Annotated in this window: 36 protein-coding genes and 1 pseudogene; 18 read left to right on the top strand and 19 right to left on the bottom strand. The window is 71.2% G+C overall.

Annotation, left to right across the window (positions count from 1 at the left end):
- Positions 1-166: 166 nt before the first annotated feature.
- Both ACGFYV_RS00185 and ACGFYV_RS00180 read right to left on the bottom strand, forming a co-directional pair.
- Positions 167-784, bottom strand: a complete 618-nt coding sequence (locus ACGFYV_RS00185; protein ID WP_393876373.1) for a TetR family transcriptional regulator — start codon at positions 782-784, stop codon at positions 167-169.
- A 64-nt stretch (positions 785-848) separates the two neighbouring features.
- A complete protein-coding gene (locus ACGFYV_RS00180) occupies positions 849-1,541 on the bottom strand; it encodes a hypothetical protein (RefSeq protein WP_393876052.1) in 693 nt (230 codons plus the stop codon).
- 151 nt (positions 1,542-1,692) lie between these two features.
- Between ACGFYV_RS00180 and hmgA the strand changes: the two genes are divergently transcribed.
- The 4 genes from hmgA to ACGFYV_RS00160 all read left to right on the top strand — a co-directional run bounded on the left by hmgA (position 1,693) and on the right by ACGFYV_RS00160 (position 6,399).
- On the top strand, positions 1,693-3,051 hold the full coding sequence (hmgA, locus tag ACGFYV_RS00175) for a homogentisate 1,2-dioxygenase (protein WP_393876051.1): 1,359 nt from the start codon (positions 1,693-1,695) through the stop codon (positions 3,049-3,051).
- Between the two features lie 101 nt (positions 3,052-3,152).
- Positions 3,153-3,902: a GntR family transcriptional regulator gene (locus ACGFYV_RS00170; protein ID WP_393876050.1), complete on the top strand. Its 750-nt coding sequence runs from the start codon at positions 3,153-3,155 to the stop codon at positions 3,900-3,902.
- 25 nt (positions 3,903-3,927) lie between these two features.
- The gene (locus tag ACGFYV_RS00165; protein WP_393876049.1) at positions 3,928-5,100 is read left to right on the top strand and encodes a type ISP restriction/modification enzyme; all 1,173 of its coding nucleotides are present in this window, start codon (positions 3,928-3,930) and stop codon (positions 5,098-5,100) included.
- Between the two features lie 102 nt (positions 5,101-5,202).
- Positions 5,203-6,399, top strand: coding sequence for a CaiB/BaiF CoA transferase family protein (locus ACGFYV_RS00160; RefSeq protein ID WP_393876048.1), 1,197 nt, complete (start codon positions 5,203-5,205; stop codon positions 6,397-6,399).
- A gap of 76 nt (positions 6,400-6,475) precedes the next feature.
- On the opposite strand, the gene ACGFYV_RS00155 is transcribed toward ACGFYV_RS00160, so the two are convergent.
- From ACGFYV_RS00155 to ACGFYV_RS00145, 3 genes are all read right to left on the bottom strand, one after another.
- Positions 6,476-6,745 (bottom strand): hypothetical protein, encoded by a 270-nt coding sequence (locus ACGFYV_RS00155; protein WP_393876047.1) that lies wholly within the window; start codon positions 6,743-6,745, stop codon positions 6,476-6,478.
- Positions 6,746-6,871: 126 nt separating this feature from the next.
- Entirely contained in the window at positions 6,872-7,714 is an 843-nt protein-coding gene (locus ACGFYV_RS00150; protein ID WP_393876046.1) for an anti-sigma factor domain-containing protein, read from the bottom strand.
- A complete protein-coding gene (locus tag ACGFYV_RS00145) occupies positions 7,711-8,319 on the bottom strand; it encodes a sigma-70 family RNA polymerase sigma factor (RefSeq protein ID WP_393876045.1) in 609 nt (202 codons plus the stop codon). Before ACGFYV_RS00145 ends, ACGFYV_RS00150 begins: the two co-directional genes overlap by 4 nt.
- Positions 8,320-8,473: 154 nt before the next feature.
- Between ACGFYV_RS00145 and ACGFYV_RS00140 the strand changes: the two genes are divergently transcribed.
- From ACGFYV_RS00140 to ACGFYV_RS00125, 4 genes are all read left to right on the top strand, one after another.
- Entirely contained in the window at positions 8,474-10,018 is a 1,545-nt protein-coding gene (locus tag ACGFYV_RS00140) for a DUF4331 domain-containing protein (RefSeq protein ID WP_393876044.1), read from the top strand.
- 64 nt (positions 10,019-10,082) lie between these two features.
- Positions 10,083-11,492 (top strand): tetratricopeptide repeat protein, encoded by a 1,410-nt coding sequence (locus ACGFYV_RS00135; protein WP_393876043.1) that lies wholly within the window; start codon positions 10,083-10,085, stop codon positions 11,490-11,492.
- Between the two features lie 65 nt (positions 11,493-11,557).
- Positions 11,558-13,033 (top strand): nickel transporter, encoded by a 1,476-nt coding sequence (locus ACGFYV_RS00130; RefSeq protein ID WP_393876372.1) that lies wholly within the window; start codon positions 11,558-11,560, stop codon positions 13,031-13,033.
- 73 nt (positions 13,034-13,106) lie between these two features.
- Complete coding sequence (locus ACGFYV_RS00125) at positions 13,107-14,750, top strand: serine/threonine-protein kinase (RefSeq protein WP_393876042.1); 1,644 nt, start codon at positions 13,107-13,109, stop codon at positions 14,748-14,750.
- A 101-nt stretch (positions 14,751-14,851) separates the two neighbouring features.
- On the opposite strand, the gene ACGFYV_RS00120 is transcribed toward ACGFYV_RS00125, so the two are convergent.
- The gene (locus ACGFYV_RS00120; protein WP_393876041.1) at positions 14,852-15,658 is read right to left on the bottom strand and encodes an SGNH/GDSL hydrolase family protein; all 807 of its coding nucleotides are present in this window, start codon (positions 15,656-15,658) and stop codon (positions 14,852-14,854) included.
- Between the two features lie 133 nt (positions 15,659-15,791).
- Positions 15,792-16,040, bottom strand: a complete 249-nt coding sequence (locus tag ACGFYV_RS00115) for a hypothetical protein (protein ID WP_393876040.1) — start codon at positions 16,038-16,040, stop codon at positions 15,792-15,794.
- A 20-nt stretch (positions 16,041-16,060) separates the two neighbouring features.
- Between ACGFYV_RS00115 and ACGFYV_RS00110 the strand changes: the two genes are divergently transcribed.
- Positions 16,061-17,155, top strand: coding sequence for a DUF5925 domain-containing protein (locus tag ACGFYV_RS00110; protein ID WP_393876039.1), 1,095 nt, complete (start codon positions 16,061-16,063; stop codon positions 17,153-17,155).
- Between the two features lie 76 nt (positions 17,156-17,231).
- On the top strand, positions 17,232-18,005 hold the full coding sequence (locus ACGFYV_RS00105) for a DUF72 domain-containing protein (RefSeq protein ID WP_393876038.1): 774 nt from the start codon (positions 17,232-17,234) through the stop codon (positions 18,003-18,005).
- A gap of 278 nt (positions 18,006-18,283) precedes the next feature.
- Here ACGFYV_RS00105 and ACGFYV_RS00100 read toward each other — a convergent pair whose 3' ends face one another.
- Positions 18,284-18,652 carry a GntR family transcriptional regulator gene (locus tag ACGFYV_RS00100; RefSeq protein ID WP_393876037.1) on the bottom strand — a complete coding sequence of 123 codons (369 nt, stop codon included), beginning with the start codon at positions 18,650-18,652 and terminating at the stop codon, positions 18,284-18,286.
- Positions 18,653-18,724: 72 nt separating this feature from the next.
- Between ACGFYV_RS00100 and ACGFYV_RS00095 the strand changes: the two genes are divergently transcribed.
- Positions 18,725-19,657, top strand: a complete 933-nt coding sequence (locus tag ACGFYV_RS00095; RefSeq protein ID WP_393876036.1) for a GNAT family N-acetyltransferase — start codon at positions 18,725-18,727, stop codon at positions 19,655-19,657.
- Positions 19,638-20,138 carry a DUF402 domain-containing protein gene (locus tag ACGFYV_RS00090; RefSeq protein ID WP_393876035.1) on the top strand — a complete coding sequence of 167 codons (501 nt, stop codon included), beginning with the start codon at positions 19,638-19,640 and terminating at the stop codon, positions 20,136-20,138. The genes ACGFYV_RS00095 and ACGFYV_RS00090 overlap by 20 nt, the downstream gene beginning before the upstream one ends.
- Before the next feature lie 16 nt (positions 20,139-20,154).
- Here ACGFYV_RS00090 and ACGFYV_RS00085 read toward each other — a convergent pair whose 3' ends face one another.
- Positions 20,155-20,775, bottom strand: coding sequence for a class I SAM-dependent methyltransferase (locus tag ACGFYV_RS00085; protein WP_393876034.1), 621 nt, complete (start codon positions 20,773-20,775; stop codon positions 20,155-20,157).
- 111 nt (positions 20,776-20,886) lie between these two features.
- Here ACGFYV_RS00085 and ACGFYV_RS00080 point away from each other — a divergent pair, with 111 nt between their 5' ends.
- Positions 20,887-21,021 carry a hypothetical protein gene (locus ACGFYV_RS00080; protein ID WP_393876033.1) on the top strand — a complete coding sequence of 45 codons (135 nt, stop codon included), beginning with the start codon at positions 20,887-20,889 and terminating at the stop codon, positions 21,019-21,021.
- A gap of 260 nt (positions 21,022-21,281) precedes the next feature.
- On the opposite strand, the gene ACGFYV_RS00075 is transcribed toward ACGFYV_RS00080, so the two are convergent.
- The 6 genes from ACGFYV_RS00075 to ACGFYV_RS00050 all read right to left on the bottom strand — a co-directional run bounded on the left by ACGFYV_RS00075 (position 21,282) and on the right by ACGFYV_RS00050 (position 30,346).
- Complete coding sequence (locus tag ACGFYV_RS00075; protein WP_393876032.1) at positions 21,282-22,181, bottom strand: esterase/lipase family protein; 900 nt, start codon at positions 22,179-22,181, stop codon at positions 21,282-21,284.
- 326 nt (positions 22,182-22,507) lie between these two features.
- Positions 22,508-23,515, bottom strand: coding sequence for an ImpB/MucB/SamB family protein (locus tag ACGFYV_RS00070; RefSeq protein WP_393876031.1), 1,008 nt, complete (start codon positions 23,513-23,515; stop codon positions 22,508-22,510).
- Positions 23,512-26,946 (bottom strand): DNA polymerase III subunit alpha, encoded by a 3,435-nt coding sequence (locus ACGFYV_RS00065; RefSeq protein ID WP_393876030.1) that lies wholly within the window; start codon positions 26,944-26,946, stop codon positions 23,512-23,514. The genes ACGFYV_RS00070 and ACGFYV_RS00065 overlap by 4 nt, the downstream gene beginning before the upstream one ends.
- A gap of 625 nt (positions 26,947-27,571) precedes the next feature.
- Entirely contained in the window at positions 27,572-28,681 is a 1,110-nt protein-coding gene (locus tag ACGFYV_RS00060) for a S1 family peptidase (protein ID WP_393876029.1), read from the bottom strand.
- A 423-nt stretch (positions 28,682-29,104) separates the two neighbouring features.
- Positions 29,105-30,007: a S1 family peptidase gene (locus ACGFYV_RS00055; protein ID WP_393876028.1), complete on the bottom strand. Its 903-nt coding sequence runs from the start codon at positions 30,005-30,007 to the stop codon at positions 29,105-29,107.
- 210 nt (positions 30,008-30,217) lie between these two features.
- Positions 30,218-30,346 carry a hypothetical protein gene (locus ACGFYV_RS00050; RefSeq protein ID WP_393876027.1) on the bottom strand — a complete coding sequence of 43 codons (129 nt, stop codon included), beginning with the start codon at positions 30,344-30,346 and terminating at the stop codon, positions 30,218-30,220.
- 54 nt (positions 30,347-30,400) lie between these two features.
- Between ACGFYV_RS00050 and ACGFYV_RS00045 the strand changes: the two genes are divergently transcribed.
- Complete coding sequence (locus tag ACGFYV_RS00045; protein ID WP_393876026.1) at positions 30,401-37,078, top strand: polymorphic toxin-type HINT domain-containing protein; 6,678 nt, start codon at positions 30,401-30,403, stop codon at positions 37,076-37,078.
- A gap of 460 nt (positions 37,079-37,538) precedes the next feature.
- Here the strand turns inward: ACGFYV_RS00045 and ACGFYV_RS00040 are convergent.
- Positions 37,539-37,763: pseudogene (locus ACGFYV_RS00040) on the bottom strand (tyrosine-type recombinase/integrase); the annotation flags it as partial.
- A gap of 660 nt (positions 37,764-38,423) precedes the next feature.
- On the opposite strand from ACGFYV_RS00040, the gene ltrA reads away from it, so the two are divergent.
- Complete coding sequence (gene ltrA, locus ACGFYV_RS00035; RefSeq protein ID WP_393876025.1) at positions 38,424-39,809, top strand: group II intron reverse transcriptase/maturase; 1,386 nt, start codon at positions 38,424-38,426, stop codon at positions 39,807-39,809.
- A gap of 232 nt (positions 39,810-40,041) precedes the next feature.
- Here the strand turns inward: ltrA and ACGFYV_RS00030 are convergent, their stop codons facing one another.
- Positions 40,042-41,244 carry a DUF5685 family protein gene (locus tag ACGFYV_RS00030; RefSeq protein WP_393876024.1) on the bottom strand — a complete coding sequence of 401 codons (1,203 nt, stop codon included), beginning with the start codon at positions 41,242-41,244 and terminating at the stop codon, positions 40,042-40,044.
- Between the two features lie 332 nt (positions 41,245-41,576).
- Between ACGFYV_RS00030 and ACGFYV_RS00025 the strand changes: the two genes are divergently transcribed.
- Entirely contained in the window at positions 41,577-42,014 is a 438-nt protein-coding gene (locus tag ACGFYV_RS00025; protein ID WP_393876023.1) for a cell division protein SepF, read from the top strand.
- Positions 42,015-42,050: 36 nt separating this feature from the next.
- On the opposite strand, the gene ACGFYV_RS00020 is transcribed toward ACGFYV_RS00025, so the two are convergent.
- The gene (locus tag ACGFYV_RS00020) at positions 42,051-43,241 is read right to left on the bottom strand and encodes an acyl-CoA dehydrogenase family protein (protein ID WP_393876022.1); all 1,191 of its coding nucleotides are present in this window, start codon (positions 43,239-43,241) and stop codon (positions 42,051-42,053) included.
- Positions 43,242-43,319: 78 nt separating this feature from the next.
- A complete protein-coding gene (locus tag ACGFYV_RS00015; RefSeq protein WP_393876021.1) occupies positions 43,320-45,023 on the bottom strand; it encodes an MFS transporter in 1,704 nt (567 codons plus the stop codon).
- 276 nt (positions 45,024-45,299) lie between these two features.
- Here ACGFYV_RS00015 and ACGFYV_RS00010 point away from each other — a divergent pair, with 276 nt between their 5' ends.
- Positions 45,300-46,577, top strand: coding sequence for a glycosyltransferase family 39 protein (locus tag ACGFYV_RS00010; protein ID WP_393876020.1), 1,278 nt, complete (start codon positions 45,300-45,302; stop codon positions 46,575-46,577).
- A gap of 238 nt (positions 46,578-46,815) precedes the next feature.
- A complete protein-coding gene (locus ACGFYV_RS00005) occupies positions 46,816-47,856 on the top strand; it encodes a phosphatase PAP2 family protein (RefSeq protein ID WP_393876019.1) in 1,041 nt (346 codons plus the stop codon).
- The last annotated feature ends 170 nt before the right edge of the window (positions 47,857-48,026 follow it).

Here is a 48,026-nt window from a genome sequence, read left to right as displayed (position 1 = left end):
GGTGTGGGCGGGGGCGGTGTGTGGGCGGGGGCGGTGTGTGGGCGGGGGCGGTGTGTGGGCGGGGGCGGTGTGTGGGCGGGGGCGGTGTGTGGGCGGGGGCGGTGTGTGGGCGGCGCATTGGGGGTGCCGTGGGGCGTGTATGGGGGGTGCCGCAGGGCTGAACAGCTCAGTCGAGCAGGCGCCCCAGATACGCCCGCAGCAGTTCCCGTGTCTCCTCGATGATCGCCGGGTCGCCCTCGGGGTCCATCCGGAAGGCCAGCTGGACCAGCGTGTCCGCGGTCTCGACGGCGACCAGGAAGGCGCGGCGCACGTCGTCGTCGACGGTGCGGCCGAAGTATCCGGAGATCAGGGCCGTGAGCCGGTCGGCGACCCGGGTGTTGGGGTCGGCGTGCCGCGCCCCGATCGGGATCTGGTTGCCGAAGTCCACGAGGGAGAAGCCGGGCGCGGTCCGCTTCATGGTCAGGTACTCGTCGAGCACGGCGTCCATGGCCGCCCGCCAGTCCCCCTTCCGCGCCCCCTCCAGCCGCTCGGAGACCCGCTCGGTGTAACGCTCCAGGTTGCGCTGGGCGAGGGCGTCGACCATCTGCCGTTTGTTGCCGAAGAAGCGGTAGACCGAGCCGATGGGCACACCCGCGCGCAGGGCGACGGCCCGGGTGCTCAGGGCGTCGTAGCCGACCTCGTCGAGCAGGTCGGCGCAGGCGTCGAGGATCCTGGTCAGCCGTTCGGCGCTGCGCCTCTGGACCGGCGCGCGGCGGAGCGTTGTCGCGTGGGGCACGCGTTTCATCATGCCTCTCCGCCGCGATCGGGTGAACCTCGCCCCCTGGTACGGAGGAAGCGGGCGGGTGCGCTCACGGACTGACCGTGAGGGTCACGGTGCCCGCCTCGGGGGTCACGGTGCCCGCCTTGGGGGTCGGGGTGCCCGTCCCTGGGGGCGCGGTGCCCGCCTCGGGGGTCGCCGTACCCACCGAGGGGGACGTCGTACCCACCGAGGGGGACGTCGTACCCGCCGAGGGGGAAGCGTAGGACGGTCCCTGCGCAGCGGAGGCGGTGATGTCGGCGGTGCTCTCGACCGGTTCGCCCTGCACCGCCCAGACCGTCCCGTCGTCGGCGTACAGGCGGGCGGTCACCTGGTGGGTGCCGTGCGGGAGGAGGCCGTCGGACAGGTGGTACCCCGGGGTGCGCATCCGGGTCACCGGCCTGCCGTCCACGAAGAGACGGACGAGGCCGTGTCCGGCGACCGCCTTCGCGCGCGTGCCCGCCGGGGAGAGGCGGAAGCCGCGCAGCGTCAGCAGGACGTCCCAGCCGCCGGCCGCGTCGGGGGTCACCTCGACGCCGACCTGCGGCGCGCGGTCCTTGTCGACCTCGCGCAGGTGCCGGCCGGTCCCGTCCGTCGCGTCGAGGACCTTGCCGACCGGCGAGGAGGAGAGGGTGCCGGCGCCCCCTCGCGCGTCCGCGGAGCCGCATCCCGCCAGGCCCAGGGGCAGCAGGACGCCGACCGCGAGCGCGGCGAGCGTGCTGCGTGACAACGACGTCAAGGGCATGTCCGCGACAGTAGAACAACGTCCGGCCACCCGAATCCCCCTGAAGTCTGGTTGTCGTCGTCCCCCGGACGGAGGACCCGTTGCCCTCTTGCGTCCACCCCGACTCATTCCTACGGTGATGCATAGGAATAAGGAGCGCAAGGGAGCGATCATGAGCGATGGGGGTACCTCCCGCGCGAGCGGGTTCGAGCGCGAGGGAGTGCGGAAGACCGCCGAGGCGCTGTCGTACCTCTCCGGGTTCGGGAACGAACACGCCTCGGAGGCGGTGCCCGGCGCCCTGCCCGAGGGCCGCAACTCGCCGCAGCGCGCACCGCTCGGCCTGTACGCGGAGCAGCTGAGCGGCACGGCGTTCACCGAGCCGCGGGCGCACAACCGGCGCTCCTGGCTGTACCGGATCCGCCCGTCGGCCGCCCACCCGGCCTTCACCCGCACCGGCAACGGCGCCCTGCGCACCGCCCCCTTCACCGAGACGGTGCCCGACCCCAACCGGCTGCGCTGGAACCCGCTGCCCGAGCCGCCGGCGGGCACGGACTTCCTGGCCGGCCTGTGGACCCTGGGCGGCAACGGCGACGCGACCCAGCGCACCGGCATGGCCGTGCACCTGTACCACGCCAACTCCTCGATGGAGCGCGTCTTCTCCGACGCCGACGGCGAGCTGCTGATCGTGCCCGAGCGCGGCGGGCTGCTGCTGCACACCGAGTTCGGCCGCCTCCATGTGGAGCCCGCACATGTGGCGCTGATCCCCCGTGGGGTGCGCTTCCGTGTGGAACTGCTGGACGAGTCAGCCCGTGGCTATGTGTGCGAGAACTACGGCGCGCCCTTCCAGCTCCCCGACCTGGGGCCGATCGGCGCCAACGGCCTGGCGAACGCCCGGGACTTCCGGGCACCGGTCGCCGCGTACGAGGACGACGACACCGCCGCGGGCCCGGTGGAGGTGGTGAACAAGTTCTGCGGCAACCTGTGGACGGCGACGTACGACCACTCGCCGCTCGACGTGGTCGCCTGGCACGGCAACCATGTGCCGTACGTCTATGACCTGCGCCGGTTCAATGTGATCGGCACCATCTCGTACGACCACCCGGACCCGTCCATCTTCACGGTCCTCACGTCCCCGTCGGACACCCCGGGCCTGGCCGGCGTCGACTTCGTGGTGTTCGCCCCGCGCTGGCTGGTGGGCGAGGACACGTTCCGGCCGCCGTACTTCCACCGCAACGTGATGAGCGAGTACATGGGGCTGGTCGAGGGGGCCTACGACGCCAAGGCGGAGGGGTTCGTGCCGGGCGGCGGCTCGTTGCACAACATGATGTCGGCGCACGGCCCGGACCGGGAGACCTTCGACCGGGCGAGCGCGGCCGACCTGCGGCCGCAGAAGATCGACGACGGCCTGGCGTTCATGTTCGAGACCCGCTGGCCGGTGACGCTCGCCCCGCAGGCGGCCGGCGCCGGCCATCTCCAGCAGCGCTACGACGACGTGTGGCAGGGCATGGAACGCCACTTCCGCGCCCCCTGACCGCGAGTCGACCGGGGGCCGACCACACGTCGACCCCGCAGGCCGACCGCACCCTGACCACTCCGTTGCGTCGAACGTGTTTCGCCAGATACGGATAGCTCGTGACCTCTTTCGCTCCGGATTCGATCGTCCTGAACCGCAAGCTGCCGCTCTGGTATCAGGTCTCGCAGTCGCTGCGTGCCTCGATCCTCGGCCGCTCGCCGCAGGACCCGCTGCGCCTGCCCACCGAGGAGCGGCTGGCGGAGCACTACGGGGTCAGCGTGCTCACCATGCGGCAGGCGCTGAAGGAGCTGGAGGACGAGGGGCTGATCAGCCGGCACCGGCGGCGCGGCACGTTCATCGAGCCCGGTGTCCAACGCGGGGCACCGGTACGGCTGCTGGGCTCGGTGGACGCGATCGTGGCCCAGCAGTCCGGGATGACGACCGAGCTGCTGGACCACGGCGCGGTGCCGGTACCGGCCGAACTCGCCGAGTACTTCCCGGATCTCGCACAGGTGGCGGCCTACCACCGGCTGCGCGGCGACGAGAAGACCGGCGAGCCGACCAACCACGCCGTCAACCACGTCCGTCCCGAACTGGCCGCGCGCATCGACCCGGCGGACCTGGTCCGCTGGCCGATGACCAAGGTGCTGCGGGACGTGGTGGGCGCGGACATCAGCCGCATCACGGACACGGTGGAGGCCCGTCTCGCCGACCCGGAGACCGCCCGTCTCCTCCAGGTGCCCCTGCTCAGCCCGATCCTGCACTACACGGGCGTCACGTACGACACCGCCGGCCGGGTGCTGGACGTGGCGGTCATCCACTACCGGGGCGACCGCTTCTCCTTCACCGTCACCCTGGACGCGACCTGATCCCGGGAGGGGGTCAGGCCGTACGATGCCCTGCGTGACGCACGACGACGCTCCGCTCCTCGCGGACCTCATGCCGTGGTCCGTCGCACCGCTGCGGCCGGGCCGCGCCTGGCCGACGGCACCGGATCCGGGGTCCCTGAAGGCCCGTTGGGAGGCCCTGCTGACGGCCGAGGGGCCGGACCGTGAGGCCCTGTTCAAGCCGTCCAGGTCCCGCACGCTCCTCTCTGCGGTGGGCCAGTTGCCCGGCCAGTCGACCGGCACCGGGCGGCTGGCGCGCGCCGAGGGGCCGGGCGCGGAGCCGGTGCGGGTGCTGGCGGAACCCTTCGACGAGCAGTGGCTGATCCCGGACCACCGGCTGATCGACACCGCGCGCCCGGAACTGTGGCGGGTGGCGGACGAGCACCAGGTGTTCACCGCGGAGACGGCGGACGCCGGCACTCCCCTGCTGGCGACCTCGCTGCTGCCCACCCTGCGCACCGGCCGCATCCGCCCCCTCTACCGCCGTCCGGGCGGCACGGAACCCAATCTGGCCCCGGGCCTGCTGGACCACCTCGCGGACCGCCTCGGCTCCCGTCCGTCCGCGCCGGACGTGCTGGCCTGGATCCTTACGGCGGTCCGCCCCGACCTCACCGTCCCGCTCACCGGGGACCCCGGCGTCTGGGAGCGGGGCGTGGAGGTGGGCCGCCGCACGCTGTGGCTGATGCGCCGCGACGGCGAGCGCCCCAAGCTGCCGGGCGGCCGGCGCCCCTACGTCCGCGCCCCACTGCCCACGCGCGTGGGCGCCGGGGCGCCCGTGCCGGCCCTCCACTACGACCGCGACGAGGAGACCCTCCACCTCGACGAGGGCCGCATCTCCCCCGTCCCGCCGCAGGCCTGGGACTACGAGATCGCCGGCGTCCGCGTCCTGGAGGCCTGGTTCGGGGCCCGTACGAGCCCCGCCGCCCCCGGCACCCTCGCCGCGATCCGCCCCACCGTCTGGCCCCAGCCCTGGACGTCGGAGCTGCTGGAGCTGATCACGGTCCTGGCCCTGCTGGCCGAACTCCGCCCGCTGCGCGACGACCTGAAGATCACGTCCCCGGTCACGGCGGCCGACCTCCACCGGGCCGGCGTCCTCCCGCCCCCGGCCCCCTCCCGCCGTCCCGCCTCGGTCCTCGACCACCAGGAGGAGGGCCCGGAAGGCCAGTTCGCCCTTCTGTAGGCACGCGCCCCCGCTGAGCCGCTTCGACCCCCGCAGAGCCGCTTCGAGCAGGGTGAAGCCACAGGGAGACAGGATCGCCGGTCAGGGGAGATCATCCACCGCATGGACCATCTCCCGCTGCCCCTGGAGGGCATCACCGTCGTCTCCGTCGAGCAGGCTGTGTCCGCGCCCTTCGCGACCCGGCAGCTCGCCGACCTGGGTGCCCGGGTCATCAAGGTGGAGCGGGTCGACGGCGGCGACTTCGCGCGCGGCTACGACACCGCCGCCCGCGGCCTCGCCTCGCACTTCGTGTGGTGCAACCGCGGCAAGGAGTCCCTCGCCGTGGACCTCAAGGACCCGCGCGGCCTGGACGTCGTACGGCGGCTGATCGCGGACGCGGACGTGTTCGTGCAGAACCTCGCCCACGGGGCCGCCGCCCGGCTCGGGCTCGACGCGGCCACGCTGTGCGCCGCGCATCCGCGGCTGGTCGCCGTGGACATCTCCGGGTACGGGGCCGGCGGACCGTACGCGGACAAGCGGGCGTACGACATGCTCGTGCAGTGCGAGTCCGGTCTGGTGTCGGTGACCGGGACGCCCGAGCAGCCGGTGAAGGCGGGGGTCCCGGCGGCGGACATCGCGGCGGCCATGTACGCGTTCTCGGGCGTGCTGGCCGCGCTGGTGCGGCGCGGGACGACCGGCAGGGGCGGGCCGGTGGAGGTGTCGATGCTGGAGGCGCTCGCGGAGTGGCTCGGGCATCCACTGCACCATGCGATGCACGGGGGTGAACCCCCGGCGCGCACCGGTCTCGCGCACGCGGTCATCGCGCCCTACGACGCGTATCCGACGGGTGACGGCGGGCGCGTGCTGTTGTCGGTGCAGAACGACCGGGAGTGGCGGCGGCTGGCCGAGCAGGTCATGGGCCGGCCGGAGCTGGGCACGGATCCGGTGTACGCGACGAACGCGGCGCGGGTGGCGAACCGGGCGGCGACCGACGAGCTGGTCGCACGGGCGCTGGGCGCGCTGGGCACCGACGAGGCGCTGGCCCGGCTGGAGAAGGCGGGCATCGCCTGTGCCCGGCTCAGGGATCTGCACGAGCTGGCGGAGCATCCGCAGCTGGCGGCCCGGGAGCGGTGGCGTGAGGTGGGTTCGCCGGTCGGGCCGCTGCGGGCTCTGCTGCCTCCCATCACGCTGCCGGGCGGGGACGAGGCACGGATGGGCGATGTGCCCGCGCTCGGACAGCACACCGAGGCGCTGCTGCGTGCCGTGGGGATGACGGACGACCAGATCGCAGCGATGCGCCGGGACGGTGCGGCGGCCTGAGCGCGGGCCCCGGAGGGATGCGGGGTGAGGGGCGCCGGTTCACTCGGGTTCGGGCCGGTGCCCGAACACGGTGGGCTCAGTGCCCGCCGAACAGCGAACGGCGCAGCCTGCGCAGGGGCGCGAAGAGGGAGACCCGGCGGACCCGAGTGCCTCGGTCGCTGCGCTGGCGCGTGGTGTCACGAGCGGTGAGCTCACGCATCAGCGAGGTCGCCTCGACCGTCTCACGCTGCGGTATGGCGGGACCCGCCAGCACCGACAGATGGCGGTCGAGGCGCGAACTGGTCGCGCTGCTCCCGCAGGTGATCGCAGGGACCCTCGCCCTGCTGCGCACTGTTATCTGCTCCATGTCACTCCCCACCCGTACGAGTCCACCCGGCCCGGGCAGGGTAACCCTATCGCCCCGGTGCGGCACGCGTGTATCGCGCCCGCAGGATTCACCTTCCCTGTAAGGGCGTTGATCACCCCCATATGACTACTCTCCGAATCCGACCGATTTCAAGGCGAGTTGGACAACCGGCTGGCCGGTGGGTTGCACTGAGCCACCATCAGGCTCGATGGTCACGGCGAGTGACGTCGCGGACTTCTCCAGACCCTTGGCGACCAAGGGCGTGTCGCCCGCGAGGAGCCCGAGGGAGCGCGGTCGCGCATGGGGGCGCATGAGCCAGAGCTGGTGCACACGGCCGCCGGGCGGGGTGCCGTACCCGCTGAGGGTGACGACGGCCTGCCGCTCCGATGCGGAGGCGATCACTCCGATACTGCGTCCCCGTGCGTCCCGGCCGGCGGCGGAGCGGGCGTCGGGCGCGGTCAGAACGTGGGCGATCTCACGTGCCCGGGTCTGCTCGGCGTCGAGCCGGTCCTGTGTCCGCTCGGCCTGGACGGCGAAGAGGGCGGCGACGACGAGGGCCGCGGCGGCGGTCGTCGTGGCCAGCGGCGCGAGCAGGGGGCGCGCCCGGGGCGTACGGGTGCGGACCGGCGGGGGCTGCGTGCCCCAGACGTGCGGGGGCAGTTGGGGGGTGCGCTCCCGGGCGGGCGCGGTGGCGGGTGAGGGGGTGGCGACGGGTGCCTGCTCCTGCGGGGTGGTGCGGACGGCGGCCATGACCCGCTCGCGCAGGGCGGCCGGGGCGGGCGCGGCGGTGGACCAGGCGAGCCGGACGGCGTCCTCGGACAGGTCCCGGACCTCCGCGGCGCAGCGCTCGCAGCCCCTGAGGTGTTTCTCGAAGCGGCGCCGCTCGCCGGGGTCGAGGGCGTCGAGCGCGTAGGGCGCGGCGAGAGAGTGCGGGTCCTCGCGGCGCAGCAGCCGGCCCAGGATGCTCATGCGGCACCTCCCAGGCACTCGCGCAGCCGGGTGAGCCCGTCGCGCATCCGGGTCTTGACCGTGCCCAGTGGCAGTCTCAGCCGCTCGGCCACCTCACGGTACGTGTAGCCGTCGTAGTAGGCGAGGGTGACGGACTGGCGCTGCAGTGCGGTGAGCCGCTCCAGGCAGCGGCGCACCCACTCCCGTTCGAGACCGGCCTCGACCTCCTCGGCGACCTGGTCGAAGGCGGGTTCACCGGCGCGCAGGGCCTCGCGCTGCTCGCGTTCGCCGGCCGCGCGGGCGCTGCGCACCCGGTCCACGGCGCGCCGGTGGGCGAGGGTGAGGACCCAGGACAGCGCGCTGCCCCGGCGCGGGTCGAACCGGCCTGCGGAGCGCCACAGTTCGAGCAGCACCTCCTGGGCCACCTCCTCGGACTGGGCGGGGTCGCGCACGATCCGCCGCACCAGCCCGTACACCGGTGCGGACACGAGTCCGTACAGGTCCTCGAACGCCTTCTGGTCGCCGCCCGCCACGAGCACCAGCAGTTCGTCCGCCTCCACCCGGGCTCTCTTCGCCTGCCTTCCGTGGCCGCAGCCGACCCTGCCTTCGCCGGTGACCCCACCCATCCGCACGCGCACACCTCCGGCGGGTGATACGGATCGGCGGGCCGAAAACGCGGGTCCCGGACGACGAAAAGAATGCCCCCGCCGGACCAATCCGGTCCCGTCCCGGCTCCGAACGCCCGTCCGTCAAGGCAAGTTGGCACGGAGGACGGACGGCATGACACCTCTCATCTCCAGGGGCCGCGGCGCGCGACGCAGGGCCCTGATCCCGCTCATCTGTGGTGCGCTGGCCGCCGGGGGACTCACCGCCGCCGGTGTCGCGACGCTGCAGCCCGGGGCGGCTTTCGCCTCCTCCCACCGGGAGGCCCCGCTGATCTCCGGGACCCCGCAGTACGACAACACGGACCTGTACGCGTTCGTCAGCCCGGACAAGCCCGACACCACGACGATCGTGGCCGACTGGATCCCGTTCGAGGAACCGGCGGGCGGACCGAACTTCTTCACCTTCGCGGACGACGCGCAGTACGACATCCACATCGACAACAACGGTGACTCACAAGGCGAGTTGCTCTTCCGCTACACCTTCAAGACCCGTACGAGGAACGGCGGCACGTTCCTCTACAACACCGGTCCGGTCACCGGCCTGGACGACCCCGACCTGAACGTCACGCAGACGTACGACATCGACCTGATCCGGCTGAGGAACCAGCACGTGCTGTCGAGGACGAAGCTCGCGGACGACGTACCGGTGGCTCCGTCGAACGTCGGCAAGGCGTCCATGCCCGACTACGGCAGGCTGCGCGCGCAGGCCGTGCACCGGACGGCGGGCGGCACCACGACCTTCGCCGGCCAGGCGGACGACCCGTTCTTCCTCGACCTGCGGGTCTTCGACCTGCTGTACGGCGGCAACCTCACCGAGGTCGGCCGGGACACGCTCAAGGGCTACAACGTCAACACGATCGCGCTCCAGGTCCCGAACGACCTGATCCGCGAGTCCGCCGGGCAGCCGGTCGTCGGCGTCTGGTCCACCACCCAGCGCCGTACCGCCCAGGGCTCCTACACGCAGGTCTCGCGCCTGGGCAACCCGCTGGTGAACGAGGTTGTCAACCCGCAGAAGGACAAGGACCGGTTCAACGCCTCCTCGCCCTGGTACGACGGGCAGTTCCTGAAGAACGTCACCAACCCCGAACTGCCGAGGCTCATCGAGGGGATCTACAAGATCAAGGCGCCGGCCGAGCCGCGCGACGACCTGGTCGACGTGTTCCTCAAGGGCGTCAAGGGCCTCAACCAGCCGCCCGGCGTCAAACCCGCGGAGGAACTGCGGCTGAACACCTCGATCAGGCCGAGCGCGCACCCCAAGCGGCTCGGGGTCCTGGACGGCGACAACGCGGGCTTCCCGAACGGCCGTCGGCTCACGGACGACGTGGTCGACGAGGCGCTCCAGGTCGTGGAGGGCGAACTGGTCGGCGCCAAGAACGACTTGGGTGACGCGGTCGACGCGAACGACAAGGCCTTCGGGAAGTCCTTCCCGTACGTCGCCGAACCCACGTCCGGCTCGCGCGGCCCGCTCGCCAAGGGCACCACCTCGGGTACGGACGTGCGCAGTCAGCTCGGTGACGCGATCCGCCCGGCCGGATCGTCGTCGGGCGGCCTCGGCGACACGACGCTGATCGCCGCCTCCGCGGCCTCGGGCGCGGCCGGGATCCTGCTGATCGGCACCGCCCTCGCGTGGTGGCGCCGCCGGATGCGGCGCCCGTACTGACACCCGTCCCACCGACCGGCGCGGCCCGTGCTCCTCTCCCCCACGGCGGGCCGCGCCACCCCCCTTGTCACGACCGGCACCAGGCCACCCAGGAGAAGGCATGACCACCCGTACGCATGACGAGGAGACCGGTGGGCGACGGCGGCGAGGGCTGCGGCTCGCCGGCTGCGCCGCACTGCTGGCCGTGGCGCTGACGGGCGGAGCCGTCGCCTTCGGGGCCGCACGGCAGGGGACGCCCGCCGCGGCGGCGGCCTCCTCGCCCGCCGCCTCCGGGGCCCTCGATCCCGGTGTGCTGGGCGGCGGGGACCCGGACGCGGGCATCGCCGCCCTCCAGGCCCATCTCCGCGCCCAGCCACGGGACTTCGGCAGCTGGGCCACGCTCGGGCTGGCCTATGTCGAGCAGGCGAGGACCAAGGGCGATCCGGCCCGGTACCCGCAGGCCGAGAAGGCCCTGCGGCGCTCCCTCGCGCTGGCCCCGGACAACGACCAGGCGCTGGCCGGACGGGCCGCCCTCGCCGCCGCCCGGCACGACTTCAAGGGCGCCCTGCACGACGCCGATCTGGCGCTGGAGCAGAACCCGTACAGCGAGCGCGCCCTGTCCTCGCGCGTCGACGCGCTGGTCGAACTCGGCCGGTACGGCGAGGCGTCGCGCGCCGCCGGGACCGCCGACGCGCGCAGGCCCGGCGTACCGGTGTTCACGCGGTACGCCTACGTCCACGAACTGCGCGGCGACGTGACGACGGCCCGGCGGGTCCTGCGGCAGGCCCTCACCGGGTCCACGACGCCCGGCGACATCGCGTACGTCGCCACCCAGCTCGGCCAACTCGCCTGGAACCAGGGCGACTACAGGTCCGCGCTCACCCAGTACGCCCGCGCCCTCGCCGCCGACGAGAACTACCTCCCCGCGCTGGAGGGCCGCGCCCGCGCACAGGCGGCGAGCGGCCGGCGCGCCGACGCGGTCAAGGGACTGGAGGCGGTGGTCTCCCGGTATCCGCTGCCCGGCCCGCTCGTCGAACTGGGCGAGCTGTACGAGGCCCGGGGCGCGGCCGGCGACCGGGCGCGGGCCCGTGAGCAGTACGCGCTCGTCGACGCCTGGACCGCCCTCGCCCGTGCCAACGGCGTAGACGCCGACCTGGACACCGCCCTGGCCGCCGCCGACCACGGCGACCAGGCGTCCGCCCTGCACGCGGCCCGCGCCGAGTGGGCCCGCCGCCGCACCGTGCACACCGCGGACGCCCTCGCCTGGGCCCTGCACGTCAACGGCCACGACCGGGAGGCCCTCGGCTACGCCCGCCGGGCCACGGCCACCGGCTACCGCAACGCCGCGTTCCTCTACCACCGCGGCATGATCGAGCGGGCCACGGGCCACGCGGAGGAGGGCCGGGCGTCGTTGGCGGCGGTCCTGAAGCTGAACCCCGGCTTCTCCCCGCTGGGCGCGGCCGAGGCCCGCAAGGCCCTGGGAGAGGCACGGTGAACCGGCGTCGCCCGTTCGCCCGCGCCGCGGCCTCCCGCACGGTCCGCACGGTCCTCACGGTCTCCATGGTCCTCACGGCCGCCTGCGCCCTCGCGCTCGGTGCGGCCACGACCGCGAGCGCGCACCCCCTCGGCAACTTCACCGTCAACCGCTACGACGGCCTCGTCGTCGCCCCCGGTCAGCTCCGGGTCGACCACGTGGAGGACCTCGCCGAGATCCCGGCGACCCAGGCAGGTCCGGACATCCGGCGGCTCGGGCTGCGAAAGTGGGCGGAGCGGCGGTGCGCCGACGCCGCCAGGGGCAGCGCGCTCACCGTCCAAGGCCGGCCCGTCCCTCTGGTCACCGGCACCGCGCACGCCCATCTGCGCCCCGGGCAGGCCGGGTTGGACACCCTGCGCGTGGAGTGCCGGTTCACCGCACCCGTGCCACGGGGCAGGCCGGTCGTTCTCGGCTTCCACGGCGCGGGGACAGGTGGCGGTCCCGGCTGGCGGGAGATCACCGCGCGTGGCGACCGCATGACCCTCACCGCGACGGATGTACCGACGACGTCCGTCTCGCACGAACTCACCACCTACCCGAAGGACTTGCTCTCCTCGCCCGCCGACACCACGGCGGCCACCCTGCGCGTACGCCCCGGCGGACCGGCCCTCGCACAGGAGCGGCGGGACGACGCCGCCCCGGGCGCCGGTGTGCTGCCCCGGGGCGCCGACCGCTGGACCCGCGCCCTGGACGACCTGGTCGCGCGCCACGACCTGACCCTCGGCTTCGCCGCGCTCGCCCTGCTCGTCACGCTCGTCCTGGGCGCGCTGCACGCACTCGCGCCCGGTCACGGCAAGACCCTGATGGCCGCGTCGGCGGCGGCGCGCGGGGGCCGCGCCCGGCTGCGGGACGTGCTCCCGCTGGCCGCCTCGGTCACCGTGACCCACACCCTGGGCGTGGTCGCCCTGGGCCCGCTCGTCACGGCCGGCTCCGCCGCCACGCCCTCGGTGATCGCCTGGCTGGGCATCGTCGGCGGCGCCCTGGTGCTCGCCACGGGCGCGAACCTCGTACGCCGGACCATGCGCAACCGGGCACACTCGCACGCTCATGCCCATGCCCACGCCCACGCCCACGAACACGGGCCCGAGCACGGACACGGACACGGACACGGGCATGAACACAGACACGGGCACGCTCACCCCCACCCCACCGCCCCCACCCTGGGCGGCACGATTCTCCTGGGGTTCGCCGGCGGTCTGGTGCCCAGCCCTTCCGCGGTCGTCGTGCTCGTCGGTGCCGCGGCGCTCGGCAAGGCCTGGTTCGGGCTGCTGCTCGTCGTGGCGTACGGGGCCGGTCTCGCGCTGACGCTGACGGCGGCCGGAGTCGCCGTGGTCGGGCTGGGCGCGGGCGTCACCCGGGCACTGGGGCGCCGGCGTCCGCGCCTGACGGCCCATCCGGTGGCCGCCCTCGCGCGCCGGACGCTGCCGCTTGCCTCGGCGCTGCTCGTCGTGGTCCTGGGCGCCGGATTGGTGTTCAGGGGGATCTCGTCCGCGTTCGGCTGAGCTACTTTTGTGGAGGAATCGCGCGAGATGCCGTGGGGGGGCGCCCGTGTCCGGAGAGCCGGGGCGAGAACGTGTGATCGGGGACCGCTACCGTCTGCTGTCCCCACTGGGCGAGGGCGGCATGGGAACGGTGTGGCGCGCCCGTGACGAAGTGCTGCACCGCGAAGTGGCCGTCAAGGAGGTACGGGCCCCGGCCGGTCTGCCCGCCGCGGAGGTCGAGCGGATGTACGCCCGGCTGGAGCGGGAGGCGTGGGCCGCGGCCCGGGTCGCCCACCGCAACGTGGTCACGGTGTACGACGTGACGCGGGAGGGCGGCCGGCCCTGGATCGTGATGGAGTTGGTGCGGGGCCTGTCCCTCGCCGACCAGTTGGACGCGGAGGGTCCGCTGTCGCCGCAGCGGGCCGCGCACATCGGCGCCGAGGTGCTGGCCGCGCTGCGCGCCGCGCACGCCGTCGGGGTGCTGCACCGGGACGTGAAGCCGGCGAACGTGCTGCTGGCGAACGACGGCCGGGTGGTGCTGAGCGACTTCGGGATCGCCTCGGTCGAGGGCAGCTCCGCGCTGACGATGACCGGCGAGGTGCTCGGTTCGCCCGAATTCCTCGCTCCGGAAAGGGCGTTGGGGCGTACTCCGGGGCCGGAGTCGGACCTGTGGTCGCTGGGCGTGCTGCTGTACGCGGCCGTCGAGGGCAACTCCCCGTTCCGGCAGGACACTCCGCTCAGCACGTTGCGTGCCGTGGTGGAGGACGAGTCGCCGCCGCCGCGCCGGGCCGGACCGCTCGGCCCCCTCCTCGCCGGGCTGTTGCGCAAGGAGCCCTCGCAACGGCCGCCGGCCGGGCGGGCCGAGCAGGATCTGCGGCTGGTCGCGGCGGGCGGCTCCCCCCGCACGGACACCGCGCCCGCCTCGCCGTACACCCCGACGGCCGTGGCCCCGCCGTACCGGACGCCCCCGGAGCCGTCCGCGACCCCACCGATGCCGATGCCGATGCCGATCCCGGTGTCGATGTCGATGGCGCCGCCCACCGGACCCTCGGAGCCCAGGGGCGCCTCGACGACGCAGGCCACGACCGGTGGTCCGGCGGGCGAGAGGCGGGCGCGCGCGGTCCTGGTCGCCGGGGTGCTCGCGGTCGTCCTGGCGCTGGCGGGGCTGACGTACGTGCTGCTGGACCGCGGCGGCGGAGGCAGCGGGAGCGGCGGAGGGAACTCCGGTGGGCAGGCCGGTCCGCCGAGCACGGGTACGCACTCCGCGAGCCCGAGCGCCACCACGGACACGGAGACCGGGGCGCCGCCGCCCGTGTCGAGCGGCGCCGCGGCGAGCACACAGCCCGCCCAGTCCGTGCACGTCATCCTGGCGGGCTCGCACACGGAGTACGACGGCACGTGTCCGCCGCCGGCCGAGCAGGCGCCCACGTTCACGGCGACGTTCACGGTCGGCCGGGTGGCCGCGCAGGTGGAGTACCGGTGGGTCCTCGCGCACGGGTCGGTGTCGGATCCGGGGTGGCGGACGCTGTCGTTCCCGGCGGGCGGCGCGCGGACCGGGCAGGTGACGGTGGCGGTGACCGCCTACCCGGACGGCGGATGGCCGCAGAACGAGATCAGTGTGGAGGTGCGCGGTCCGGTGCGGGCCACGTCGAACCCGGTGTCGTTCTCGGTGACCTGCACGACGGCGACGGAGACCCCGACGGACGGGGCCTCCGCTTCTCCTTCGGGTTCGCCCTGAACTTCACCGGGGCTTCACCCTGGACTTCGCCTGGAACTGCACCCTGGACTTCGCCAGGAATTTCACCCTGAAGGGATCGCCCTCCCGGGTCGTACGACGGGTCAGGCCGCGTTGGTGAGCACCGGCAGGTACCCGCCGGACTGGCCGGACGCGGTCGGGTGGTACGACTCGCCGATGTCGAGCCAGTTGACGCTGTGGAGCCAGGAGTCGCCGGAACAGATCTGGTGCCCGGAGAACGTGCTACGGACGTCGCCGAAGACGAATCCGTGGGCCTGAGCACGCTTTTGAATGGCGGCGTCCATGTAGTCGGAGGCGTCGTTTATGGCGGACCGCTTGGTCTCGGAGAGGCCGAGGCAGGTCTGTCCGAGCAGATAGAAGCGGGGGTAGCCGATCACGACCACCCGGGCGGACGGGGCTTTGGCTCTGATCTCGTTGTAGACGGCGTCGAGCTTGCCGGGGAGCGTCGAGTCGACGTACGCCTTGGCCGTGTTGATCCGGGACAGGCAGGAGCTGTCGGACTGGATGACACAGGTGGTCATGACGTCGGCGAAGCCTGCGTCGTTGCCGCCGATGGTGATGGACACCAAGCCGGTCGAGGAGTTGAGCGAACCGAGCTGGCCGGCGCGTACATCGTCCGTCGTGGCGCCCGAACAGGCGTTGAAGGCGAACGAGGACGGGGCGTGCGCGGCGTTCCACAGGTACGGGTACGCCTTGGTGCTGCGGTCACAACTGCCGCTGGAACTGATGTAACTGCCCGATCCGACTCCGGAGGAGTAGGAGTCGCCGAGGGCCACGTAGCCGCCGGTCACGGCTGTCGAGGACGCCTGCGCCGTGGCGGCCCCGGTGAGGCCGATGCCGGTGGCGAGGAGGAGCGAGGTCATGTATGCCGCAAATCGGGAACGTCTCATGGAGCCTCCCTTTAGCAGGATCTCTGCACAACGTTGATAGCAACTACGCGCGTTGACAGGAAGTGTCCATGCCAAAAAATTTTGCGATCGACCGCAGCCTGCATCCCCCGTCCATGAGACGTACACGGCAGTGTCATTGACAGATCGTCAACAACTCCACCGCACTCGGGCCGTCCCCGAGGACAACGATGACGACGGTGACGATGATGACGACGGCGACGACGGCGACGACGGCGACGACGGCGACGGCGACGGCGACGGCGACGACGCGGCCCTGTCCGGGAGCGGGCCCCGGGAACGCGCGGGGAGCGGCGGCGGCACCCGCGACAACACCCGCAACAGGCAGCGGAAATGCGGCGGAAATACCGTGCGCGGAGCGCATCCGTGGCAGATCATGGCGACATGCCTGCGAACCCACACGACGCGCTGCCGATCCGGCTCAACGTCGACGACTCCGACTCGCCCTCCGATGTCGTCGACGCGCTGTTCCTCGGTCGCTTCGCGACGGGCGAACAGCCGTACTCGCACGCCGCCAACATCGACCGGGTGCGCACCGGCGCGACCCTGCTGCCGGACGGCGCCCGCGTGCTGCGGGTCGCCCGCGACGAGGACCGCAGCGCGACCCTCGCCGAGGGCGAGGGCTGGACCCTGCTGATCTCGCGCTGGAACCGGGGCGCGGACGTCACCGTGACCGCCACCAGCGCCGAACTGGCCCAGCAGGTCCTCGACCGGGCCACGGACGGAGCGGCCGACGAACCGGAGCCGCAGCCCGAGAACGTGACCATGGGCTTCTGGTACGTCTCCCCGCGGCGCGGCCCGCACCGCACCACCCGCCAGATCTCGGCCGGCACCTGGGACGAGGTGCGGCCCAACTACACGGCCCCGGTGGCGGACGCGATGGACCGCCTGATGAAGACGACCCCGCAGGACATCGCCGGCCGTCTGCTCCTGCTGCACGGTCCACCCGGCACCGGCAAGACCTCCGCGCTGCGCACCCTGGCCCGCTCCTGGCGCGACTGGTGCCAGGTGGACTGCGTGCTGGACCCCGAGCGCCTCTTCTCCGACGTCGGCTATCTGATGGACATCGCGATCGGCGAGGAGGACAGCACGGGCAAGGGCCGCTGGCGGCTTCTCCTGCTGGAGGACTGCGACGAGCTGATCAGGGGCGAGGCCAAGCACACGGCGGGCCAGGCGCTGTCCCGCCTGCTGAACCTGACGGACGGCCTGCTCGGCCAGGGCAGGAACGTCCTGGTGGGCGTCACCACCAACGAGGACCTGGAGCGTCTGCACCCCGCCGTGGTCCGCCCCGGCCGCTGTCTGGCCCGTATCGAGGTGGGCCCGCTGACCCGCCGCGAGGCCGTGAACTGGCTCGGCGCCGAGGAGGGAGTCGGCCGGGACGGCGCCACCCTGGCCGAGCTGTACGCCCTGCGCCGGGGCACGGCACCGACCTCGGTACCGGGGGCACGGGACGGGGCGGACGCGGGGCTGTACCTGTAGCCGCCCCCGCATCCGCACCTGTGGAGGTCGCCGTCGCGCACCTGTAGAGGTCACCGTCCGGTGCTTTGATGGATGTATGACCCTGTTCGTCGGCACGTCGGGGTGGCAGTACAAGGACTGGCGGGACGTGGTGTACCCGGCGGGGGTTCCGGCACGGCTGTGGCTGGAGGAGTACACGCGGCTGTTCGCGACGGTGGAGCTCAACAACGCGTTCTACCGGCTGCCGACGAGGGAGAACTTCGAGACGTGGCGCGAGCGCGTCCCGGCGGACTTCGTGATCGCGGTCAAGGCCAGCCGCTACCTCACCCACATCAAGCGCCTGAAGGACCCGGCGGAGCCGGTCCACCGCCTGATGACCCACGCGGCGGGCCTCGGCGACCGCCTGGGCCCCGTCCTCCTCCAGCTCCCCCCGACCCTGCGCGCGGACCCGCCCCTCCTCGACGCCTGCCTGGCCCGCTTCCCCGCGGGCACGCGGATCGCCGTCGAACCACGCCACGACTCCTGGTGGACGCCCGAGGTCCGCAGGGTCCTCGAATCCCGGGGCGCCGCCCTGTGCTGGGCGGACGTCCGGGCCCACCCCACGACCCCGCTGTGGCGCACCACCGACTGGGGCTACGTCCGCTTCCACGAGGGCCGCGCCCACCCCTGGCCGCGCTACGGCCACCGCTGCCTGGAGACCTGGGTCGACCGCATCGCCACGACCTGGTCCGGCACGCTGGACGTCTACGCGTACTTCAACAACGACCCGGCCGGAGCGGCGGTGGCGGACGCGGTGACGTTCGGCAGAGCGGCGCACCGGGCGGGCCTGACGGTGACCCGGACCCCGGAGCCGACGGCACACGGGCGGTGAATGCCTGGCCCCGCGAATCCACGGCCATGACCTCCGCCGCAGGCCCGACACGCCGCCATCCACTGCGCCGCCGCCATGCCGCGCCGGCGACTTGTCTCCGCAACTTGTCTCCGCAACTTGTCTCCGCCGCGACGGCGCGCAGCCGCGACGGCGCATCCCGGCTGTGCCGAACCCTGCTCAGTCCGAACCCTGCTCAGTCCGAAGCCTGCTCATCCCGAAGCCCGCTCAGCCCGCACCCTGCTCAGCCCGAAGCCCGCTCGGCCCGCACCCGGCAACCGCTATTCCCCGTAAGCCGCCCGCAGGGCATCCCGCACGGCGGCCAGTGCCTCCTCCTCGGCCAGCCCCAGCCTGCGCACCCGCTCCACGTACGCCTGCGCGGCCAGCGACGCCTCACGGGCCGCCGCCGAGCCGGCCGCGGCCACGAACGTCCCGTTGCGCCCCCGCGTCTCGATCACCCCGTCCGTCTCCAGCGCCCGGTACGCCTTGGCCACCGTGTTCACCGCGAGCCCCAGCGACTCGGCGAGGCCCCGCACCGTGGGCAGCCGGTACCCGACCGGCAGCGCCCCCGACCGCGCCTGCTCGGAGATCTGCGCCCGCACCTGCTCGTACGGCGGCGCACTGTCATCGATGTGGATCTTCAGGCTCACAGGGCCGATTGTCCCGTACCCGAAGGAAAATGAGAGGCACCCCGGCCCGGACCCGGCATAGCGTGCGGCCCCATGACCGTGATCGTGCGTGACCTGCGCCCCGACGACCGGGCCGACGTCGAGGACTTCGCCCGGGTTCGGCACCTCGCCCTCCCGTACATCCTGTGGACGCCGGACGCCATCGTCCACCACCTCGCCCACACCCACCCGGACGCCCGTTTCAGATCTCTCGTCGCGGAGGAGGACGGCGAGGTCATCGGCACCGCCCAGGTGAGCCTGGCGCACGACAGCCCGGAACCGGGCCAGGGGATGCTCAACATCTATGTACGCCCGGACCGGACGCGGCGCGGCGCCGGCAACCTGCTGGTCCGCGTCTCCGAGGAGCACCTGGCCGGGCATGGCGCGACAAAGCTGTTCGCCTGGGTGCTGGGCGAGCCGGCCAACCGGGCCTTCGCGGAGCGACACGGCTACCGTGTCGGCCGCTCCGCCCACTTCCTCCGTCTGAACCTGGCCGACGGCACGCTCCCGCCCCTCCAGCCCCCGCCGCCGGGCGTCGAACTGCGCACGGCGGCCGACTTCGCGGACGACCCGCGCCCGCTGTTCGACCTGGACGCGGAGACGACCTTGGACGAACCGAGCGACGTGGACACCGAGTTCACCGACTACGAGAACTGGATCGAGGAGAACTGGAAGCACCCGCTGCTCAACCGGGAGCTGACCACGGTCGCGTTCGTCGACGGCTGCCCCGCCGCGTTCAGCGTGGCCTACACGGACGCCGCCACCGGCCGCTACACCACCGCCATGACCGGCACCGCCCGCGCCTTCCGCGGCCGCGGTCTGGCCAAACTCACCAAGAACGACTCCCTGCACCGCGCCCGCGCCGCCGGCTACACGCAGGCGTTCACCGGCAACGACACGGGCAACGATCCGATGCTCGCGATCAACAAGTGGTTCGGGTACGAGATCTGCGCGACGGAGGTGCGTTATGTCCGCGAACTCGGCTGAGTCCGGCGCCCTGGTGGACGTCGTCCTCGTCAAGGCGGGCCGCACGAAGATCCGTTATCCGGCGCGGCTGCTCGGCGACGACGGCACGCACGTGCGTGTCCGGGCCGCGTGGGCGGGCGAGGGCGTCCGCGACTTCGGCTTCGTACGCTTCGAGCCGGGCGACGTCTTCACCGAGCACTACTGGCGGGACCGCTGGTACGCGGTGAAGGAGGTCCGCGACCGCGACGGCACCGTCAAGGGCTGGTACTGCGACATCACCCGCCCCGCCGCACTCTCGGGCAGCGAGCTGGTGGTCGAGGACCTCGACCTCGACCTGTGGCGCTCCGCCGACGGGACGGACGTACGCCGCCTGGACGAGGACGAGTTCGCCGCGAGCGGCCTGACGGAGACGGACCCCGAGGCCGCGTCCGCCGCCATGGCCGCCCTGGACGAACTGGAGAGGCTGGCCCGCGAGGGAGGCTTCGCACGTCTGCTGGCCTGAGCCCCGCGCGGCCGTCTCACACCGTCGCCAGCACCGCGTACCGCTCGTCGTCCACGTCCTTCCCCCACAGCAGCGGGTCGTCGGACAGCCGCTCCACGCGCACGTCCCGGGCCAGCGGCCGGAGCAGGGCGGTGAGCCGGTCGGCGGGTATGCCGACCGGGGCGAGGCTCCCCCAGACGCCCTCGACCAGCAGGAACCGGCCCTCGGGGCGCAGCAGGGACCGCCAGTGCCGCAGCACGCGCGCCGGATCGGGCAGCGTCCACAGCACGTGCCGTACGAGGACGACGTCGTAGCCCCCCTCGCCCACGGGTGGTGCCGCGGCGTCCCCGCACAGCATGACGGCGTCCCGCCCGGCGAGCTTGGCACGGGCCCGCTCGACCATGGCCGGTGAGCTGTCGACACCCGTCACCCGGTGTCCCTGCTCGGCGGCGAGCAGCGACAGGCTGCCGGTGCCGCAGCCGAGGTCGAGGACGTCGGCGGGCTGTCCGGGCAGCCAGGAGCACAGTCTGCGCGCCCAGGCGGCACGCACCTCGGGGGCGCGCAGGCCGTGGTCCGGCTCGTCGTCGAAGCCCTCGGCCCGCGCGTCCCAGTCCACTGCGGCACCCACCGCAACCGTGTGCTCACTCTCGTAGGTCATACCCCAAGAGTGACACCCGCCACTGACAGACCGGCCCCGATGAGGAACGCTCGCGCAAAGGGTCCACTTCCGTGACATCACGGATTCCGGTGGACACCGAAGGAGGCAGCCATGCGCCGTACGACCGTGCAGAAGCCCCTGAAGAGGACCGAGACCCGCCGGATCCGCGACGAAGCGGACGAGCGCCCGTCCGGCCGCCCCGAGGTGCGCAAGGACATCGCCCGCACCTGGTGGCCCGACGGCTGACACCCGACGCCCCCCGGCCCCCGGCCCCCGGCCGAGCCGTGCCTCGCCGCCCCTTCCCGCCCCCTCTTCCTCAACCCTCGGTCAGCCACGCCTTAACGCCGCCATAAGGATCTCCGCCTCCCGCCCCCAGCAGGCGGTTCCGCGGTTTCCTGGTCATGCTTCCCGGGCCTGCGCCCTCCCGCTGCCGGAAGCCTGTCCGGCGGCTCAGGCCGGACAGGCACCGGTGCGGGTGCAGGTGCGGGTGCGGGTGCGGGTGCCGGTCAGCTGAAGGCCGACGCGCAGGTGGTGGCGGTGGCGTGGGCCGGGTCGAGGGCGTTGGCCACCTCGTGGAAGGCGATGCGGTCGAACAGGCCGATCGCCACATGCTCGGACAGGTCGAGCGGACACAGGTCCTGGAGCAGGACGTTGTGGACGTCCGAACCGCTCAGGTACTGGTCGCGCCACGGGGTGGCCACCTCGTCGTACTTGGTGGCGATGACCGTGTAGTGCACTCCGGGGACGGTGTCGCCGCCCGCGTTGAGCTTGGTGAGGAAGGCGGAACCGGCGATCTGGTCGGCGAGGCCGGGGGTACTGGTCGTGAGCAGGTCCGCGGCGCCGGGGAAGTACGGCAGCAGGTTGGTCAGGCCGTCCAGGTCGGTGCCGTGGTTGTCGGGGGCGATACCGACGAGGGCGTTCACCTTGGCGGCGCCGCCGAGGAACTTCAGGTAGTAGCGGGGCATCATGCCGCCCTGGGAGTGACCGACGAGGTCGGCCCTGGCGGCGCCGGTCGCGGCGAGCACCTGGTCGACGAAGGCCGACAGCTGTCCGGCGGACTTGTCGATGGGGCCGAGGCCGTAGAAGACCGGGACACCGGGCAACTGGCCGTAGTCGAGGGAGAAGACGCAGTACCCGCGGTCCTTCAGGTACGGCGCGAGGCCCAGCCAGTTGTCGACGGAGTTCCCGAAGGTGCCGTGGACCAGGACGACCGGGCGGGGATGGGCGGCGGACGGCCGGCAGGTGTAGTCGTTCCACCCTCCGCCGCTCGCGGACGTGGCCGCGGCGGCGGACTCGCCGCCGGACGCGGAGGTCGACGCCTGGGCGGCGGCGGTGGGAACGGCGCCTAGGGCGGCGGCCAGGAGCAAGGCGGCGAGGGGTCTGAGCGATCGTTTCCAGGGCAGCATCGTGTGATCTCCTTGCGGCTCAAGGGAGGTGCGACGGCCTAACCCTGTGATCCGGATCACGAGGATGCTGTTCACTCGTCAAGTTACGAGTGAGTAGCTGAAGTGTGAAGTTACGCGTCAGTAAAAACTTCCGGTAACAACAAGGGCGCGACGCCACTCTGACGGTCCGTCAGCATGATCACCCGGACCCGCGCGTCCAGGCACACTGCGGGCGCCCGGCGTGTCAGGGAACGCGGCCAGGACGGACGGCGACCGCACGGAGCGTCAGACCGTCGCCACGCCCGCCACGCCCGCCACGCCCACCGCGCCCGCCGCGCTCTCCGCGCTCAGGCCCACGGCTCGGCCGGCCGTGACACCGCCGGAGCCGCGGCGGGCCGCACGGCACCGGGCCCGAAGCGGCGACGGGCCCGGTCGGCCGCGGCCTCGGCGTCACGGGCGCGCTCGTCGCCGGGGTCCATGGAGAGCTGGCGGTGGGCGCCGTCGGCCGGCCGCAGATCGTCGGCACGAAGGGCGAAGGTACGCACGCGTGCCCGCTGCAACCCGAGAGCGGTCAGCAGGCCCAGGGCGGGTGCGGCAAGGGCCGGTGAATGGTCGGCGGGTTCCGGCAGCGCACGCGTGCGCGTGGTGGAACTGCGGTCGGCATACCGCACCGTGAGGGTGACGCGGCCGGCGACTTGACGCTCACCGCGCAGCCGCTGACCGATCCTGTCGGCGAGCCCCAGGACGGCTCGGTGGTGCCGCACCGGATCGAGGCAGTCCCGGTCGAACACGACATCGGCGGTCAGATACGCCGCCGGTTCCGCGGGGGTGACCGGACGGGGGTCGTGACCGCGGGCGCGTTCGGCCAGCAGCCGCGCCTGGCCGGCGCCGAGGAGCCGTTGCAGGGTCGCCGGGGGCAGATCGGCGATCTGGCCGATGGTGTGCAGGCCGTACCGACCGAGCGTCGACGCCATGGCGCGCCCGATCCCGGGCAGCGCGGTGACCGGCCGCGGGTACAGCCACTCGGCGGCCCGGTCGACGGGCACCCAGGTGGTACGGCCGGGCGCGGACGCGTCCGCCGCCATGGCCGCGAGCATGCGATTGCCCGCGAGCCCGGCGCTGCAGTCGATGCCGTGGAAAAGCTTCAGCTTGATCATCGCCGTCTGGACCAGGTCGTAGGGAGACAGGTCGAAGTACCGGAGCGCCGACGTCAGATCGAGCTGTACGGCGTCGGGCGGAACGGCCTGCACATGAGGCGTGATGTCGGACATCAGTTCGATTACGTTGCCGTACTGGGCCTCGTCCAGCACGCCGTGCAGATGAAGGTGGGCGATGTGCCGCTGACGTGTGCTCATCCCGCGCTCCCCGGACTGCGGTGGCCGAACTTCTTCAGGTCGGCCGAGCGGGTGCCGGCGGGCTGGAGGTCGGCGTACGGATGCAGCCGGGCGCCCGCCGTGCCGTCGGCCAGGGTCCGCCGCGGCTGCGCGGGAGTCGGATGCGGACGGCTCTCCCCCACGAGCGCGAGGGCGGCCTCGGGACCGCTGTCACGACGGGCCGCGGCGATCTCGTCCAGGTCCCAGGCCATCGCGCCGACGACGGTACGACGGGTGCCGCGCACCTGGACCGTGCCGCGCACCAGCAGCAGCCCGCTGTGGAACACGGTGTGCGCGCAGGCCGGATGGGAGTCCTCGAAGAAGGCCAGGTCGACCAGCCCGGACCCGTCCTCCAGCGTGACGAAGATGATCCGCTTGCCGCTCGCGATCGGCGGAGTCTGCGTCGAGGCCCGCACACCCGCGACAAGAACCCGCTGACCGGCACGCATCCCGGCCAGATGAGCGGCGTCGGTCGCGCCGATCTCCCGCAGCAGCCGGTGATGATGCTCCATCAGATGCCGGGAGACATCGACACCGAGGGTGTTCAGCTCGGCGCTCAGCGCCTCGCGCCCGGTCATCTCCGGCAGCCCGCTCGGCTCCGCCCCGCCGACCGCGCCCGCGTCGAGGGGCAGTTGCCCCTTGCCCGCGGACCGGGTACGGGACTGCCGGTGCAACTCGGCGATCTGCAGCAGCAGATCACGCCGGGTGAGCCGGCCGTCGTGCAGGCAGCCCAGGGCACCGATCTCCGCGAGGCGTTCGGCGACGGGCCTGCTGGGACGGGCCCGCTGCCAGAAGTCGGACAGTGATCCGTACGGCTGCCCCTCCTCGATCCGCGCGCATTCCTGCGCCCCGATCCCGTGCACCGCGGACAGCGCGATCCGCACCCCCCACCGCTCCCCCTCGGTCATCTCCACGGTGTGCGCGACCCGGGACCGGTTGACGTCCACGGGCAGCACCGGCACCCCACGCCGGCGGGCGTCGGAGACAAGGACCCGCTTGGGCCACATACCGGGATCGTGTTCGAGCAGCCCGGCCAGCAGGAACGCCGGATAGTGCGCCTTGAGCCAGGCACTCTGCAGGGCGGGCACGGCGAAAGCGACCGCGTGGGCCCGGCAGAAGCCGTACGCCCCGAAGGCCTCGACGGTCCTCCACACCTCCTCCCGCGCCTCCGCGCCATAACCACGCGCGCGTGCCAGCCGCTGGAACCAGTCCCTGATCCGGGGCAGTTGCTCCTTGTCGCCGAGGGCCCGCCGGGTGACCTCCGCGAAGGCCCGGTCGCAGCCGGTCATCACATGCAGGGTCTCGATGATCTGCTCGTGCCAGATGGTGACGCCGTAGGTGTCGCAGAGCACCGGCTCCAGATCAGGATGGGCGTACGACGGCCTGCTCCCGTGCCTGGCCGCGATGTACCGCTCGGGCATGCCACCGGCGACCGGCCCGGGACGGAAGAGGCTGATGTCCGCGATGACGTCCTGCACGTCGCGCGGCTGCAACCGGGACAGCAGATCCTGCTGACCGGGCGACTCCAGCTGGAACAGCCCCAGGGTCTGGCTCTCCTGGATGAGCTTGAACGCGAAGACGTCGTCGAGCGGCACCTGCTTCGGATCGTCCAGGTCGATACGACCGCCGCCGGTCCTTTCGATCTCCGCGACGGCATGAGCCATCGCGGACTGCATCCGCACACCCAGAACATCCAGCTTGATGTTGCCCAGCGCCTCGATCTCCTCCTTCGCCGCCATGGCCATGGGGTAGTCGCCCTGCGGGGTCGGCTGCACCGGCAGCCGGTCCAGAAGAGTCGCGTCACTGATGACCACGCCACAGGGATGCATGGCCATGCCGTGCACCAAGGAATCAAGGCCTTCGGCAAGCTCCCACAGGGGCCCGTACCGACGTGCCTCGCCGGCCAACTGCCGCAGCTCGGGCAGTTCGGCGAGCGCACCGGTGATGTCGCAGGCCCGCAGGTGCGGAAAACTCTTGGCGATCCGGTCCACCTCCGCGGGCGCGATCCCCAGCGCGAGCCCGGTGTCCCGCAGGGCCCGGCGCGCCCGATAGGTCTCGGGCATGGCGGCGACCGCCACCCGCTCCTTCCCGAACCGTTCGAAGATCACGTCGTAGCACTCCAGCCGCCGGGCCGACTCCACGTCGATGTCGATGTCGGGCAGCGATCCCCGGCGCACGCTCAGGAAGCGTTCGAACAGCAGACGATGGTCGAGCGGATTGGCGGTGGCGATGTCCAGCGCGTGGCAGACCACCGACCCGGCACCCGAGCCACGAGCCGCGACCCTGATCCCCTTCGCCCGGATATCTGCGACGACCTGGCCCACCGCCAGAAAGTACGAGTCGTACCCCAGCCGCGAGATCACCTCAAGCTCTTCCTCCAGCCGCTCCACCACAGCGCGGTCACGATCCAGACCACGCCGGACCAGGCCGTCCTCACACCGCCGGCGCAGCAACCGCGCGGCCTCCCCGGCACCGAAGAGCGCCGGCTCCGGAAAGTGCCGGGACCCGAGCCCGAGATCCGCCCCCGCATCGACCACGCACTCGGCCGCCGTGGCGACGGTGTCCGCCATCAGCCGACGCGCCCGCCGCTCGTCCGCCCCCGCGCACTCGGCGACCATCCGCGCCACGACCGCCATGCTTCTGCCGTCCTTGAGCCAGCGCTGCCCACTGTCCAGCCGACGCCGGTCGACCGGCCGCAGCAGCCGCGCGGCGTCCAGGACGTCGGCGAGCCGGTGCTGCTCGGGATCGGCATACCGGACAGCGTTCGAGAGCACGGCGGTCACACCCACCCGATCGGCCAACGCCAGCGTCCGAGCAGCCAGCCGCAGGGACCCCGCCCCCACGCCGAAACGTTTCTGCGCCACCACCTCCAACCGGACCCCCCTCCCGAACACCTCCTTCCAGGGCGCCAGCAGCTTCACCGCGACGTCCTCCCGCCCCACCGACAACGCCCGCACCGGCTCCGAGAGCGGCCCGAGCAGAACCACCAGCCCCGGCCCGCCGTACTCGCGCAACGCCTCCCACGACACCACCGGCACTCCACCCCCCTGGGCATGGGCAGCCGACGTGATCCGGCACAGCCGAGCCCACCCCTCCCGGTCCCGCGCAAGCAGCACGAACCGCAACGGCGGCTCGACCACATGCGCACCCCCACGCACCGGAGTCCGCCCCCGACGCCCCGGCGGCGGAGGCGCAACCCCCTCCACCGCCAGATCAACACCAAAGACAGCCCGCACCCCTTCCCTCCCACACGCCCGAGCAAATCGAACAACACCGGTGACCGTGTCCCGATCCGTCAACGCGAGCGCCGCCACCCCCCTCTCCGCCGCCCTGCGAACAAGGTGCTCAGGATGAGCAGCGCCATACCGGGCGGAGTAACCAGAGGCGACATGCAGATGCGCGAAGCCCGCCATGCCACACCTCCACCACTCCACCCCTTTTCCGCCATATGCCCGATACGCCCATCGTACGCTCGTTCGATTACTCTAACCCCATCCACCACAACCCAGCGACCCAGATTCGAACACATCAGCGATTCTTTGCCCAGGTGAGCCCCCAACCGCACCCACCCCAAGAACGGCCCCGCACCCGCGCACGGCGGGCCGGAGTTATCGAACCGAGGCGGCAGCCACCCGCACACGGCGGGCCGGAGCCACCAGCCCAACGACGGAGCCGCACCCGCGCATGGCGGGCCGGGGTTACCGGGCCGAGGCGGCCGCCACCCGCGTACGGCGGGAAGGGGACGTGTCGGGGGGTGTCCGCCCGCAGCGGCCGGCGTCAAAAATCAGAACCTCCCCACTCCAGAGGCGCCGGACCGAGGACGGATACCCCCCGGCGCGGACCCGCCCCACCCCCCGACCGCAGGCGCGACCCCAGCCCCACCCCACCGCAACAGGCCGCCGCAGGCACGACACCACGACGGCGCGACACCACGACACCACGACACCGCGACGGCGCGACGGCGCGACGGCGCGACACAAAACGACGAAGCCCCACCCCGGCGAACACCGGGGCGGGACTCCACAAACCGTTCGAACGTCAGCCGATCTGCGCCCCCGTGGCCGACAGCGCCGCAGTCACCGGCTGGAAGAACGTCTCCCCACCGGAGGTGCAGTCACCACTACCACCCGACGTCAGCCCGATCGCACTATCCCCGTCGAACAGCGACCCACCACTGTCCCCCGGCTCCGCGCACACATCGGTCTGTATCAGCCCACTGACCGTCCCCTCCTGATAGTTCACCGTCGCGTTCAGCCCCGTAACCGTCCCGTCGTGCACCTGCGTCGTCGACCCGCTCCGAGTCACCTTCTCCCCGACGGTCGCCTCCGCAGCCTGCGTGATCTGCTGCGAAGACCCGTTGTACAGATCGACCTCGCTCGGATGGTCCACATCCGCCGTGTACTTGACGAGCCCGAAGTCCGTCCCCGGGAAGTGCGACTCCGCGTTCTGCCCGATCTCCTGCCCGCTGGAGTCCGACCAGTTGGAGATCGCCTCGGTGCAGTGCCCCGCGGTCAGGAAGTACGGCTGTCCGTCCTTGACCACGTTGAACCCGAGCGAGCAACGCCCACCCGACCCGGTGATCGCGTCACCACCGGCGATGAAGGGCTTGAACTCCCCCGTCGACCGCTTGAGTTCGGCCTTGGCCCCGAGCCCGTCGACCACCTTCCCGAGCTTGGTCAGCGCAGCCCCGGACACCGTCCTGTCCGCGGTGACGACCACCTTGTCGGTCACCGGGTCGGTCGCCCACGAGGTACCGGGAATGGTCGCGTCCTTCTTCAGCGTCGCCCGCGCCCCGGCCAGCTCGGCCAGGGAGTTGGCGACGATCGTGGCCTTCGCGCCGGCCGCCTCGACGGTCTTCGCGGCGGTGGCGTCGAGCACGTTGACGACGAGGCTCTTCGTCCGCGCGTCGTAGTAGCTGCCGGCCGCGCCTGACCCGAGGTCCGGCGTCAGCCGCAGGGCGAGCTTTCCGGCCGCGGGTGCCGACAGAACCCGCACCTGTGGAACGGACTCCGCGGACCTCGCGGCGTTCGCGGCGTTCACCGGCTCGCTGGCGTTCGCAGTCTGGAAGGTGACTCCCGCGGCGACCAGTGCGGCGATTCCCGCGCCGGCCACGGCGGCCCGCCGCCCGGATATGCGTCGGTGCTTCAACTCACGTCCTCCTGTGGGGGGTCGACCCGGGAGATTGTGGGGACCTCACGGGCCGGAAGGCTGGTTGACGGGCGCCTACTCTTCCGAACCGCGCAGGGGGCACACAAGGCCGACTTCAGGACGCGCACAGAAAACACCCATGCGCCCCACCCCAACTTGACCGTACACAGTCACCCCAGGGAATTCGCACTGCAAACACTACGTGCGAGTAACACATAGGCGGACAGTGACAGTTACCACTGTCCGAAACAAACCCACCCCCACCAACCACCACTCCCACCAACCGCAGCCCATCCCCCACCCCCCAACCGCAACCCATCCCCCCACCCCACAACCGCCACCCCCACAACCCAAAGCCCCCGCACGCAACACAACAGCGCACGGAGGCAAGGGCAACACAGCACACTTCGTCAGCGGATCCCGTCAGTAGACGTGAACCCCATAGGCACTCAACGCCTCGGTGACCGGCTGGAAGAACGTCGTACCACCGGAGGTGCAGTCACCACTGCCGCCGGAGGTCAGACCGTACGCGGTGGTGCCGCCGTACAGCGGACCGCCGGAGTCGCCGGGCTCGGCGCAGACGGTGGTCTGGATCAGCCCGGAGACGATGTCTCCGCCACCGTAGTTGACCGTCGCGTTGAGCGCGGTGACCCGGCCGCTGTGGGTGCCGGTGGTGGAACCACGGCGGTACACGGTCGTCCCGACGGACGGCGTGGCCGCGCTCGTGATGTCCTGGCTGCCCACCGCGCCCGACTTGGTGACCGACGAGTTCGTGTAGCGCACGATGCCGTAGTCGTTGCCGGGGAAGCTGGAGCCGGCCGTGGTGCCGAGCGTGGTGCTGTGCGAGGAGTTCGACCACCAGGTGCCCGCGCCGTCGGTGCAGTGCCCGGCGGTCAGGAAGTAGTAGTTGCCGCTGGAGTCCTGCACGTTGAAGCCCAGCGAGCAACGCCAGCTGCTCGCGTAGATGGCGTCGCCGCCCGAGATCAGCTTGTTGAACTTGCCGGACGTGCGCTTGACGACAAGGGCGCCCGCGTCGCCTCCGGCCTGCCGCTTGATCTTGGCGATCTCGGCCTGGGAGACCGTGCTGTCGACGGTGACGACGACACGGTGGGTCACACTGTCCACCGCCCAGGCCGTACCGGGGATGTCGGCCTTGAGGACGGAGTCGCTCGCCTTGGTGAGCTGGGTGGCGCTGAACGTGTGTGCGTCGGTGGCGTTCGCGGTGGGGGCGGCGAACGCGGCTGCCGCCAGGAAGCCGGTGGCCACGGCGGTGAGTCGGGTCCGTCTCGCGATGCCGCTGTGGGGAGTGGTGCGCTTGATCCTCACGTTTCGTTCCCTCCCAGGGGAATTCGGGGGCCCGCGTGGGGTCGGGGCCCGTGAGGCGCAGCCAGGAATGGATCTACATGTCCCTGACAAGCACTGGGGGCAGTATTCGACCGGACGACCGGTCGGCACAAGAGCGTCTTTCGGCCGACGGGAACCGAAGCCTGAACCCAAACCGGACCGAAGAGCCGATCGACGCCCCCGCATCCCCCGTCAGACCAGCAGATCCTTGTAGTAGAAGCTGGCCTTCTTGTCGGTCAGAGTGGTGGATTCCTCGGAGCCGAAGCCGAGGAAGAGGCGGGCGGCGGCGGGGTTGGCGGTGTCGGGAATCTGGATCGCCATACCTTCCGGCTCGCGGTAGAAGAGGCTCTGGCCGGCGTTGCTGAGGCGGCGTTCGTGACACCCACCGGCGCGACCGGCACCACCGGAGCCACCGGAGCCACCGGCACCACCGCAATCGTGCACGTGGGCCCCGCCCCCGCGCGTGCGCTCCTTCGCCAGCAGTCCGCTGTCACGACCCCGGCTCCCGCCGATGTCGACGTCAAGGTCCTGGACCGCACGCAGTTGAAGCGGACGGGTGGCGTCGGCGTGGGTGTGCAGGTCACCCGGCACGACGGCCGCGGCACTCCCGGTCCGGTGAACGTCACGCTGGACTACTCCGGCTTCCGGAAGGCCTACGGTGGCGACTTCGCCTCCCGGCTGCGGCTGATCGCGCTGCCCGCGTGCGCGCTGACCACCCCGAAGGCCAAGGACTGTTCGACGGCGAGCCCGCGGCCCGTCCCGGTCACCAACGACGTGGCCAAGGGCACGATCACCGCGACCGTGCAGGCGGACGGTGACCCGAACGCCAGGATCTCGGTCATCGAGCCCGGCCAGCAGGACAAGTCCACCTTCCGGTCCTCGGCGACGACCGCCACCGCGAGCACGGGCGCGAGCACCGGCACGGTCTACGCCCTCGCATCCGGCTCGTCCTCGGACTCCGGTGACTTCCGCGCCTCCTCGCTGAAGCCGTCCGGGTCCTGGGACGTCTCGGTGGGATCCGGTGCTTTCGCCTACAACCTGCCCATCGACGCCCCCAAGCCGCCCACGGGCAGCTCGCCCTCGCTGTCGCTGTCGTACAACTCCCAGTCCGTCGACGCCATGACCTCCGCCCAGAACACCCAGGCGAACTGGGCCGGACTGGGCTGGGAGTTGGGCGGCATCGGCTTCATCGAGCGCCGCTACCGCGGTTGCCAGGACGACGGTACGGGGACGGGCTGGGTCGGTGACCTGTGCTGGGCCTCGCCCAACTACGACAAGGAACACGACGGCGCCGTCTACGTCATCAACTTCAACGGCGTGAGTTCCACGCTGGTCCAGGACAACAACGGCACCGGCTCGTACCACGTCCAGGACGACCCGGGCTGGCGCGTGCAGCACCTGAGCGGCGGTCACGGCTCGGACGACGAGTACTGGGTGGTCTCCACCCAGGACGGCGCGCGCTACTACTTCGGCTGGGGCCGCTCCGAGCGCACGGGCGCCGCGACCGACTCGGTGCTGACCGTTCCCGTGTTCGGCAACAACCCGGGGGAGCCCGGCTACGACAACGGCGTGGGCGTGAGCACGCAGGCCTACCGCTGGGGGCTGGACCGCGTCGTGGACGCCCACGAGGTGGAGACCGCCTACTTCTACGAGACGGAGCGCAACCACTACCGCTCGGTGCTGCTCGGCGACCAGGCGCGGGTGTACGACTCCGCCGCCTACCCGGTGCGCATCGAGTACGGCTGGGCCTCGCAGATCCCCGGCGCGCAGCTCCCCGCCAAGGTCGACCTGAGCTACGTCGGCCGGTGCGTGGAGCGCATGAGGGAGAAGAACCCGCTGAAGGACGAGCCGGCCGCGTGCCCGCCCATCTCCAGCACCCCCGACTCCTACCCGGACGTGCCCACGGACCTGATGTGTGACGGCACCGCCGCCGACGACGGCTGCAGGACCATCACCGGCGAGACGTACTCGCCGACCTTCTTCGCCACACAGATGCTGTGGGACATCAAGACCTACGTCCGGGACGACGACAACGCGGCGTGGGCCCCGGCGATGCAGTACCAGATGAAGTACGGGCTGCCCGACCCCTCGGGTCCGGTCGACAACACCCTGTGGCTCGACTACATCCAGCGCCACGGCTACGGCGACGGCGACGACATCACGCTGCCCACCATCAACATCAACGGTGAGTGGCGGGACAACCAGCTCGGCACCAGCACCCTCAACTTCCGCCGGGTCACCCAGATCCACACCGACCTCGGCTCGTTCGTCAACGTCACCTACCGCGACTACGACGCCCAGGACACCTGCGACATCGACAACCCGCCCAGCGAGTCCGGCAACACCCAGGCCTGCTTCAAGCAGCGCTGGGTGCCCGAGGGCTCGACGACGGAGAAGACGGGCTGGTTCAAGAAGTACGTCGTCTCCCGGGTGAGCGTCGACCGGGGACCGGGCGCGGGGGCGAACAACGACGGCGACCCGGTGATGACCACCACCTACGACGACGTGGGCAAGCCCGCGTGGGCGTACCCCAACGACCCGCTGACCAAGGACAAGAACGAGTCCTGGACCGACTGGCGCGGCTACCAGCAGGTCGAGGTCCACACCGGCACCAAGTCGAACGCCGCCTCCACCTACTACTGGCTCTACCGCGGCATGGACGGCGACCGGACGTCCAAGGACGACCCTTCCCTCACCCGTTCCGTGACGGTCGACGACGGTGACAGCGGCAACCCGCCGGTGACCGACTCCCCCTGGCTCGCCGGCAAGGTTCTGGAGTCCAGCAACCGCGACGGCTCCGGCCAGTCCCACAAGCGGGTCTGGCACACGTACTGGGTCCACGACACGGCCCAGTACGCCGGCCTGCCCGACGCCCGTTTCGTCCGCGAGTCCAAGACCACCACGCAGGAACTGGCCTCCAGCGGCTGGCGCGAGCACGTCGTCAAGGACGAGTACGACGACACCGATCCGGTCAGCACCACGTACGGCCTGCCGATGCGCACCAACGACTGGGGCCTGACCGCGACCGACGACAACCGGTGCACCACCTACGGCCGCGCGTACAACACGGACTACTTCCCCGACTCGCCGGTGCAGCGCTGGATGGTGCTGCCCGACGAGACCCGGCACTACGCGGCCGACTGCGCCGCCCGTGCCGCCGCCAACCAGGACTCCTACACGGTCACCCTGTACGACAACGCCACCTCGGTCGCCACCGACAAGCCCACCGACGCCAATCCCACCACGGTGCGCACCTACACGGACGCCGGCCACTACCGCGAGACGACCGCGACGTTCGACCAGGCCGGACGGCAGGTCTCCTCGACCGACGGCAAGCAGAACACCACGACGACGACGTACCAGCCGGCCACCTCATGGCCCGTCAATGGCGTCAAGGTGACCACCCCCGACCCGGACGGCAGCGGCGGGCCGGCCGCAGCGCAGTCCGCCACCACCTGGTACTCGCGCCTGTGGGGAAACCCGTACCGGATCCAGGACGCCAACGGTGAGACGACCCGGATCGTCCTGGACGCCGTGGGCCGGGTCTCGAAGGTGTTCAAGCCGTCGCAGATCGCCGCGTACCCCGACGGCACACCGACGCTGGAGTACGACTACTCCATCGTCGCCGCGGACAACAGCGACGGCGTGCCCGACCTGGTGTCCACGGTGCCGCCGAAGGTCACCACCAAAACCCTGCTCGACTCGAGCGGGAAGATCGCGACAGGGTACGAGTACCTCGACGGCATGGGCCGTACCCGTGAGAAGCAGGCACCGGCGCCGACCGGCACCGGACGGACGGTGGTCTCCACCCGGTACGACACCTCCGGCAACGTCACCGGCGCCAGCGCCGCGTTCTACAACTCCGGTGTCGCCGGCACCGGCATGGTCCTGCCGACGGTGGACAACCTGCCCTCGTACACCGACCTGGTCATCGACTACGCCGGCCGCACCACCGAGTCCCGGATCATGGTGAACGGCGATCCGCAGACGCAGGGTCAGTCGATCACGAACTACCACGGCGACTACACCACCACCATGCCCGCCGTCGGTGAGCGCACCAACACCTACACCGACGTGTTCGGGCAGATCAGCAAGGTCGTCGAGTTCGGCCCGTCGACCTACACCACGGCCTACGACTACACGCGCAGCGGCAAGCTCTCGCAGATCACGGACTCGAAGGGCAACATCACCACCTACACCTACAACTGGCTCGGCGAGCGCACCGGCGGCAAGGACCCCGACAGCGACCTGACCGGCACCGGCGCCACCACGTACGACGCCAACGGCAACATCGCGACGACAAAGGACGCCAACGGCACCGTCCTGACCTACACCTACGACGCCCTCAACCGGCCGCTGACGGTGCAGAACGGGTCGACGGTGCTGACCCGCAACACCTACGACACCGCCGTGGAGGGAATCGGCCAACTGGCCGCGTCCACCTCGTACATGGGCGGTTACGCGTACACCAGTTCGGTCGGCAAGTACGACGTCGACGGCAATGTCACCGAAGCACAGACGGCCGTCCCCGCCGACGGCACGGGCTTCGAGGGCACCTACCGGACGACGTTCGCCTACAACGCGGGCGGTCAGCAGACCAGCGTGACCTACCCGGCGGTCGGGGACCTGCCGCAGGAGACCGTCACCACGCAGTACGACGTCTTCGGCAACCCCGAGAAGCTCACGAGCGACCTGAACAACACGGTCTACGTCGACTCCACCGGCTTCGACAGCGTCGGCCGTCTGACCGACCGTACCTACGGCACCACCGCCACCACCGGTACCACGGCCCGCCGTTCGTACACCTACGACGACACCAACGGCACCGGCTGGCTGAAGAACATCACCGCCACCACCAGCACGAAGGGCACCGTCCAGAACGACGACTACATACGCGACAACGCCGGCCAGACCACCGATCTGACCGACCGGATCACGGGCCAGCACCAGTGCTACACGTATGACGAGCTGGACCGCATCACCCGCGCCTGGACCTCGGCGACCGCGAACAGCTGCGGTGGCCCGTTCACGCCCGACCTGGCCACGGGGCAGGATCCCTACCAGCTCGACTACACCTACGACGGCATCGGCAACCTGCAGAAGGTCACCAGCACCACGGCCACCGACAGCAAGGTCAACGACTACGTCTACCCCGGCTACTCCCCCGACCAGTCGACCTACACCGCCGGCGCGGCCCACCCGCACGCCGTCTCCTCGGTGAAGACCCCCACGGGTACCGACAGTTACTCCTACGACGACGCGGGTCAGCTGACGAGCCGCACCGTCGGCGGCCACAAGACCGACGTCGCGTGGAACGAGCTGCACCAGGTCACCACGACCAGCGGAGCCGATGTCGCCGGCTACGTCTACGACGGCTCGGGCAACCTCCTGCTGCGCAAGTCCGCTGCCGAGAACGTCCTGTACCTCGCGGGCCAGGAAGTCCACAAGGACACGGCGGCCGGCGCCACCCCGAAGGCCACCCGCTACTACGGCGACGGCACCTCGACCGTGGCCACACGCACCGCGGTGAGCCCGACCAGTTCCAAGCTGACCTGGCTCATGTCCGACGACCAGGCGTCCACCCAGCTCAGCGTCGACACCGCCACCGGCACCGCACAACGCCGCCACTACTACCCCTTCGGAGCCCAGCGTGGCACCACCCCCCTGCCCGCGGGCACGGACCGGGGCTTCCTGGGCAAGCCCGAGGACGACACGACCGGCCTGTCGATCCTGGGCGCCCGCATGTACGACGCCACGCTCGGCCGCTTCCTCAGCCCCGACCCGCTGAACACCCCGTACGCCCCGCAGAACCTGAACGCCTACTCGTACTCCGTCAACAACCCCATCGCCTACAGCGACCCGAGCGGACTGAGGCCGCTCGGACAGTGCGGGGATTCGGGTCACTGCGCCGACGGCTCCAGGGAATCGTTCACCCCGAACAGCGACGGAACGTGGACCTACCACTACGAAGCGCATGTGGTCGGGGCGGCCCGGGACGACGGCTCGAACGTCGTCAGCAACATCTATGTGAACGGCGACAAGAAGGTCGTGATCTACACCACGATCGACTCCGCCGGAAACGAGTACCTCGGGAAGCTTCCGGAAGGTGAGAATCGAAGGTGGGGACAGGCGAAGGACCTCTTCAACTTCTTCGTCTTCGACACCGAGCAGGCCAAGCAGTGCAAGAACGAGACCTCTTGGGGCAACTGCTGGTCACTCGCGCTGGATCTCCCCTGGGGGAAGCTGCTCAAGCCCCTCAAGCTCGCCAAGTACGCGGACGAGATCGACGACGCCGCGAAGCTCGCCGACTGCAAGTGCTTCCTGGCCGGTACCCGTGTACTGATGGCTGACGGGTCCACCAAGAAGATCGAGGACGTCAAGGCCGGCGACAGAGTACTGGCCGCCGATCCCAAGTCCGGCAAGCAGGCCGCCAAAAAGGTCACCCGCCTCATCCGGACCGATGGCGACAAGTACTTCAACGAACTCTCCATCGCCACAAAGGACGGCATCGACCATCTCACGGCAACCCGCGGACACCCTTTCTGGTCACCATCCCAGAAGAAGTGGGTGGAAACCGGCTCCCTGACCCCGGGAACAACCCTGCTGACCGAAAACGGCAGCACGGTCCTCGTCACCGCCAACCACGCCTACACCAAGCACGCCCGCACGTACAACCTCACGGTCGAGGGCCTGCACACGTACTATGTGCTGGCGGGACAGACTCCGGTCCTCGTACACAATTCGGGTGGACTCTGTCCGGAAATCCTGGACGAGACCTACAAGTCGGCGAGTACGCCAGCAAAGCTGGAGCACGTTATCGACCCGGAGAAGCATGGCTTCGCTGACCTGGTCGCTCGTTCTGGCGGCCGCGAGCAGGCAATGCGACGTATCGTGGACAGCCTGGGAGATGTAAGCGACCTTCCGACAGCGGGGCGATTCGAAGTGGGTCGAGTCATTGATGGTGAGAACGTGACTATTCGAGGAGCTGTCGTAAACGGCATTCCGAGAATCGGCACGGCGTTCAACCCTGATAAGTTCCCTGGAGGCAATTAGATGCGGGTTCCCGTTGAACCGCGCCCGCTGACCACTGAGGAGCGGGCAGTAGCGGAGCGGATTCTGCAACTGGATTTCCCTGGAGCGACAGAGCTCCGCCATCAGCTTGATCGGGTTCGGGTGGTGGCACTGTGGGGATCCAATTCTGCAAGTGTTGACTTGCGAGTCACGGGTGACGCGCCTCGCGCTCCTATCCCGGATGGGGTTGTGCCGGTAACTTGCACGGTTATCGACGAGGGGGGTGAGCTTATTGGCGAAATCATTCTCTGGACGGAAACGGGCATGTTGTCCGGCCTTGAATACGCCTGGTATGGCGATGAACCCCCGACTTCGCTCCCAGAGGTGGATCGAATAGTCATGTCATAGAATCTGATCGGATCTACTTCCGAGCACGAATGGGAAGCCCCGCCGGGATCCGGCGGGGCTTCTCGGGTGTTTGACGGCAACGCTGACGGCAACGTCAGCGGACGATGTTAGCGGCGGGTGGGTCGTCGGGGGTGTCGGTCGGGTTGAGGGCGTTGCCGAGGGTGTCGATGGCCTGGCGCTGAAGGCGGAGGCGTACGTGGGCGTAGACGCCGGCGGTGACGCCGATGTGGGCGTGGCCCAACAGCTCCTTGATCACAACGAGTTCGACGCCCTGTTCCAGGAGCAGGGTGGCGGTCGAGTGGCGGAGGTCGTGGGTGCGCCGTGAGGCGCAGTGGTTCGAGTGGGGGTGAGAGACCTTCACCGCTGTTCCCGTCGCAGCGGGACGGTGGAGCTGAGGGCAGCCTGAACCGGGTGGTGCCGGGGAGGGTGGGAGCAGCCCTGACAACGCCGGGACGTGCCAGTACTGCCAGATGGTGCGGGTCCGGCAAGCGGGACGGAGAGGAGTACGCGAGGAACCGGCGTGTGACACCCCCTTTATGCGACACCGGCTCGAACCTGGTGGATCTGGGCCGGGAGCGGCGCGCACCCGACGAGCGTGTGGGCGGGGAACTCCTGAGGCGGTGGGTACGAGCTGCCAGGGAGGCTGCGAGGAAGGTCTGCGGCGTACTCGCAGCGATGCCGCAGGGGCATAGTCGGGCTCCTACTTCGACGAGCGAATCACTGTGAACACGGGAACCGTCCCGGGCCTGCCCCAAACCCGCGCATCCAGCGTGGGGTCGGGGCCGGGCTCACCGACCGCCGATCGGCCTGGGACGGGGCGGAGCCGCCGTAGTACTCCGAGCCGGGGAAAGCCCGCGCACATGGGGAAGGGCGGCAGCGGTTTCGAGAAGGACTGGAGACTGTAATGCCGGAAGACGCACCGCCGAACGGCGGCGCTCCGCGTCCGGGACCTGCCGGGTCATGGGCGAGGGTATCGGGGATGCAGACCAAGCTTCACCGTTGGGCGGCGGTCGATCCGGGCCGCCGGTTCGATGACTTGTTCAACTTCGTGCACGACCCGGCCACGCTGGTCATGGCGTTCGACCGGGTCGCGGGCAATCAGGGGGCCAACACTCCCGGTGTCGACGGCCTGACGGTCGCCGGGGTCGAGGAGCGGATCGGGGTCCCCGGTTTCCTGGACGATCTGCGGGCCGCCCTCAGGGACGGCTCGTTCCGGCCGCTGCCGGTGCGGGAGAGGAAGATCCCCAAACCGGGCGGGTCGGGAAAGGTCCGCAAGCTCGGCATTCCCGCGCTTGCCGACCGTGTCGTCCAGGCGGCGCTGAAACTGGTGCTGGAACCCATCTTCGAGGCCGACTTCGAGCCGGTCTCCTATGGATTCCGGCCCCGGCGCAGGCCACACGACGCGATCGCCGAGATCCACCACTTCGGCACCCGGGGATATCGCTGGGTGCTGGACGCGGACATCGAGGCGGCCTTCGACAACCTCTCACACTCCTTCGTTCTCGATCGAGTGCGGGCGCGCGTCAAGGACAAACGTGTGCTGGCCCTGGTCAAGGCGTTCCTCAAGGCCGGTGTGCTCACCGAACTCGGCGAGCAGCGCAACACCCACACCGGCACACCCCAGGGCGGCATCCTGTCCCCGTTGATCTTCAACGTTGCGCTGTCCGCGCTCGACGAGCACGTGATGGCGCCGTGGAAGGACGGCGGGGCGATGTCCACCCCGGGAAAGCGAACTTACCGACGTTCCCGTGGCCGGCCGACTTGGCGGATCATCCGCTACGCCGACGACCTCGTGATCTTGGTGCATGGTTCGCGCGAGGACACCGAAGCGCTGCGCGAAGACGTCGCCGGTGTGCTGGCCACCATGGGGCTAAGGCTGTCACCAGCCAAAACCCAAGTGGTCCACAGGAGCGACGGGTTCAGCTTCCTCGGCTTCCGCATCCGGTGGAAACGCAAGAGGGGGACGAACAAGTGGTACGTCTACACCTTCATCGACGCCCGGCCCGTCCGGACGCTGAAGGCGAAGATCCGTGCCCTGACGCACAAGACATCACAGTGGGACCTCGCATCAACCCTGACCCGGCTGGGCCAGATCATGCGAGGCTGGGCCAACTACTTCAAACACGCCGTGGCCAAGCACACCTTCAGCAAGCTGGACGACTTCACGTTCTGGAGACTCGCCCACCTGCTGAGAGCCCGCCACGGCTGGAGTTGGGGACAACTCCGCCGCCATCTGACCGCCGCCACCGGGCGCTGGCGGATCGCGGCGGACGGGGTCGAGCTCTTCCGGATCGAGAAGGTTGCGGTCTCCCGCTACACCTACCGGGGCAACAAGATCCCAACGCCCTGGCCCGCCACTGCCTGACGGCAGACACCGTGGAGAGCCCGTTACCGAGAGATCGGTACGGCGGGTTCGGCGAGCGGTCCGGGGAAACGGACCGGGAGCAATCCCGGCACCGCGCCCCGGGCCGACTCAACAACCGGATGCGTCGGAGCCCGGCATTGCGAAGGAGCACGGTGAAGGTGCGGGTGAGGCTGGTCGGGGTGATCGGTCTGCCTGCCCTGCGCGGCGGTGACACCTGCCCCCGTATTGCCGCTCAGCAGCCGTCGCAAGGGCAACAGCAGTCGCAGCCGTCGCATCCATCGCAACCGTCGCACCCATCGCACGGGCAGTCGCAGTCGCAGTCCCGGCAGCAGCCCTCGTGCTTCTGACGGGACCAGGGGCCCTCGTACTCCCCCGCACAGCACATCTGGCAACTGCAGCACAGCAGCAGGAACATCCCGCAGCCGGGCAGAAACCCGCGCGGCTCCCTGGGCCTTGGAGGGATCGGAGCGCCGGGGAAGTACGGTGTCCCCTGCCCGGGTGCCCCCTGCCCGGGCGCCCCCTGCCCCGGCACATACGGTCCCGGCGTATACGGCCCCGGCTGATGTGCCGCGCACGCCGGACCCCCGCCGAACGCCCGGTCCACCGACCGCCTCAACTCATGCGCGAGCAGCAGATGCACCAGCTTTCCGTCGGCGAACTCCGCCTCCCGCAGCGCCAGTCGGATCCCGTGCAGGGCGTCGCCGGCGAGCCTGCGGGCCTCGGCCCGGGACGTGCCCGTGGCCGTCAGCGGGTTCCACGCGCCCGACGCCGCGTCGGCGTCCTGGTCCTCCACGGCGTCCAGCAGATGCGCGAGCCGCCCGAAGAGCCGGCCGGCCTCGGCGAGGGGCTGGGCGTTGCCCGGCCGCCCGGCGAGCACCGCGGTGTGCGCGAAGGCGGCTGCCGTCGCGGTCTCGGTCGGCTCGGTGACCGTCAGGATCGGGGTGCCCGCGCCCGCCAGGGCCTCCAGACCGATCTGCCGGTCCACGGCCTCGACGAGGACCCTGGTGTCGAACCCGACCGCGGATCCGCCGCGTTCCCCGGCCCGCCCCCAGCCGGCCGCGACCCGGCGCGCCGCGGCCGCCACGGGCCTGCGGGCCAGCAGCCCGTCGCGGTCGGCGACATGGTCGCGGACCTTGGCGGAGGCGAGCACGAGCGAGACGGCCGCGGCGAGCCGCGCCCCCTCGCCCTGGGCGACGGACGCCGTCCGCATGCCGCGCAGCGCGCAGGGGCCCGCGATCCGGCGGCCCCCGCTCACCGGTCCCGCCTGAGCCTCCGTCAGAACCGATATCAGCAGCCCGTCGTAGTTCGTCACGATGCGTGCGAACTGTCCGTGGTCCTTGCGCAGCGCGAGGCAGAGGCCGCACAGATGCGCCATCCACTCGGCCTTGAGGTGTGCGCCGAGCCGGTGCGAACAGGGCCTGACGATTCCGAACATGACGATCCCCCCTGGTGCGACGCGACAGCGAGCCGCCGCATCGTATCGGCCGGCGGTCGGCTCGTATCGGCCGGCGGACGGCCCGTATCAGCCGATCCGTTCACCCGTCCGCACCGCGACTCACCCATCCGCCGAAAACAATCATATTTCACTCACAGTCAGCAGCCGTATGAGTCAGGACCCTTGGGGGACAAGGGCTCTCGACGGATGGGCTGTGCACCAGTACCGTCACAAACCCCCCGCGCGCCGCCTATCTCCTTGGCGCACTGTCAGCATCATGGATGACCATAGGGACGAGGAACGCAAGAAGACCGCTGTGAGAGGAGGCGTCCATGGGATCGGTACGCAAGGCGAGTGCGTGGCTCGGCCTCGTCGACGACAACGATGACGAGCGTTACTACGACGACGACTACTCCGAGGGAACGGAGTCCGCAGACGCCTGGGTCACTGACCCCCGGGTGAAGGTGGCCACGGACACGGCCGAGGACAAGGGCCGCCAGATCGGCACGGTCACCCCGGACAGCTTCCGGGACGCCCGTACCATCGGCGAGCTGTTCCGGGACGGTGTCCCGGTCATCGTGAACCTCACGGCGATGGAGCCGGGCGACGCCAAGCGCGTCGTCGACTTCGCCGCCGGGCTGATCTTCGGCCTGCGGGGTTCGATCGAGCGGGTCGCGACCCGGGTGTTCCTGCTGACACCGGCGAACACGGAGATCGTCAGCGGTGAGGCGTCCTCGCGCCGCGGGGACGGTTTCTTCAACCAGAGCTGAGGCGGGGCCGCTCTTCGGCCCTGCCTCCTCGGGGGCTCACCGGAAGGCGTCGAGCCCGGTGAGCGCCTTGCCCAGCACGAGCTGATGCATCTCGACGGTGCCCTCGTAGGTGAGCACCGACTCGAGGTTGGTCGCGTGCCGCATGACGGGGTATTCGAGGGAGATCCCGTTGGCACCGAGGATCGTCCGCGCGGTACGGCAGATCTCGATGGCCTCGCGGACGTTGTTGAGCTTGCCGAAGCTGACCTGTTCGGGACGCAGGCGGCCGGCGTCCATCCGCCGCCCCAGATGGTGGGCGAGCAGAATCCCCTTGTGCAGTTCGACCGCCATGTCGGCGAGCTTGGCCTGGGTGAGCTGGAAGCCGCCGATGGGCCGCCCGAACTGCTCCCGCGTCCGCGCGTAGTCGAGGGCCGCCTCGAAGCAGCTGCGCGCCGCGCCCATAGCGCCCCAGACGATGCCGTAGCGGGCGTGCGAGAGACAGCTGAGAGGGCCGCGCAGTCCGGTGACCTCGGGCAGGACGGCACCGGCGGGCAGCCGTACGTCGTCCAGGACCAGTTCGCTGGTGACGGAGGCGCGCAGGGACCATTTGTGCGTGATCTCGGGCGCCGAGAAGCCGGGGCTGCCGGTGGGGACGACGAAGCCGCGGATGCCGTCCTCGGTCTGCGCCCAGACGACGGCCACACCGGCGACCGACCCGTTGGTGATCCACATCTTGCGACCGCTGAGGACCCAGTCCTCGCCGTCGCGCTTGGCGTGGGTGCGCATGGCGGAGGGGTCGGAGCCGTGGTCGGGCTCGGTGAGCCCGAAGCAGCCGATCACCTCGCCGGCGGCCATGCGCGGCAGCCACTCCCGCTTCTGCTCCTCGCTGCCGAAGCGGTGGATGGCGTACATGGCGAGGGAGCCCTGCACGGAGACCAGGGAGCGGATGCCCGAGTCGGCGGCCTCCAGCTCCAGGCAGGCCAGCCCGTACTGCACCGCCGACGCGCCCGCGCAGCCGTACCCGGTCAGGGACATGCCGAGGGCGCCGATCCCGCCGAGTTCACGGGCGAGTTCCCTGATCCCGGGCAGCTCGCCCTTCTCGTACCAGTCGGCGACGTACGGCAGCACGCGGCCGGCCGCCCAGCGGCGTACGGTGTCGCGGACCGCGAGGTCCTCCGGGTCCAGCAGGTCGTCGATCCCGAGCGGGTCGGCGGGGTCGAACGGGGGCGGTTTCGCGGACGCGGACATGGGACATCCTCCGAAGCGCTGAGGCCGGCGGCGGCGCCCTGAAAACTAGCAGCGCTAGTTACGACGCCGAATCCGACATTACGGTGCGGTGTCCCGTACGTCCAGGGCGGGGGTGAGCGCCGGCACCCTGGGCTTCTCCGCCGCCCGCTTCTCCGCCACGTGCTTCTCCGCCGCCCGCGGGGAGGGCAGCCCCACCTCGGCGGGGCCCCCGCCGGCCGTCAGGGCGTCCTCGCACAGGTCCCCGCACTGCATGGTCCGGGGCAGCCGCAGCGCGATCACCGCGCCGAGCAGCAGCAGGCCGGCGCTGACCAGCAGGGTCACGTGCAGCCCGTGCACGAAGGACTCCCGCGCCGCCCGGCGCAGCGCCTCCCCGCCGCTCCCGCCGAGGCGTCCGGCGATGTCGTAGGCCTCGCCGAGCGAGTGGCCGGCGGCGCGGGACGCGTGCGCGGGGACGCCGGGGACCGATGCGAGGCCGGGCGCGTAGGCCGCGTTCATCACGCTGCCGAGCAGGGCGATACCGATGCCGGCGCCCAGTTGGTAGGAGGTCTCGCCGATCGCCGCGGCCCCGCCCGCCTGGTCGGCCGGCGACTCGCTCAGCATCGACTCGTAGGCCCCGAACAGGGTCGTCTCCAGGCCGAAGCCGAGCAGTACGAAGCCGGACAGCAGCAGGGTCGCGTTGTCGGTGCCGCCCATCGCGGTCAGGGTGAGGACGGCGGCGGCGGTGAGGCAGAAGCCGAAGCAGACCATGCGGCGCGGGCCGAAGCGGCGCAGCATCCGCGCGCCCGCCAGGCCCGACGCCATCGCCGCGACGGTCAGCGGCAGCAGTCTGAGGCCCGTCGCCAGCGGTGACAGGCCGAGCACCAGTTGCAGGTACTGGGCCGCGATCAGCTCCAGGCCCACCAGGGCGAGCATCGCCAGCACGATGCAGCCCACCGAGGTGCTGAACGCGGGGCGCCGGAACATGCGCAGGTCGACCAGCGGATGCGGGCGCCGGCCCTGGCGTCGTACGAAGAGGAAGAGGAGTGCGGCGCCCGCCAGCAGCGGCACCAGGGTGAAGGGGCTCGCCACCTGCTCGCCGCCGCCCAGCCGCTTCACCCCGAGGACGACACCGAACAGGCCGGCCGCCGCCATCAGCGCGCCGGTCACGTCCCAGGGGCCGCCCCGCTCACCGCGCGACTCGGGCAGCAGCATCCGGCCGACCGGGAGGCTGACCAGCATCAGCGGGATGTTGACCAGGAAGACCGAGCCCCACCAGAAGTGCTCCAGCAGGAACCCGCCGAGCAGCGGTCCGACCGCCGCGCCGACGGCGGCGACGGCGCTCCAGATGCCGATGGCCAGCGCGCGTTCGCGCCGCTCGGGGAAGACCTGGCGCAGGATCGACAGGGTCGCGGGCATGATCATCGCGCCGCCGGCGCCGAGCAGCGCGCGGGCGAGGATCAGGGTCTCGGGAGTGCGCGAGAAGGCCGCGACGGCGGAGGCGACGCCGAAGAGGGTGTAGCCGAGCAGCAGGACGCGTCTGCGGCCGATCCGGTCGCCCAGCGTGCCGAAGAGGATCAGCAGCGAGGCGCAGACCAGCGGGTAGATGTCGACGATCCAGAGCAGTTCGACGGCGCCGGGCCTGAGGTCCTCGGTGACGGCGGGGACCGCCACGTGCAGCACGGTCGCGTCCAGGGCGACCAGCAGCAGGCTGACGCACAGGACGAAGAGGACGACCCAGCGGTTGACACCGGCCCCGGCCGGCCGACGGCGCGGCCACAGGGCGGCCGTGGTCGTCCCGGACATGTACGTACCTCCCAGATGGTCCCTCGCGGCGGATCGGCGGATCGGCGGGGGCGGATCGGCGGGCGGGGACTCCCCCGTCCGCGGCCGGAGAGGAGCGGTGTCTCCGGCCCGCGCAACCCACGCGGGTGACTCGTCAGCGTACGCGAGTTCACCGCGCGGACACGTGGCGGACCTCTCACACGCTCGGCCGAACCCGTGTGGCGTACGCCACCTCCTCCTCTCTTGACCACGCCCCGGCGCGCGGTCCGGTTCAGCGCCCGGTCGATAATCAGGCCCGTGACCGATCTCGCGACCCGTGCGACCCCGTTCCACGCCCCTCTGCCGCGCCGGGCGGCGCCGGCCCTTCTCGGGTACGCGGCCGTGCGTGTCCTGGGCCTGGTCGTGCTGGCCGCGTGGAGCGCCGCGCGCGGCAAGAACGCGTACACGCTGCTGACCGCGCGCTGGGACTCGCTCTGGTACACCCGGGTCGCCGAGCTGGGCTACGGCTACCAGGTGCGGCTGCCGAACGGCGACCTCCACTCCAACCTCGCGTTCTTCCCGCTGCTGCCCTGGCTGGAGCGGCTGCTGCACGCGGTGACTCCCCTGTCGTACGCGGACGCCGGGTTCGTGGTCTCCGTGCTCGCCTCGCTCGCGGCGGCCTGCGGGATCTACGCGGTGGCGGAGTGGGTGTACGGCCGCCGGGTGGGAGTCTGCGCGGTGCTGCTGTGGGCGGTGCTGCCGGTCGGGATCGTGCAGTCGATGGCGTACAGCGAGTCCTTGTTCACGGCCCTGGCCGCCTGGTCGCTGTACGCGGTGCTGACCGGCCGGTGGGTGAGCGCGGGTGTGCTGGCGGGGCTGGCGGGGCTGACCCGTCCGGTGGGGCTGGCAGTGGTCGCGGCGGTGTGGGTGGCCGGCGTGACCTCCTTCGTGCGGGACCGAAGCGCACGGCTCATGAGCGGCGCTCGCGGCGACGAACACGCCCCCGCCCCGGAGGGCGACGCCCACGCCGGGCGCGTGCCGAAGACAGACGGCGCGCGCGAGATGACACGCGCCCTGTCTCTCACCACCAGCGCCCCCGCCTCCCGCCGGATCGCCGGCATGCTCCTCGCTCCGCTGGGTGCCGCCGGTTACGTCCTGTGGGTCGGGCACCGCACCGGGAAGGGGCCGCTCGGATATCTGGACGTCCAGGCGGGGTGGCGCAACGGTCTCGACGGCGGGTACGCCTTCGCCCGGTTCGTGGCCGCCAGGTTCACGTCATTTCCGTCGGCTCTCGTCGGCGCGGGTCTCATCATCGGTGTCGCCCTGCTGATCTGGCTCTACGTCACCGGCGTACGGCAGCGGCAGCCCGTCGCGCTGCTGGTGTACACGGGTGTCGTGCTGGCCCTCGCCCTGTGCGCGTCGAGCTACTTCGGGTCGAAGCCGCGGCTGCTGATGCCCGCCTTCCCGGTGCTGTTCCCGCTCGCGCGCGCCCTGGCCGGGCTGCGCACGCGCAGGTCGGCCCAGGTCTTGGGCGCTGTGGCGGCGGCGACGGCGGTCTATGGCGCGTTCTGGCTGAACGGCTCCGGCCCTCCATGATCAACTCTGACAGGCTGATGAGCACACGCTGAAATCCATCCGATCCTGCGGTGAACGCATTTATAAGCGCCATATAACCAACCCCCGGCGTGATCAAAGGAATTGCCGGAGGCCATGCGCTCCGGATTGCCTCGCCGAAGAATTCTGAGAGCGCCTGAGAGGTTTCCCACATCACATCGGCATCACAAAGGTGCTGATTCGACCGGGAACACACCTCACTCGCTGTAACGTCGATTGGGTGCGTACCGAACGAAACCTGACCCGGCGTCTGGACCGGGTCTTCGCCAGGCTGGACCGGGAGCCGGAACGACCGGCTTTCGTCGACATGCCGCGGATGAGCCGGCACCGGGTCGTGCTGTTCTCGGCGACCCTGGCTTTCTATCTCGCGATCGTGTGGGCCGTGATCACCACCTCGTGGCTGGTCCGCCTCGACTGGCAGGTCATGTTCTTCCGGCCGTACCAGCAGTGGCCGCAGATCCACGCCTTCCTCGACTACTACGTGGTGCTCGGCCAGCGCGGCCCCACCGCGGTGATGGTCGCGGCCTGGCTGGGCTGGCGCTCCTGGCGGCAGCACACGCTGCGCCCGCTGCTGACCCTGGCCGCCTCGATTCTGCTGCTGAACATCACGGTCGGCGCCGCCAAGCTCGGCATGGGGCGCCTCGGTCCGCACTACGCGACCGTGATCGGCTCGAACGAGATGGGTCTGGGCGGCGATATATTTCCCAGCGGCCACACCGCCAACGCGGTGGTGACCTGGGGCATTTTGGCGTATCTGGCCTCCACTCCTCGGGCGCGCCGCTGGCTGTCGGCGGCCTCCGCGCTCACCTCGCTCGGCGTCGGTCTCACCACCGTCTACCTCGGTACGCACTGGCTGAGCGACGTGCTGCTGGGCTGGGCCGCCGGTCTGCTGATCCTGCTCGCCCTGCCCTGGTTCGAGCCGCTGATCGCCCGGACCGAGGACGCGCTGTTCGACCTGCGCGACCGCTGGCGCGCCCGTGGCGGGCGCCCGGCACGCGTACCGGCACCCGCCGTCCCCGTCGCGCCGGTGGCGCTCCGGCCGACGGCCACGCCCGTCGAGCCGTCCGCCCAGCACGCTCCGGCGCGCGAGCCGGTGCCGTCGGCGCGCGGCGCGCGGGTCCCGGTCCATCTGGCCCCGGGCCCGCACACGGCCCGCTCCGAGCGCAGCCCGGTCACCCCGGCGGGCAGCCGCCGTCCCCCGCACTCCGACCGGCTCCCGCGCGGCACCTCGCAGCAGGCCCGTCCCGTGACCGGCGGCTGACGCCCCACCAGGAACCTCGAAGCGACGGGCCCGGTACGCACACCCGCCCCACACGCGGAAGGCCCCGCCCCCGGTGGCGGATTCTAGGGATCGTCGCAACACGTGATCGGTTGTGTCAGACGGCGAGCAGTTTATGCAGACGCTCGGCTGGGGTTTCCCAGCCGAGCGTT

This window comes from Streptomyces sp. NPDC048297 (assembly GCF_043201585.1).
Taxonomy (GTDB): Bacteria; Actinomycetota; Actinomycetes; order Streptomycetales; family Streptomycetaceae; genus Streptomyces.
The sequence above is the reverse complement of the archived record's forward strand: the minus strand, read 5'-3'. Positions and strand labels throughout refer to the sequence as shown.

Coding starts and splice junctions, on each gene's coding strand:
- ACGFYV_RS00050 (WP_393876027.1), bottom strand. CDS start 30,346: ATGGCGATCCAGATTCCCGACACCGCCAACCCCGCCGCCGCCCGCCTC.
- ACGFYV_RS00140 (WP_393876044.1), top strand. CDS start 8,474: ATGACACCTCTCATCTCCAGGGGCCGCGGCGCGCGACGCAGGGCCCTG.
- ACGFYV_RS00030 (WP_393876024.1), bottom strand. CDS start 41,244: ATGTTCGGAATCGTCAGGCCCTGTTCGCACCGGCTCGGCGCACACCTC.
- ACGFYV_RS00070 (WP_393876031.1), bottom strand. CDS start 23,515: ATGAGCACACGTCAGCGGCACATCGCCCACCTTCATCTGCACGGCGTG.
- ACGFYV_RS00065 (WP_393876030.1), bottom strand. CDS start 26,946: ATGGCGGGCTTCGCGCATCTGCATGTCGCCTCTGGTTACTCCGCCCGG.
- ACGFYV_RS00015 (WP_393876021.1), bottom strand. CDS start 45,023: ATGTCCGGGACGACCACGGCCGCCCTGTGGCCGCGCCGTCGGCCGGCC.
- ACGFYV_RS00105 (WP_393876038.1), top strand. CDS start 17,232: ATGACCCTGTTCGTCGGCACGTCGGGGTGGCAGTACAAGGACTGGCGG.
- ACGFYV_RS00165 (WP_393876049.1), top strand. CDS start 3,928: ATGCCCTGCGTGACGCACGACGACGCTCCGCTCCTCGCGGACCTCATG.
- ACGFYV_RS00120 (WP_393876041.1), bottom strand. CDS start 15,658: ATGAGACGTTCCCGATTTGCGGCATACATGACCTCGCTCCTCCTCGCC.
- ACGFYV_RS00180 (WP_393876052.1), bottom strand. CDS start 1,541: ATGCCCTTGACGTCGTTGTCACGCAGCACGCTCGCCGCGCTCGCGGTC.
- ACGFYV_RS00110 (WP_393876039.1), top strand. CDS start 16,061: ATGCCTGCGAACCCACACGACGCGCTGCCGATCCGGCTCAACGTCGAC.
- ACGFYV_RS00025 (WP_393876023.1), top strand. CDS start 41,577: ATGGGATCGGTACGCAAGGCGAGTGCGTGGCTCGGCCTCGTCGACGAC.
- ACGFYV_RS00095 (WP_393876036.1), top strand. CDS start 18,725: ATGACCGTGATCGTGCGTGACCTGCGCCCCGACGACCGGGCCGACGTC.
- ACGFYV_RS00115 (WP_393876040.1), bottom strand. CDS start 16,040: ATGCGCTCCGCGCACGGTATTTCCGCCGCATTTCCGCTGCCTGTTGCG.
- ACGFYV_RS00085 (WP_393876034.1), bottom strand. CDS start 20,775: ATGACCTACGAGAGTGAGCACACGGTTGCGGTGGGTGCCGCAGTGGAC.
- hmgA (WP_393876051.1), top strand. CDS start 1,693: ATGAGCGATGGGGGTACCTCCCGCGCGAGCGGGTTCGAGCGCGAGGGA.
- ACGFYV_RS00155 (WP_393876047.1), bottom strand. CDS start 6,745: ATGGAGCAGATAACAGTGCGCAGCAGGGCGAGGGTCCCTGCGATCACC.
- ACGFYV_RS00145 (WP_393876045.1), bottom strand. CDS start 8,319: ATGGGTGGGGTCACCGGCGAAGGCAGGGTCGGCTGCGGCCACGGAAGG.
- ACGFYV_RS00020 (WP_393876022.1), bottom strand. CDS start 43,241: ATGTCCGCGTCCGCGAAACCGCCCCCGTTCGACCCCGCCGACCCGCTC.
- ACGFYV_RS00150 (WP_393876046.1), bottom strand. CDS start 7,714: ATGAGCATCCTGGGCCGGCTGCTGCGCCGCGAGGACCCGCACTCTCTC.
- ACGFYV_RS00080 (WP_393876033.1), top strand. CDS start 20,887: ATGCGCCGTACGACCGTGCAGAAGCCCCTGAAGAGGACCGAGACCCGC.
- ACGFYV_RS00090 (WP_393876035.1), top strand. CDS start 19,638: ATGTCCGCGAACTCGGCTGAGTCCGGCGCCCTGGTGGACGTCGTCCTC.
- ACGFYV_RS00185 (WP_393876373.1), bottom strand. CDS start 784: ATGAAACGCGTGCCCCACGCGACAACGCTCCGCCGCGCGCCGGTCCAG.
- ltrA (WP_393876025.1), top strand. CDS start 38,424: ATGCAGACCAAGCTTCACCGTTGGGCGGCGGTCGATCCGGGCCGCCGG.
- ACGFYV_RS00075 (WP_393876032.1), bottom strand. CDS start 22,181: ATGCTGCCCTGGAAACGATCGCTCAGACCCCTCGCCGCCTTGCTCCTG.
- ACGFYV_RS00130 (WP_393876372.1), top strand. CDS start 11,558: ATGGTCCTCACGGCCGCCTGCGCCCTCGCGCTCGGTGCGGCCACGACC.
- ACGFYV_RS00160 (WP_393876048.1), top strand. CDS start 5,203: ATGGACCATCTCCCGCTGCCCCTGGAGGGCATCACCGTCGTCTCCGTC.